Source organism: Labrys sp. 22185 (assembly GCF_052045555.1).
Lineage (GTDB): Bacteria > Pseudomonadota > Alphaproteobacteria > Rhizobiales > Labraceae > Labrys > Labrys neptuniae.
This window is the reverse complement of record NZ_JBQEPH010000028.1, coordinates 1-56,206: the sequence shown is the minus strand read 5'-3', so window position 1 is coordinate 56,206 and position 56,206 is coordinate 1. Positions and strand designations below refer to the sequence as shown.

General features: G+C 64.6%; 51 protein-coding genes and 1 tRNA gene (1 of these 52 cut by a window edge). 25 read left to right on the top strand and 27 right to left on the bottom strand.

The window, feature by feature from the left end; all coding sequences use genetic code 11:
• Both ACTJKX_RS31125 and ACTJKX_RS31120 read left to right on the top strand, forming a co-directional pair.
• Positions 1 to 173, top strand: the 3' portion of a protein-coding gene (locus ACTJKX_RS31125; protein ID WP_440727635.1) for a hypothetical protein. The gene continues 853 nt to the left of window position 1, outside the view; the window shows 173 of its 1,026 coding nt (coding positions 854-1,026); its start codon lies off the left edge, out of view; its stop codon occupies positions 171 to 173.
• 273 nt (positions 174 to 446) lie between these two features.
• Entirely contained in the window at positions 447 to 1,562 is a 1,116-nt protein-coding gene (locus ACTJKX_RS31120) for a hypothetical protein (RefSeq protein ID WP_440727634.1), read from the top strand.
• 48 nt (positions 1,563 to 1,610) lie between these two features.
• On the opposite strand, the gene ACTJKX_RS31115 is transcribed toward ACTJKX_RS31120, so the two are convergent.
• The 5 genes from ACTJKX_RS31115 to ACTJKX_RS31095 form a co-directional block, all read right to left on the bottom strand.
• Entirely contained in the window at positions 1,611 to 2,351 is a 741-nt protein-coding gene (locus ACTJKX_RS31115; protein ID WP_440727633.1) for an ABC transporter ATP-binding protein, read from the bottom strand.
• Positions 2,348 to 3,538 carry a hypothetical protein gene (locus tag ACTJKX_RS31110; protein ID WP_440727632.1) on the bottom strand — a complete coding sequence of 397 codons (1,191 nt, stop codon included), beginning with the start codon at positions 3,536 to 3,538 and terminating at the stop codon, positions 2,348 to 2,350. Before ACTJKX_RS31110 ends, ACTJKX_RS31115 begins: the two co-directional genes overlap by 4 nt.
• 53 nt (positions 3,539 to 3,591) lie before the next feature.
• Complete coding sequence (locus ACTJKX_RS31105; RefSeq protein ID WP_440727631.1) at positions 3,592 to 4,320, bottom strand: ABC transporter permease; 729 nt, start codon at positions 4,318 to 4,320, stop codon at positions 3,592 to 3,594.
• A 74-nt stretch (positions 4,321 to 4,394) separates the two neighbouring features.
• Positions 4,395 to 5,477 carry a capsule biosynthesis protein gene (locus tag ACTJKX_RS31100; RefSeq protein ID WP_440727630.1) on the bottom strand — a complete coding sequence of 361 codons (1,083 nt, stop codon included), beginning with the start codon at positions 5,475 to 5,477 and terminating at the stop codon, positions 4,395 to 4,397.
• Positions 5,478 to 5,763: 286 nt separating this feature from the next.
• Entirely contained in the window at positions 5,764 to 7,077 is a 1,314-nt protein-coding gene (locus tag ACTJKX_RS31095; protein WP_440727629.1) for a glycosyltransferase family 4 protein, read from the bottom strand.
• Between the two features lie 355 nt (positions 7,078 to 7,432).
• Here ACTJKX_RS31095 and ACTJKX_RS31090 point away from each other — a divergent pair, with 355 nt between their 5' ends.
• Entirely contained in the window at positions 7,433 to 8,068 is a 636-nt protein-coding gene (locus ACTJKX_RS31090; RefSeq protein WP_440727628.1) for a hypothetical protein, read from the top strand.
• Between the two features lie 13 nt (positions 8,069 to 8,081).
• Here ACTJKX_RS31090 and ACTJKX_RS31085 read toward each other — a convergent pair whose 3' ends face one another.
• From ACTJKX_RS31085 to ACTJKX_RS31070, 4 genes are read right to left on the bottom strand one after another with little or no spacing between them, the layout of a single operon-like run.
• On the bottom strand, positions 8,082 to 8,327 hold the full coding sequence (locus ACTJKX_RS31085; RefSeq protein ID WP_440727627.1) for a hypothetical protein: 246 nt from the start codon (positions 8,325 to 8,327) through the stop codon (positions 8,082 to 8,084).
• Between the two features lie 35 nt (positions 8,328 to 8,362).
• Positions 8,363 to 8,971 carry an NAD(P)-dependent oxidoreductase gene (locus ACTJKX_RS31080; RefSeq protein WP_394314855.1) on the bottom strand — a complete coding sequence of 203 codons (609 nt, stop codon included), beginning with the start codon at positions 8,969 to 8,971 and terminating at the stop codon, positions 8,363 to 8,365.
• A gap of 47 nt (positions 8,972 to 9,018) precedes the next feature.
• Entirely contained in the window at positions 9,019 to 9,915 is an 897-nt protein-coding gene (locus ACTJKX_RS31075) for an MBL fold metallo-hydrolase (protein ID WP_394314856.1), read from the bottom strand.
• A gap of 26 nt (positions 9,916 to 9,941) precedes the next feature.
• Positions 9,942 to 10,592 carry a DsbA family protein gene (locus ACTJKX_RS31070; protein ID WP_394314857.1) on the bottom strand — a complete coding sequence of 217 codons (651 nt, stop codon included), beginning with the start codon at positions 10,590 to 10,592 and terminating at the stop codon, positions 9,942 to 9,944.
• A 163-nt stretch (positions 10,593 to 10,755) separates the two neighbouring features.
• Here ACTJKX_RS31070 and ACTJKX_RS31065 point away from each other — a divergent pair, with 163 nt between their 5' ends.
• Entirely contained in the window at positions 10,756 to 11,664 is a 909-nt protein-coding gene (locus tag ACTJKX_RS31065; RefSeq protein ID WP_311934745.1) for a LysR family transcriptional regulator, read from the top strand.
• Between the two features lie 248 nt (positions 11,665 to 11,912).
• Here ACTJKX_RS31065 and ACTJKX_RS31060 read toward each other — a convergent pair whose 3' ends face one another.
• Positions 11,913 to 13,319, bottom strand: a complete 1,407-nt coding sequence (locus ACTJKX_RS31060) for a purine-cytosine permease family protein (protein ID WP_311934744.1) — start codon at positions 13,317 to 13,319, stop codon at positions 11,913 to 11,915.
• A 400-nt stretch (positions 13,320 to 13,719) separates the two neighbouring features.
• Between ACTJKX_RS31060 and ACTJKX_RS31055 the strand changes: the two genes are divergently transcribed.
• Complete coding sequence (locus ACTJKX_RS31055; protein ID WP_394314858.1) at positions 13,720 to 14,106, top strand: YybH family protein; 387 nt, start codon at positions 13,720 to 13,722, stop codon at positions 14,104 to 14,106.
• An 80-nt stretch (positions 14,107 to 14,186) separates the two neighbouring features.
• Here ACTJKX_RS31055 and ACTJKX_RS31050 read toward each other — a convergent pair whose 3' ends face one another.
• The 3 genes from ACTJKX_RS31050 to ACTJKX_RS31040 form a co-directional block, all read right to left on the bottom strand.
• Positions 14,187 to 14,822 carry a class I SAM-dependent methyltransferase gene (locus tag ACTJKX_RS31050; protein WP_394314859.1) on the bottom strand — a complete coding sequence of 212 codons (636 nt, stop codon included), beginning with the start codon at positions 14,820 to 14,822 and terminating at the stop codon, positions 14,187 to 14,189.
• Between the two features lie 152 nt (positions 14,823 to 14,974).
• Complete coding sequence (locus ACTJKX_RS31045; protein ID WP_440727626.1) at positions 14,975 to 15,937, bottom strand: alpha/beta hydrolase; 963 nt, start codon at positions 15,935 to 15,937, stop codon at positions 14,975 to 14,977.
• Between the two features lie 54 nt (positions 15,938 to 15,991).
• Positions 15,992 to 16,939, bottom strand: coding sequence for an alpha/beta hydrolase (locus tag ACTJKX_RS31040; protein ID WP_311934740.1), 948 nt, complete (start codon positions 16,937 to 16,939; stop codon positions 15,992 to 15,994).
• Between the two features lie 142 nt (positions 16,940 to 17,081).
• Between ACTJKX_RS31040 and ACTJKX_RS31035 the strand changes: the two genes are divergently transcribed.
• The gene (locus ACTJKX_RS31035; RefSeq protein WP_311934739.1) at positions 17,082 to 17,975 is read left to right on the top strand and encodes a LysR family transcriptional regulator; all 894 of its coding nucleotides are present in this window, start codon (positions 17,082 to 17,084) and stop codon (positions 17,973 to 17,975) included.
• Positions 17,976 to 18,005: 30 nt separating this feature from the next.
• Here ACTJKX_RS31035 and ACTJKX_RS31030 read toward each other — a convergent pair.
• Positions 18,006 to 18,095, bottom strand: a tRNA-Ser gene (locus ACTJKX_RS31030).
• A gap of 260 nt (positions 18,096 to 18,355) precedes the next feature.
• On the opposite strand from ACTJKX_RS31030, the gene ACTJKX_RS31025 reads away from it, so the two are divergent.
• From ACTJKX_RS31025 to ACTJKX_RS30995, 7 genes are all read left to right on the top strand, one after another.
• Positions 18,356 to 18,676, top strand: a complete 321-nt coding sequence (locus tag ACTJKX_RS31025; protein WP_311934724.1) for a hypothetical protein — start codon at positions 18,356 to 18,358, stop codon at positions 18,674 to 18,676.
• Positions 18,677 to 18,795: 119 nt separating this feature from the next.
• On the top strand, positions 18,796 to 19,449 hold the full coding sequence (gene msrA, locus ACTJKX_RS31020) for a peptide-methionine (S)-S-oxide reductase MsrA (RefSeq protein WP_440727625.1): 654 nt from the start codon (positions 18,796 to 18,798) through the stop codon (positions 19,447 to 19,449).
• Between the two features lie 241 nt (positions 19,450 to 19,690).
• Positions 19,691 to 20,503, top strand: a complete 813-nt coding sequence (gene modA / locus ACTJKX_RS31015) for a molybdate ABC transporter substrate-binding protein (protein WP_440727624.1) — start codon at positions 19,691 to 19,693, stop codon at positions 20,501 to 20,503.
• Positions 20,504 to 20,657: 154 nt separating this feature from the next.
• Entirely contained in the window at positions 20,658 to 21,320 is a 663-nt protein-coding gene (locus tag ACTJKX_RS31010; RefSeq protein WP_311934721.1) for a TetR/AcrR family transcriptional regulator, read from the top strand.
• Positions 21,317 to 22,744 carry a DHA2 family efflux MFS transporter permease subunit gene (locus ACTJKX_RS31005; protein WP_440727623.1) on the top strand — a complete coding sequence of 476 codons (1,428 nt, stop codon included), beginning with the start codon at positions 21,317 to 21,319 and terminating at the stop codon, positions 22,742 to 22,744. Before ACTJKX_RS31010 ends, ACTJKX_RS31005 begins: the two co-directional genes overlap by 4 nt.
• A 304-nt stretch (positions 22,745 to 23,048) precedes the next feature.
• On the top strand, positions 23,049 to 24,263 hold the full coding sequence (locus ACTJKX_RS31000; RefSeq protein WP_440727622.1) for an efflux RND transporter periplasmic adaptor subunit: 1,215 nt from the start codon (positions 23,049 to 23,051) through the stop codon (positions 24,261 to 24,263).
• A gap of 2 nt (positions 24,264 to 24,265) precedes the next feature.
• The gene (locus ACTJKX_RS30995; RefSeq protein ID WP_394314865.1) at positions 24,266 to 27,445 is read left to right on the top strand and encodes an efflux RND transporter permease subunit; all 3,180 of its coding nucleotides are present in this window, start codon (positions 24,266 to 24,268) and stop codon (positions 27,443 to 27,445) included.
• A gap of 12 nt (positions 27,446 to 27,457) precedes the next feature.
• Here the strand turns inward: ACTJKX_RS30995 and ACTJKX_RS30990 are convergent, their stop codons facing one another.
• Positions 27,458 to 28,285: a class I SAM-dependent methyltransferase gene (locus ACTJKX_RS30990; protein WP_311944914.1), complete on the bottom strand. Its 828-nt coding sequence runs from the start codon at positions 28,283 to 28,285 to the stop codon at positions 27,458 to 27,460.
• Positions 28,286 to 28,640: 355 nt separating this feature from the next.
• Here ACTJKX_RS30990 and acs point away from each other — a divergent pair, with 355 nt between their 5' ends.
• From acs to ACTJKX_RS30975, 3 genes are all read left to right on the top strand, one after another.
• Complete coding sequence (acs, locus tag ACTJKX_RS30985) at positions 28,641 to 30,587, top strand: acetate--CoA ligase (RefSeq protein ID WP_440727621.1); 1,947 nt, start codon at positions 28,641 to 28,643, stop codon at positions 30,585 to 30,587.
• A 22-nt stretch (positions 30,588 to 30,609) separates the two neighbouring features.
• A complete protein-coding gene (locus ACTJKX_RS30980) occupies positions 30,610 to 31,347 on the top strand; it encodes a DUF4241 domain-containing protein (RefSeq protein ID WP_440727620.1) in 738 nt (245 codons plus the stop codon).
• Between the two features lie 127 nt (positions 31,348 to 31,474).
• A complete protein-coding gene (locus tag ACTJKX_RS30975; RefSeq protein ID WP_311944919.1) occupies positions 31,475 to 33,271 on the top strand; it encodes a chloride channel protein in 1,797 nt (598 codons plus the stop codon).
• A gap of 12 nt (positions 33,272 to 33,283) precedes the next feature.
• On the opposite strand, the gene ACTJKX_RS30970 is transcribed toward ACTJKX_RS30975, so the two are convergent.
• Positions 33,284 to 34,324 carry an alpha/beta hydrolase family protein gene (locus tag ACTJKX_RS30970; RefSeq protein WP_440727619.1) on the bottom strand — a complete coding sequence of 347 codons (1,041 nt, stop codon included), beginning with the start codon at positions 34,322 to 34,324 and terminating at the stop codon, positions 33,284 to 33,286.
• Between the two features lie 189 nt (positions 34,325 to 34,513).
• Here ACTJKX_RS30970 and ACTJKX_RS30965 point away from each other — a divergent pair, with 189 nt between their 5' ends.
• The 4 genes from ACTJKX_RS30965 to kdgT all read left to right on the top strand — a co-directional run bounded on the left by ACTJKX_RS30965 (position 34,514) and on the right by kdgT (position 38,046).
• On the top strand, positions 34,514 to 35,275 hold the full coding sequence (locus ACTJKX_RS30965; RefSeq protein ID WP_440727618.1) for a GntR family transcriptional regulator: 762 nt from the start codon (positions 34,514 to 34,516) through the stop codon (positions 35,273 to 35,275).
• Between the two features lie 35 nt (positions 35,276 to 35,310).
• Complete coding sequence (gene kduI, locus ACTJKX_RS30960; RefSeq protein WP_440727617.1) at positions 35,311 to 36,156, top strand: 5-dehydro-4-deoxy-D-glucuronate isomerase; 846 nt, start codon at positions 35,311 to 35,313, stop codon at positions 36,154 to 36,156.
• An 11-nt stretch (positions 36,157 to 36,167) separates the two neighbouring features.
• Positions 36,168 to 36,938 carry a 2-dehydro-3-deoxy-D-gluconate 5-dehydrogenase KduD gene (gene kduD / locus ACTJKX_RS30955; RefSeq protein ID WP_440727616.1) on the top strand — a complete coding sequence of 257 codons (771 nt, stop codon included), beginning with the start codon at positions 36,168 to 36,170 and terminating at the stop codon, positions 36,936 to 36,938.
• A 109-nt stretch (positions 36,939 to 37,047) separates the two neighbouring features.
• Positions 37,048 to 38,046, top strand: a complete 999-nt coding sequence (gene kdgT, locus ACTJKX_RS30950; protein WP_440727615.1) for a 2-keto-3-deoxygluconate transporter — start codon at positions 37,048 to 37,050, stop codon at positions 38,044 to 38,046.
• 18 nt (positions 38,047 to 38,064) lie between these two features.
• Here kdgT and ACTJKX_RS30945 read toward each other — a convergent pair whose 3' ends face one another.
• From ACTJKX_RS30945 to ACTJKX_RS30920, 6 genes are all read right to left on the bottom strand, one after another.
• Entirely contained in the window at positions 38,065 to 39,783 is a 1,719-nt protein-coding gene (locus ACTJKX_RS30945) for a VanW family protein (protein WP_440727614.1), read from the bottom strand.
• Between the two features lie 323 nt (positions 39,784 to 40,106).
• A complete protein-coding gene (locus ACTJKX_RS30940; protein ID WP_440727613.1) occupies positions 40,107 to 42,116 on the bottom strand; it encodes an aldo/keto reductase in 2,010 nt (669 codons plus the stop codon).
• A gap of 43 nt (positions 42,117 to 42,159) precedes the next feature.
• Entirely contained in the window at positions 42,160 to 43,248 is a 1,089-nt protein-coding gene (locus ACTJKX_RS30935) for an ABC transporter ATP-binding protein (protein ID WP_149253199.1), read from the bottom strand.
• Positions 43,249 to 43,268: 20 nt separating this feature from the next.
• A complete protein-coding gene (locus ACTJKX_RS30930; RefSeq protein WP_394314876.1) occupies positions 43,269 to 44,102 on the bottom strand; it encodes a carbohydrate ABC transporter permease in 834 nt (277 codons plus the stop codon).
• On the bottom strand, positions 44,099 to 44,959 hold the full coding sequence (locus tag ACTJKX_RS30925) for a carbohydrate ABC transporter permease (protein WP_394314877.1): 861 nt from the start codon (positions 44,957 to 44,959) through the stop codon (positions 44,099 to 44,101). The genes ACTJKX_RS30930 and ACTJKX_RS30925 overlap by 4 nt, the downstream gene beginning before the upstream one ends.
• A gap of 240 nt (positions 44,960 to 45,199) precedes the next feature.
• Positions 45,200 to 46,483, bottom strand: coding sequence for an ABC transporter substrate-binding protein (locus tag ACTJKX_RS30920; protein ID WP_440727612.1), 1,284 nt, complete (start codon positions 46,481 to 46,483; stop codon positions 45,200 to 45,202).
• Positions 46,484 to 46,567: 84 nt separating this feature from the next.
• Here ACTJKX_RS30920 and ACTJKX_RS30915 point away from each other — a divergent pair, with 84 nt between their 5' ends.
• The 3 genes from ACTJKX_RS30915 to ACTJKX_RS30905 all read left to right on the top strand — a co-directional run bounded on the left by ACTJKX_RS30915 (position 46,568) and on the right by ACTJKX_RS30905 (position 49,963).
• Positions 46,568 to 47,503 (top strand): helix-turn-helix domain-containing protein, encoded by a 936-nt coding sequence (locus ACTJKX_RS30915; protein ID WP_367623750.1) that lies wholly within the window; start codon positions 46,568 to 46,570, stop codon positions 47,501 to 47,503.
• A gap of 154 nt (positions 47,504 to 47,657) precedes the next feature.
• A complete protein-coding gene (locus tag ACTJKX_RS30910) occupies positions 47,658 to 48,944 on the top strand; it encodes a multidrug effflux MFS transporter (protein ID WP_068292901.1) in 1,287 nt (428 codons plus the stop codon).
• Between the two features lie 53 nt (positions 48,945 to 48,997).
• On the top strand, positions 48,998 to 49,963 hold the full coding sequence (locus ACTJKX_RS30905) for a tyrosine recombinase XerC (protein ID WP_394314879.1): 966 nt from the start codon (positions 48,998 to 49,000) through the stop codon (positions 49,961 to 49,963).
• A 147-nt stretch (positions 49,964 to 50,110) separates the two neighbouring features.
• On the opposite strand, the gene ACTJKX_RS30900 is transcribed toward ACTJKX_RS30905, so the two are convergent.
• From ACTJKX_RS30900 to ACTJKX_RS30885, 4 genes are all read right to left on the bottom strand, one after another.
• The gene (locus ACTJKX_RS30900; protein ID WP_068292912.1) at positions 50,111 to 50,461 is read right to left on the bottom strand and encodes a RidA family protein; all 351 of its coding nucleotides are present in this window, start codon (positions 50,459 to 50,461) and stop codon (positions 50,111 to 50,113) included.
• A 26-nt stretch (positions 50,462 to 50,487) separates the two neighbouring features.
• Positions 50,488 to 51,483, bottom strand: a complete 996-nt coding sequence (locus ACTJKX_RS30895; RefSeq protein ID WP_440727611.1) for an NAD(P)H-dependent glycerol-3-phosphate dehydrogenase — start codon at positions 51,481 to 51,483, stop codon at positions 50,488 to 50,490.
• The gene (gene tsaD / locus ACTJKX_RS30890; RefSeq protein ID WP_394314881.1) at positions 51,480 to 52,574 is read right to left on the bottom strand and encodes a tRNA (adenosine(37)-N6)-threonylcarbamoyltransferase complex transferase subunit TsaD; all 1,095 of its coding nucleotides are present in this window, start codon (positions 52,572 to 52,574) and stop codon (positions 51,480 to 51,482) included. Before tsaD ends, ACTJKX_RS30895 begins: the two co-directional genes overlap by 4 nt.
• Positions 52,575 to 52,775: 201 nt before the next feature.
• The gene (locus ACTJKX_RS30885; protein WP_440727610.1) at positions 52,776 to 53,414 is read right to left on the bottom strand and encodes an HD domain-containing protein; all 639 of its coding nucleotides are present in this window, start codon (positions 53,412 to 53,414) and stop codon (positions 52,776 to 52,778) included.
• 126 nt (positions 53,415 to 53,540) lie between these two features.
• On the opposite strand from ACTJKX_RS30885, the gene ACTJKX_RS30880 reads away from it, so the two are divergent.
• Together ACTJKX_RS30880 and ACTJKX_RS30875 are read left to right on the top strand one after the other, a co-directional pair.
• Positions 53,541 to 54,518 carry a GlxA family transcriptional regulator gene (locus ACTJKX_RS30880; protein ID WP_440727609.1) on the top strand — a complete coding sequence of 326 codons (978 nt, stop codon included), beginning with the start codon at positions 53,541 to 53,543 and terminating at the stop codon, positions 54,516 to 54,518.
• A 116-nt stretch (positions 54,519 to 54,634) separates the two neighbouring features.
• Positions 54,635 to 55,621 (top strand): 3'-5' exonuclease, encoded by a 987-nt coding sequence (locus ACTJKX_RS30875; protein ID WP_440727608.1) that lies wholly within the window; start codon positions 54,635 to 54,637, stop codon positions 55,619 to 55,621.
• 41 nt (positions 55,622 to 55,662) lie between these two features.
• Here the strand turns inward: ACTJKX_RS30875 and ACTJKX_RS30870 are convergent.
• Positions 55,663 to 56,206, bottom strand: a 544-nt coding sequence (locus ACTJKX_RS30870) for an NAD-dependent epimerase/dehydratase family protein (RefSeq protein WP_440727607.1), incomplete at its 5' end; no start/stop codon positions are given.

Sequence of the window (56,206 nt, the reverse complement as noted above, 5' to 3'; positions counted from 1 at the left end):
TGATTATGCGTGGTTTCAAGACAAGCCACGTTGATTTCGATGTGGAGAATGCGGGCTATGCCGAGCAAGTCGTGGATCTTCCTCCCTATGGCAGGGGGGAACCTCACATCCGTTTGAGGCTGGGTGACTTCGACGCGACTTCAATTTGTTTGGTCGTCGAGGTTCCTAGGTAGCCGTCCCTAAGTTGGAGATTCTCGTGGTGCGTCTCTTCGCCTGCACGGGGAGGAGCTTGGATTGGTTCTATGTGCTTCAATCTCTTTGGAATAACGACCCGTATGCGCTGGGTAAGAAAGGACTCAGATTTTCTGTTGGCCATGTGCCAATGCCAGCTATATTCGCTAAGTCTGGCTAAAAGATCTTTGCTACCGATCAACCGTATGAAAGCGCGATGAAGCACGGTCGGTCTGATCCTTGATGGAGACGTTACGAGAGAACGTCTTTGGAGTTTGGTCGATGGAACGATCGCTGAGTTTCGGACCGGTCGTGGGGTGCCTGTTATTGTTCTCTCGCAGCTTGGCCAAAGAGAGTGCATCGTCTTGTTGATAACCGTTCTGGGCCTCCCATCCTTGTTGTCACAACGCATCGTCCCTGCACTTCGGGTGGTTGCCCAAATTGCATTGGGTAGTGTTGATTTCCTTCATTTTACAACGATCGAGCAGTTACAAGAGCAGTGGATTCAGAGGCGAAGTGATCATGTTATTCTTCATACGGACAATCCGGATGTACGGATAGCAAATCTACTCACAATCAATGCCAAACAAATTATTCTGGTGAGCGAGGATCCCACCTCGGTAGCTTTGCATTTTCGCTACAGCCGTTCGATGGAGCTCGAATTTGCTATAAGGTCAGCGTCGTCTATATTTGCTTCGCTGCATGATATTATTTTGGGGTGCCAAAATTTATTGATGTTATCGCCAGATAACTGCGCAACGCCAAAGTCGTTTATTGAGCTCGTGCTTCAATTCTTAGATCTCAAATTATCCAATGAACAAGCAGACGAAATCTTGCGCTCGATAGCGGAGGCCGACGGGAAACACTGGCTGAGTGGAAAAGCCCTTGATGGTGACGCTCACCATCGGCTGGATGGGGATGAGCAAGCGCTCATTCACTCACTGAACCCTTACGGGGCGATATTCCGGATGAGACCGGCGGAGGGGTTCAACTGGCCCAGAGGCTTGTTTTTTGGAACGGATCGTATGGGGCAGCCACTCGATGCCCCTTTTGCGGAGACCATAGAACTCGTCGGTCCTGCTCGTATCCTGTGCTACGGCCCCTATTTTCATCTTCCGCCGGGAGAGTGGACGTTGAGGGCCAGCCTGGAGGTGAACGACAATTACTCGGGAAATGAACTCTTGATTGAGATCATGATCGGACTTGAGGTTCAGGTTCATAGGCCGGCTCTGCTGCCGGTGAAAGGGCATTATGGTTTTGAGGTGCCGTTCACTGTGGTGGAGCCGCGCAATGCGGTCCAGCTACGGTTGTGGACAAGACAGGGCGCCATTGAAGGGACCCTTGCTCTGGGAATGATAGAGGTACGCAAGACACACCGCGATAGGGCGTAGAGGCGCCTGTGCAGTAATGGGCCAACGGGAGAGTGGGGCCTCTGGAAGCTACAGGCTGGAATAGATGCTAAGTGCCAGCTCCAGATCGTCAAATACTCGACCGCGACCGCCCTTGAGAACAAGAGCACTTCGACAGAAGTTTCGAATAATTTCGACGTCGTGACTCACAATGACCATGGCACAATGAGCCCGTTGCACGAATAGGGCATCGTAGCATTTGCGGTGGAAGCGCTGATCACCGACGGAGAGCACTTCGTCGATTAGAATGCAGTCGAAGTCGATAGCCAAGGTCAGCGCGAAGGAAAGCCGCATCCGCATGCCGGATGAGTAATTCATCACCGGAATATAAAGCTGCTGTCCGAGCTCGGCGAAATCGTCCACGAAGGCAATTACATCATCCAGCGGGCGTCGGTAGATACGCGCGATAAAGCGGATATTGTCCATGCCGGTCATATGGCCTTCCAGGCCACCAGAAAAACCGAGCGGCCAGGACATAAACAGGCTTCGTTCCACCGTGCCGGTGGTTGGAGGTTCCACACCTCCAATGATCTTCACCAGCGTAGATTTGCCGGCGCCATTACGACCCAGCACCGCGATTTTCTCTCCCGCCTGTATGTCGAAACTGATGCCATCGAGCACACGCCGATGCCCTATCGGTGTCTCATAGATCTTGGTAACCGAATCGAGGCGGATGCGGGGCCCATATCCTGATGAAACCGTAGCTGCTTGTCGATTGACTTCGGGAGGCGGTGGAGCCAGGGCGGGGTCTTGTTTTAGCTCCAACCTCATGGCCGATGCTCCCTGATAAGGGTGATCGCGAAACGTAAAACCGCATAGAATGCAAAGCCCATTGCTGCAACCAAGGCAAGCCAGAGCAATCTGCGGGGATATTCGGCAGTACTGGCCAAGTTGGGCTCGGCAATGCGTACCAAATAGACATGTGGCGTTTCAGCTTCCTGCCGAGCCTTGAGAAGATTGGTCGTCGCCGCTTCCAATGTCCTCGCAGCCAGCGCACGCTCCAGCGTTAGGCGTTCGTAGCCGGCGATCGCGTCCGACATTGCCCCCGTTCCTCCGACCACCTCCCGACGGAGCTTCTCGATCTCGGTGCGATAGGATGAAATCTTTTGGCTCAGGGGAGCGATGCCGGGGCTGTTGGGGGACAGAGACTTTTGCTGCTCCAGGGAGGCCTGCAGTTGCGTAATTGCGGTAGTCATTTTCGCGATTGAATCGAGAGCGGTTGTCGATTCGGTGGTTGGGTCGACCAGTCTTGCCTCATTGCGGTATCGCGTGAGCTTGGCTTCGACCGCAACGACGCCGTCTTGCGCTTTACCAACGATCTGCTCGGCGTAATCTACGCGGTCGGCATAGGCTCTCTTGTTCAGCTTGTTGACGAATTCCTCTGCATGCTCAATCACCGCCAGAGCGACGTTGCGCGCATCTTCGGCCCTGTATGCATAGACGCGCACCGAAATGATCCCCGTGCTTTCGTCGATCGTAATGGAAATCCAATCCCTGAAGTGCTTGTAGAAACTTTCGAAATTATCTTTCTGCATAAGGTTGGGAAAACGGCTGAGAAAATCACTCTCAGGCCGAGCATACACGCCTCGAAGACCGTCTTGCGTGACGAGTAATTGTGCCATGTCGCGTGAGCGCATGAAGGCATAGACGGCCTGAGTTTCTTCGTTTGAACGAGAAAATCCTTGAGTATTTAGGACGGTGCTGAGACCGTTTTCAGCCGGCGTACGCACCATCACTTCCGTCTCAGAGGCGAACTGATCGGCGGCAAAGACGAAAAAATAGAGACCGGCAAGCAAGGTGGGCAACACGAAAGCGATCCAGAACAGCGCGCTGATACGGCCGCTATCTTTCGTTACTTCTCCAGGTGCCTCGTGGACGACGAGATCCCCTATCGGCACCAGAGGGATCATTTCGATCGGCGCCAGGTCTTGGAGCTTATCTGCTTGTTTCTGCTGCAAGTTCCAATGTCTTTCTATGTCGTCTTAGGGAGAAGCGCGCCCATCGGGGTATATCAGTTATGGGTCACGAATTTTTGAGCGTAAACTACCAGGGGAATGCCGATGGCTGTCAGCATGGCACAGACAACGGTAAGAAAATAAGGATCGTAATATGTCACGATATCCTCCGGAAAAGCTCCGGCACGAAACATTTCGACCGACGTCGCGATAGGCGAATAGATGAGGACGGCTTGAGCCTTCTGGGGTAACCAATCGATCATCGCAAAAACGCCCGTTAGCGGTATTGTGACATAGAGAAGAGGGCCGATGAATTTCTCGACAGGTTCGAATATCTCCGTGAGCGCAGCGAGGATCAGCCCGACGCCGATGCAGAACCAAGCCAGGAAAAGCCAGCCGCCTATCATCAGAAGCGTGTCTCGCGGCGGCAGAATCACGCCGAAGATCACAAGAGGTACATAGGCGCAGATGAAAGCTGCGAAGATGCCTATTGTCTCGAGGAGGAAGACGGCGATCAGGACATCGAAAGGCTTGATGTTGGCATGAAACAGCAGCGCCGATCGTTGCCGTATCACGCGAGCGGATCGTCCTGCGATATGCCGCCAGAGCGTCAGCGGGCAATAGCCGGTCAGCACGAACAGCACGAGGCCAATGGCTTCAGTGTGGGAATGGTTGGTCGCATACCACATCAGCGCGACCATGGCTGCCAGCGACAGCGGCTCGATCATGATCCAGAAGAAGCCGAGATTCTCATGGCCATATTTCGCGTTGCCCTCGCGGATCATCAGGGCGGCAATGATACGCGACTGCAGGCGAAAGGAGTGCCAGAGCGATGGTGTCGGCGCCGATCCGATGCTGCTCATTGCGCCTTCTCCTTGGCCCCGACACTCAGGATCCAGATGACGGCGTAGCTCATCAGGGCTGTCATGAGCACGGTGATGATCAGGCGCAGGCGGCGAGGCTCCGTCGGTTCGTCGGGAAGATTGGGCTGCGCGATCTTCTCGATATAGATCTGTTGCCGGCGGGCTTCCGAACGCACGCTCTCGAGCGACAGGGTCGCGGCGGCAAGGCTTTTATCGGCAAGATCGCGATTGAGCGTCAGGGTCTCATAAGTCGATACCTTGGCCGCAAGGGACCCGTCATTGCCGGCAAGCTTTCCGCGTTCGGTTTCGATGCGACCCTTCAAGGCTTCGATACGTGCCTGCAACACTGCAATCTGCGGTGTCGACGGCGACGTCTGCTGGAGTTGCTGAATTTGGGCCTGGGCCTGCACGAGGTCCCTGGTCAGAGCTGTAATCGTATCCAAGGCCGAACTCGACGACTTGGCGGGGTCGACCAGTGTCGCCGCGTTACGAAACTGGGTGAGTTGCATCTGTGCGTTCAGAACGCGTTGTTCCGCGCGCTGGACTTCTTCCTCCGCGCTCCGGGTCGCGTCCGCCTGGGCACGTTCGTTGAGGCGATTGACGAGGCGCTCGGCCAACGTCAGCACCTGTGAGGCGATGCGTTGTGCATCCTCTGCCCGAAATGCCTCGGCGTGGACGGTGCTGATGCCGCGCGTGGTGTCCTGAATGACTTTCACGCGCCAGGCATAATGCGCGTAGAGGCCCTCGAAGCTGTTACTTTCCCAAAATCTTGGGAACCTCGAGAACATGTCGGCCTGAGGATCGGAGAATATGGCCCGTATATCAATATCGGACTGCAACTGATTCACGGCATCCCGAGACAATATATAGCTTTGGACGATATTCGTATCGTCAACGGTTCTGGCAATACCGAACGTCTTGAACAGGGCGTCTAGACCGGTGAGTCGGCTCGATGAGAGACCTCTGACGACGAACTCCGCTTCCGACACGTAGCGGGGCGTAACCCAGAGGCCGTAATAGATGACAGCCGCCAGGGTCGGCGCGATCACGACCGCCAGCCAGAGCAGGCGCTTGCGCATATAATCTCGAATGAGGCCAAGCGAAGGCCTGGCTCTTTGCCGTGCACCGGGAGGGGGAAGGGCGGCTGTATGAGACAAGGTCGTATCTTGCTTGCTTACGAGGAGACAATGCGCCTGGATGAGCACATGCAATATGGATGGCCTAAATCGATGAAACTCGACGGCCTATGAACTCGATGGCAGAAATCGTTCGAGGCATTGAATGCATTGATTGTGACGGACGTGTGTTCATCCTGTCGCAAGGCACTGGGGCGTTTCTCTTGAAGGTAAACGCGGCGTGCATCAATCATAGCAGCGCTCCATATACCTCTGCGACGCGCTTGCTGTAATTCTCCATCGAAAAATGCCGAACGCGTTCCTTTCCTCTGCTGACAAGATCTGACCGAAGATCCTGATCATTGTCCAATGCGGCAATGGCGCTCGCCATTTCCTCGAGGTCATAGGGGTTGACCAGCAGGGCCGCATCCCCCGCGACCTCGGGCAGAGACGATACATTAGACGTCATGACGGGAGCGCCGAGCATCATCGCTTCCAGAACCGGAAGGCCAAATCCTTCGTAGAGAGATGGAAACAACACGGCCTTCGCGCCTTGAATCAGGGCTGTGAGGTGGCTGAGTGGCAAATGCCCGAACCGCCGTACTTTCCGCTCGCGTATGATCTGGTTCTCGGTGATGCGCCAGCTTGAGAAGTTCTCGCTGTTGATCTGCCTTAATTCGGTCTTGTAGTCCCACCCGAGTCCGCCAGCGATGACCAATGGGGCGGACACGCCGGAGGCGACATAGGCGTCTATCAGACGCGAGACATTTTTTTTGGGCTCAAGAGCGCCGAAAAACAGAAAATATTCGCCTCGCTCCAAAGAGAAGGAATTTTGAAGCAATTTTTCGATATTGTCTTGGGTTTTGTTGATTAAATTCTCTGGTATTTCAATTGATTGATACGTAACGCTTATTTTTGATTCAGGTATTCCTATTATAGAGATGATATCTTTTTTAGATGTTTCCGATATTGTTATGATATGATCCGCTTTTTGGCATATTTCTTTCATTGATTCGAAGTAATATTTCTTATTGTCGAGCGTCGCGTTCGGCAATTTGAGCGGAACAAGGTCATGTATCGTGTAGATGTTTGCGGCGCCGGGGACTCTGACCGGAACTGGATGCGTGGCATGGAAGAGGTGCGGAGCCGAGGCCAGTTTCAAGGTTGCAAGTGTGCCATAACGTGAAAAGTGACGCCGGGCCGCCAGGGTGAATTGATGAGCTGCGAACACGCGTGCGAACGGTTCCAGCATGGGATCCTGTTTCAGGATCAGGCCTGATTGGGGCACGGCATCGGCCCGAATGCCGAAGGGCTTCCCAAAAAGGGTCTCGAAGGGGGTGCGGATATATTTCTCCCTCCAACCCCGCCTCTTCTTGCCTTCGTGAAAGGAAATCTCGGTGAGGATTGGATCTCCCTGCTGAAGTCGGGCGGGAGATTGGAAAAGCGCCTCGGTCTCATAGCCAAGCGTATTGGCGATTCGTGCGAGATTCGATGCATAGGTCTTTATACCGGTTCCACTCGTCAATGCCAGATTGAAGCACTCAATTAGGATTCGCTGGGGCAAAGGGCATCCAATCTGTCGTTGATGGCAGCATCTTGAGCGGCTTACGCTAGGTTTTGCTTCTCCGGAAGACCCGAGAGGTTCCCCAACATGCTTTCTATCAGATTCATGGCAGAAAGATGCCGTTCATTTATCTGAATATTCGGTCGATCATTACTAATATACCGCAGCGTAAGTAATAAATTACCATTCAGTGTGTGGGAGTGCATTTGATGGTAATCAGTGCCGGTGATGAGCAGTTCGGTACTGGATCGAAAGCCATTCCGGGCGGTGTCTGTCGGTGCCGATTGAATTGACAATTCCCTGAAATTTGCCGCCCTTGGCGCGTCTCCATACTCATTCGGCGAGACGAGACAGCATGCATTGTCCGTATGTCGACTCCGGCCCTTATTGCTACGCCAATTCCTTTGCCATGATGTTCGGTGCGACGGCACAGTCGACGGCGGTGATCGAGTTCGCGACCTCCAGCCCTTTCGGCATGCAGGTGCTCCCGGGCGGCCTGCCCTTTTTCGATCCCTATGGCTGGACGCCCGAGGCGAGTTTCGAGGCTGCGCTCGCCGTGCTCGGCTGGCGCTTGTGGCGCGAGAGTGGCAGCAGCGCCGGTGAGGCGCTTGCGCGGCTGGAAGCGGCGCTGAGTGAGGAGCCGGCCTGGGGCGGCCCGCTCGAGATCGGCCATTTAGTGCATCAGCCGGGCATGACGGGACCGATCGGTGCAGATCACTATGCCGTGGAGCTTGAAGTCGCCGAGGAACGGGTGCTGATGCACGATCCGCAGGGCTATCTCTATGCCAGCCCGCCGCTGGCGGATTTCATAGCGGCCTGGCGTGCCGAGAGGGGTGATTACGGCGAGCCCTATACGATGCGCACGCGTTTCGTGCTGGAGCGGGCCGTCGATGAGGTGGCGGCGATTCGGGAAGCCATCCCACAAGGGCGGCATTGGCTGTCGATGACCGGGGCATTGCAGGTGGCCCCGGGGCAGCCTCGGCAATGGTGAAGCCGCCCTGGCGCTAGCGGAGCGGCCGGAAAGCGGGCTGGACGAGGATCTCCACGGCCACTTCGCCCACGTCGCGGTGCGGGTCGGCGCAAGGCAGGCCGTCGATGGCGCGGCTTGCCTCGTTCGTGCCGATGAGAACGGTACGGCCGCCGTCATGGACGAGCGGACTCGGCTGATCGGGAACCTGCAGCAGCCGCTCGTCGCGGGAGACGGCCCGGCTGCCGCCAGGATCTTGCGGACCCTGGCGCCGAGCTATCACCGGCTACTCGCGGCGCTGGACGAGACTCCCGCCCGTCAGTAGCCGACGGTGAAGCGCGCCCGGCTGTGGGCGGGCTTTTCGATTTCGTCGGCCAAAGCGATGGCATAGTCCTCGAAGGAGATGCTGCTGCCCTTGTCGTTGGTCAGGAGTCGGTCGCCGCCCAGGCGGAACTTGCCGGTACGCTCGCCCGGCACGAACAGGGCCGAGGGGGAGAGGAAGGTCCAGTCGAGATCCTTCTCCGCCCGCAGGATGCCAAGGAACTCGGCGCCCTTGGTCGCCTCTTCCTTGTAGATGGCCGGGAATTCGGGCGTCGACACCAGGGTGACCCCGGGGGCGACTTCCAGGCTGCCGGCGCCGCCGACCACGAGATAGCGCTTCACGCCGGAAGCGCGCACTGCCTCGATCAGGGTATGGGGATCGCTGGCGGTGAAATGCACGCTCGAGATGACCGCGTCATGGCCCGCAAGCAAAGCGGCAAGGCCGGCCTTGTCGTGGATGTCGCCCTTGCGGGCCGTGACCTTCGGGTTAGCAGGCACCTTTTCGGGATGACGGACGATGGCGGTGACCTCATGGCCGCGGCTGACGAGTTCGGCGAGGATGCGCGAGCCGGCATTGCCGGTGGCGCCGATCAGGGCGATTTTCATCTGGCTTTCCTTTCGGTTGCGGGAATTCTTGGCGCGAGACGGGGCGGTCAGCCCCATTTCATCTCGCCCTTGACGACCTTGGCGCTCAGATCGAGCGAGTCGAGGCCGCCGAGCTTGGGATAGAGCGCCTTCATCGCCTCGATCAGCGCCGCGCTGTCCTTGGCCTTCTCGGCCTCGCGGTTGAAGGCGGCGATATAGTCGCGGGTGAATTTGACCGCGGCGAGACCCTCGGGAGCGCCTTCGGCGTGATGGGCCGGCACCACGATCTTGGGCTTGCGGACGGCGATGGCATCGAGCGCCCGCAGCCAGGCCTGCCGGGAGGCAGCGTCGGCATTGTCGGCCAGCCAGACATGGCCGCCGGAACTGACCAGCACGCCACCGAACACGGCCTTGAGGTCGGGTACCCACAGATAGCGCCGGTCATGCATGTCGGGCACTTCGACGATCTCGATGCGATGGCCCTCGAGGTCGAGCGCGGTGAGGTCGGATGGGGTGGGGATCACCACCTCGGCCAGGTTGCGCGGGCCGTTGTCGCCGAGCTTGGGGCCCCAGACCTCGAGCTTGCCCTGGACGCTGGCCTTGATCGAGGCGACCGTCACCGGCTTGGCGATCACCTTGGCGGCGGGGAAGGCCTCCACCACCGGACGCAGGGAGAAATAATAATCGGGGTCCGGGCAGCTCACATAGATGGTGGTCAGCGTCCTGCCGCTGGCCTTGATGGCCTCAGCCAGCTTGCGGCCGTCCGAGAGGGTGAAGCCGCCATCGAGCAGGATGGCCTCCTTGCGGCCCGTTAGCAGCACAGGCATGCGCGAAAAGCCTGCCTCGTCGGCCTGGAAGGCACGCCAGGCGAGCTTGCCGCCGGCGGCTTCGGCCGGCGCGAGGGGGAAGAGGGCGCCGGCGCCGAAGAGGGCGGCAAGCTTGATTGTGTCGCGTCTGCTGATCACAGGTCTGTCTCTCCGGTCGATGTCGGTCAGGCGTTGAGATGGGAAACGAGGTTGTCGAAACTGCCGAACAGGGCGTTGGAGGCGATCAGCCGCTGCCGCCCGTCCTGCCGGGTGACGAGGGCCGGCACCCCCTGGGCGCCGAGGCTGGCCATCAGGGCTCGCCCTTGCGCGATGCGGGCGCGGTTGGCGGCGAGCAGCGCTTCGTCCGGCGTGGCGAGGCGGTCGGCGGCGGCCGGGAAGCCCGCCTCGCGCAGGATGGCGACGAGGCAGGCGAGGGACGTCGTGTCCAGGCCCTCGACATAGCGCCCGGCCTGGATGGCCGCGAGGGCGTCGAGTTCGCGCTCCGGTTCGGCCAGGGCCACGGCTGATAGCGCCAGCGTGGCCGGGCCCGAATCGAACAGGCCGTTTTCGGCATCCAGCACCTGATTGCGGTAGGCCTCGGTAAAAGGCTGGCCGGTGAGGCGCTCGATGCGCTGGTCGTTGGACCAGGCATAGGCGGCAAAGCCCGCATCCATCGGCCGGGCGCCCGACCCCGTGAACAGGCCGGTCGGTGCGGGGCTGACGGAGACCCCCGCGGCGCGCAGGCGCTGCAGCATCGGCGAGGCGCCATAGCACCAGCCGCAGAGCGGATCGAACAGATAGGTCACGGTCGGGTCGGAAGAAAGCGGCGTGGACATCGAAATCTCCTCGCCGCGAAACATGGGCTGCCAATTGCGTCAGAAAAATGCCGAACAATTTGACAGAGTGTCTGATTGAATCAGACAATGGGCGTGATGCGAACCGCATCCCCTTTGTCCGCCGCCAGCAAGGCCGGAGACAGGGTCTCAGGTGCAGGAGACGATGTCCGAGCTTCTCAATCTCAACCGGCTCGCCTTCTTCACCGCGGTGATCGAGACCGGCTCCTTCACGGCAGCGGGGGAGAGGCTCGGCGTTGCCAAGGCGGTGGTCAGCCACCAGGTCGGCAAGCTCGAGGAGGAGCTCGGCGTCACCCTGATCCTGCGCACCACCCGCCGCCTGCAGGCGACGGAGGCGGGACGCGCCTTCTATGACCGCGCCGCCCTGATCCTGCGCGAGGCCGAATCCGCCTTCGGGGAGATTTCCAAGGACGCAGCCGAGCCGACCGGCACTCTCACCCTGGCGGCGCAGATCGACTATGGCGGCGCGGTGGTCGCGCCCGCCATCGCCGCCTTTCGCGAGCGCTTTCCCCATATGCGGGTGGCGGTCGCCTTCGACGATACCCTGGTGGATCTGGTGGATGCGCAGGTGGATGTCGCCGTGCGCGTCGGCTGGCTGGCCGATTCCTCGAACCAGGCCCAGAGGCTCGGCACGTTCCAGCAGCATCTGGTCTGCTCGGCGGCGCTTGCTGCTCGCCTGCCCGCCGATCTCGACCCGAAGGGCCTGGCAGGGCTGCCCTTCGTGGCAAACCATGCCTTGCGCACGCCGACGCGCTGGCTCTTCTCGCGCGGAGAATGGGAGCGGGAGACGGTGGAGGTCACCGCCGTCGTCGACGCGGACAAGACGCCCACTTCCTATGCCATGGTGCTGGCGGGGGCGGGCCTGTCGGTGTTTCCGGATTTCCTGGTTGCCGGCGACATCGCCGCCGGCCGGCTCGTCCGCCTGCTGGCCGACTGGACACTGCCCGCGGGCGGCATCCATGTGGTCTACCCGGCCGCGCGTTTCCGCCCGGCCAAGGTGCGCTTGTTCGTGGAGATCCTCAAGGGCCTCGAGCGGGCACGGAGCAAGCCGTAGGTGACGGAAATGGCCGCAATCAGCATCGTTTCGGCCGCCCCTCACCCTTACCCTCTCCCCGCAAGAAGCGGGGCGAGGGGGGCTTTGGCGATGCGCCTGTATTGAAACAGCTTCATCTCGCCCAACCGTCGATCGAGATGAGAGATATGATGATTACTCGCGACACTTGTGCGTCCCTCGCCCCGTTTACGGGGAGAGGGTAAGGGGGGAGGGGCGGCGCAAGTTTATTGACGTGGGGAATGCACCCCTCACGCCCGTGCAGATTTTTCCTCCGGCAGGATCATCTCGTTGGGGACGTTGGCGCCCCCTCGGGCCAGGGCGTAGTAGACCACCGAGGTCACCACCAGGCTGACGATCCAGGAGATGTCGGCATCGTCGAGCATCTTGGCGATCGGCCCCTCATAGAGGGCCTGGTTCAGGAACGGGATCTGGATCAGCACGCCGAAGAGATAGCAGCCGAGCGCCGTCCAGTTATAGGCGCCATAGCGGCCGGAGGCGTCGTAGAGGGCGGGAACGTCGACCTTCTCCTTGGAGATCAAATAGTAGTCGACGAGGTTCACCGCACTCCAGGGCACGAATACGGCCAGCAGCAGCAGCATGAAATTCTTGAAGGCCGAGAGGAAGTGGGCGCTGGCGAACAAGGCGATCGCCACCGAGCCGGCCACGAACAAGAGGATATAGGCCATGCGGGCCGCCTGCGACACACTGCGCTGGCCAGCATAGGCGCTCACGGTGGTGAGCAGGGTCATCGAGCCGCCATAGGCATTGAGGCAGTTCACCGTCAGCTTGTTGGTGACGATGACGACATAGACCAGCACGGCTACGCCCGGGCCGGCGAGCTCGCCGAGAAAGCCGACCTGATTGGCCAGGAATTTGCCGCCGAGGGCCGCCACCACGGCGCCGAAGGTCATGGCGATCTGGGCGCCCACGGCCGAGCCGAGCAGCGTCGACCAGAAGGTTACCGAGGCCGGGGTGGAGGAAGGCAGGTAGCGCGAATAATCGGCGACATAGGGTGCGAAGGTCAGCTGCCAACCGGCGCCGAGCGCGATGGCGAGCAGGAAGGTCGCCATGGTGAAGGGCTTCTGGCCGAAGGCATCGGCGACATTGTACTGCCCGAACAGCTTGAAGGTGAGATAGGCAAAGCCGAGGATGCCGACCACGGTGGCGATCCGGCCGATCACATGGATGAGATTGTAGCCGATCACCGCCACGATCACGGTGATGACGCCGAAGGCGATCATGCCGAAGGCCGGGTTCTCCACGCCGAACATCAGGTTGATGGCCTGGCCGGAGAGCACGGTACCGGTGGCCGCAAAGCCCAGATACATCACCACGGTGAGGAGGAGTGGCAGGGTGGCGCCCTTCACGCCGAACTGGGCGCGGGAGGAGATCATCTGCGGCAGGCCGAGCCGCGGACCCTGCGCCGAATGCAGGGCCATCACCGCGCCACCGAGCAGGTTACCGATAGCCAGGCCGATGATAGCCGTGAGCGCTTCGGCACCGAACACGATCGAGAGCGCGCCGTCGACCACCGCGGTGATCTGCAGATTCGCGCCGAACCACAAGGTGAACTGGTTGAAGGGAGAGCCATGCCGCTCGCCCTCCGGAATCCGGTCGATCGTCCGTTTTTCGATCGCGCCCGTCTCTGCCGCCATGCCGCCCCTCCCAAGAGCTGATGTGCAAATACTATGATAGAATATGTATATACAAGTTATTTCAATGCGCGCGGGAAAGAGCAGAGTCAAGGGGGATTCTGCGGCAGAAACCGCGCGTTGCGGGGCGCGGGTCCCGCCGGCGATGGTCCTCGTGCGCAAGGCGGGGGCCGTAACAAAGGCGCCCCTGTTCGACCGACATCGCGTGACGGACGGGCCTGAGCATGCCTCTTTCCTCCATCCCGATCAGGGTGATGGCCGAGCAGCGGCAGACCATAGTCGGAAGAAGGATGATGCCCGTCGTGCCCTGGCGCAGACATGGGAACATCCTGGCTCCGAGCGTTGTTCTGCCGGGGCAATATGTTGCAATCCCGTGCCGCACCAAAACGCCGAGGAATTCCGCATGAACGATGACGAGAAAGCCATTCGGAGCGTGGTCGAGGGCTGGATGCAGGCAAGCAGGCGAGGCGATCTCGCCGCGATCCTCGACCTGATGACGGACGATGTCGTCTTCATGGTCCCGGGCCGGGAACCCTTCGGCAAGGAAGCCTTCGTGGCGGCATTCAAGGGGCTCGACGGGGTGAAGATGGAAGGCAGCAGCGAGATTGCCGAATTGAAGCTGCTGGGCGACTGGGCCTTCATCCGCAACCATATCGACATCACGGCGACGCCGCCCGGCGGCAGCGCCATCCGCCGATCAGGCTATACGCTCACGCTGCTGCGCAGGGAGGCCGATGGCCGGTGGCGCCTGGCGCGCGACGCCAATCTCCTGGCCACGTTATCGGGCTGAGGCGCCTCGGCGGCGCTGAAATGGCTGTCTGGCTGAAATCGGATGGGAGCAGCCTCGCTTTGCGCCCATAGCGCTTTGCTCTAGGCCTTGCGCGCCACGATATAGGGGCGGTTGTCGTCCCCCTTGCCTGCATGGTTCTCGATGGCAAGGATCTCGAAGCCGGCAGCGGATATCCACCGGCTGAGTTCCGAAGCCCGAAACACGCCGGCATAAGGTGCCTGGCCGATCGCACGCATGAGGGGCAGGGCAAGCCGGATGAGCGGATTCATCTCACCGACACAGGGCGTCTTGGCGATGAACAGGCCCTTTGCCGCCAGCAGGGCATGGATGCAGCCCAGCGTGCCGGGAAGGTCGCGAACCAGATGCAGATAGTTGAAACCGAGAACCGCGTTGAACGCGCCGGCATCGGGCATGAGCGCCTCGGCGGTCGCGACGCGAAAAGCCAGGGCCGGGATGGAGGCGGCGGCGTGTTTCTCTTCGGCGATGGCGATCATGCCGGTGGAGATATCGGTCGCGAGATAGGCCTGAACGCCCCCCGCGAGCCGAAGGGCCGTCGTGCCCGTGCCGCACCCCAGTTCCAGCACCCTGTCGCCCGGTTCCAGCAGGGCCCGGGTCCGCTCCAGCGTGCGCTCATAGCCGGCCTGATCGGCAATCGCGCTCCTGGCGTATTTACGCGAACTCCGGTCCCAGAAACGCGCGTCGCTGGCCAGGCTCATGATGGAAAGCTCCTCGCCGAGATCCTTGCCGGAGAAACGCCATGGTGCGGATGGCCGGTTTTCATGGCGCCGTTCGATGGCGGTAAGAAGGCGAAGGGCGGAAAACGAAAGCGCGGGCACAACCTGCCTTGCGGGGATTGTGCCCTATGGCCTCACGCGGCGGGTTTCGTCACGCGGGAGACCGCGGCTTCGCCGAGATGCTGTACGAGGAAGGGAACGACGCGCTCCAACGCAACCCCGGTCGGCACTGGATGGTCATAGAGGTCATAATGCGACCAGCCATCGACCACGACCATTTGCTTGTTCTTGGAGGCGGCGCGGCCATAGATTTCCATGCCGTCGCGATAGGCGCCGAACCCGCCGGGCTTGTCGCCGACCACCACCATCATTGGCTGAGTCAACAGCGTTTCGGCGAAGGCGAAAGCATCCCACGCCATCGCGGGGGCGGCGTGCGAGAACAGCATCCGCGTGCCCGATCCTTCGGCTGGGCAACGGTTGCGGTAGTAGTCGGTCGCCTCCAGCACGTCGATGTCCGTGATGCCGGCGGCCTTCCCCTGTTCCACACTGGCGGGCAGGAAGATGTCGATCCGCTGGCTTGCACCCGCATTCTCGGCGCTGCGCTGCACAGCCATCGCTTCGAGTGCACCGACCGGATCGAAATTGCTGAAGCCTTCGCGCATCAGCCGCCCGAAGTTCACGCCGGTGATGCTGACCAGTGCCTTGATCCGTTTGTCGATGATCGCGGTCTTGATCGAATAGCCGCCACCGCCGCAGATGCCGAGAATGCCGATCCGGTCGGCGTCGACATAGGGCAGGGATTGGAGATAATCGATGACGTCGCGATAGTCCTTCACGCGCTGTTCGGGATCTTCGATCCAGCGCGGTTCACCGCCGCTGCCGCCCTGGAAGCTGGCATCGGGGACGATGACCACGAAACCAGCCTTCGCTAGCGCTGCGCCATAGATGTTGCCGGAGGTCTGTTCCTTGCAACTACCGATGGGGTGGTTTGAAACCACCGCCGGATAGTGCTTGCTGGCATCGAAATTGGGTGGGAAGTGCAGATTTGCCGCGATGTCCCAATACATGCCGGGATTGCGAATGCGCACGGTTTCCATGGGTCTCTCCTGTCGGATCGGGCGGGCTGTGCGCCCGATGTCTGTACTTCCTTGTTACTCGGCGGCCTGTCTCGCGGCGGTGTCGCCTGAAAGTTTCGCCTGGAAGAAAGGCGCGAGCACGGACACGGCCTCGTCGACGAACCTCTCACCGTCGTAGAGGTCCATGTGGTTGGCGCCCTCGACGAGGTGGAACTGCTTGTCGGTGCTGGCTGCGCGGTCGTACAGGTCGTCGCTCATCCATTTGCTGCCTGCCAGGTTGCCGGCCACGATCTGGATTGGTTGGGTGAGATAGACGTCCGCCATGTGATAGGCGTCGTAGGTGATGATCTGGTTCAGGCTGCGCAGTGTCGCTACGCCGGGTGCCGTCGAGCACTGCGCGCGGGGCGTATGATAATATTCCCAGGCTTGGCGCAGTTCTTCGTTCGGTGCGTCCGCTTCCTTCAGCGGAGCGAGCGGCATGGTGGCGATCGTGCCGCTGCCAGCATCCGCCGTGCGCGCGTTCGAGCCGGCCTCGACATAGGGCAGTGCATCGATCGACTTGACGTTGTTTTCCCAGCCATTGCGGAACATCGAGCCGATGTTGACAGCGCTGACCGTGCCAATCGCCTTGATGCGGCGGTCCTGGATCGCGGCATTGGCCGTGTAGCCGGCGCCGGCGCAGATGCCCATGGCACCGATCCGCTCCTTGTCGACGTAAGGCAGAGTGGTCAGATAGTCGATGACGGCGCTGACGTCCTCGGTGCGGATATAGGGGTTTTCGAGCTGGCGGGGTTCGCCGCCGCTTTCGCCTTGATAGGAGGCATCGTAGGCGATGGCGACGAAACCCCGCGCGGCGAGCTTCCTGGCATAGGTGCCGGCGGTCTGTTCCTTCACGCCGCCGCCTGGATGCGAGACCACGATGGCCGGATAGCGCTTCTTTTCGTCGAAACCTTCGGGAAAATCGATCACTGCCGCCATGGCGATCGTCTTGTTGTTCGAATTGGCGAAGCTGATCTTGCCCATCTCCACTCTCCTTCCATTGAAGCTTTTGTGGTCCGGCGCGCGGGTCTTCAGAAGCGCGCCTTGCCGATGCCGTGAATCTAGGCCAGAAAGATTGTGTGGATTAGACGGATAATTCTTATTGGGCCTATCATCGAGGTGATGAATGCGACGGGATGAGATCGCCGACCTGGCGGCCTTTGTCGTCGTTGCCGAGGAGCGCAGCTTCACCAAGGCGGCGCAGCGTCTCGGCATGGCGCAATCCGCGCTGAGCCAGATCGTCCGGCGGATCGAGGAACGGCTGGGAATGCGGCTGCTGTCGCGCACGACGCGCAGCGTGGCGCCTACCGAGGCCGGTGAGCGCCTGATCGCCACCCTCGGACCCATGCTGCATGATCTCGATGCCGCGGTGACCTCGCTCCGCGATCTGCGCGACCGGCCTTCCGGTACGATCCGCATCACCACGGTCGAGCACGCGGCCAAGACGATCATCGTTCCGGCCATGAAGCGGTTGCTTCCCGACAATCCGGACATCACGGTCGAGATCACCATCGACTACGGCTTGGCGGATGTCGTCGCCGACCGCTTCGACGCGGGTGTCAGGCTGGGAGGAGACATTGCCAAGGACATGATCGCCACGCGTATCGGCCCGGATACTCCGATGGCGATCGTCGGCGCCCCCGGCTATTTTCGCCTGCATCCGGCTCCGGCGTCACCGGGACAACTGATCGACCATCGCGCCATCAATCTGCGCCTGCCGACCTCCGGCACGCTGAACGGCTGGCGGCTGATGCGTGGCGGACGGGAAACACGGGTGCGGATCGACGGGCCGCTCGTCCTCAACACCATAGACCTGATCCTCGACGCTGCGCTGGATGGCCATGGCCTTGCCTATCTGCCGCTGGATCAGGTTCAGCCTCACCTGGATTCCGGTCGCCTGGTGCGGGTGTTGGGCAAATTCACCCCCGACCTGCCGGGCTACCATCTCTACTATCCGCACAGACGGCACGCATCTGCTGCGTTCACTCTGTTCGTAGAGACTCTGCGCTTTCGGGAATGAAGACCAAGTCCTGGAAAACTCGGGTCAAAGTGGCGGAAGGGGCGGGATTCGAACCCGCGATACGGTTTCCCGTATACACACTTTCCAGGCGTGCGCCTTCAACCACTCGGCCACCCTTCCGTCGAGCGGTGCTTATGGCGATGTCGGCGCAGTTTGTAAACGGGGGATTGCAGTTTTTTGAAAGGGAAAGCGCTTTCATTCGGTCCGCAGGCCCTGTGCGCCGACACAGGCTTGGTTTGGGCCGGATGCAGACCTCCCGCTCGCATCTGGAAAGACCGTTCACCTTCGAGCCCGAATTTCCTACGCGCGGGGGAGGCCCTGCGCTAGACTGCTGCGAGTCCTGCCCTCCTCGGCAGGCGCGTGCAGTGTTGGAGTGCGTGATGCGTTTCCTGGCTCGTTCGCTCGGCCTGTTCCTGGCCGCCGCCGCCTTCGTGGCTGCGGTGGTCGACGGTACGCGTTCGATCGCCGACAATCATCTCGTCTTCCTGCCGGTGCGTGCGGTCTGGCTCTGGCTCGGCCCGGCCAGCTTCGACCGCATGCGCGCCTGGGTGGAGGCCTCGCTCTCGGTCTTCTTGTGGAACAATCTGGTTTCGCCCCTGCTCGGCCTGCCCTTCGCCCTGGTTCTGGCGCTGGCCTCGGCCCTGTTCTTCTGGCTGGGACGTCCGCCCGCGAGCCGGATCGGCTATGTCTCGCATCTGTGAGGGGCAGTGTCGCCGGGCTGACGCATCCGTGATGAAAGGGCCCCTGACAAGGGCGGTCCGCACCCCCATATTGGCCAGGTAGCCATAGAACTTGACCATAAGAACAGGAAGGAAGAACCATGTTCGGCTTTCGCAAGAAGACGGCGTTTCCCTCCGCCGACGAAGCCCTGCCGGGGCGCGGCGAGGCCATCGAGACGGCGGATACCCATTTCGTCAACGGCGCGGCCCTGAAGGGGCCCTATGCCGAGGGTAGCGAGACGGCCTATTTCGGCCTCGGCTGCTTCTGGGGCGCCGAGCGCAAATTCTGGCAGACTCCGGGCGTGCTGGTCACGGCGGTGGGCTATGCCGGCGGCCTCACCCCCAATGCCACCTATGAGGAGGTCTGTTCCGGCCTCACCGGGCACAATGAGGTGGTGAAGGTGGTGTTCGACCCCAAGACCATCTCCTACGACCAACTGCTGAAGGTGTTCTTCGAGGCGCATGATCCCACCCAGGGCATGCGCCAGGGCAACGATATCGGCACGCAATATCGCTCGGGCATCTATGTCACCAGCCAGGCGCAGCGCCAGGCGGCCGAGGCGGCCAAGGCGCGCTACAACGAGGCGCTGGCGGCCAAGGGTTATGGCGCCGTCACCACCGAGATACTGGCGGCACCGCCCTTCTATTATGCGGAAGCCTATCACCAGCAATATCTCGCCAAGAACCCGGCAGGCTATTGCGGCCTGGGCGGTACCGGCGTCTCCTGTCCGATCGGCGTGGGCGTCGCGGCTTGAAGGGGGCGGGCAATCTGCCCGCCACTTGCGTCCAACACGCGGCAGGCGCGACATTCGCGCCTGCCGGCCCGCCTTGCGCTCTCTCCCTCGTCGCTATATCCCTTGATATATAACCATCATGGCTGCTAGAGCAAAGCGCGTTCAAGCATGAACGCTTGTTTGCTCTAACTCTTTGGTTCGACGCGTCTTTGCGATTCTTGGTGACTCCACCAAATCGCAAAACGCTTTAGGGGATCTCATCATGCTTCGCTTTGCCCGCCGGGCTTTTCTGGCCCTTTCCGTCAGTCTCGTTTTCGCGCCCGCCATGGCGCGGGCCGAGGACGCCTCCGCCGCCAAGGCTGCGCAGGCCGGGGGCGGTGACGTCACGGTCTTCGCCGCCGCCAGCCTCAAGGGATCGCTCGACGAAGCAGCCAAGGCCTGGACCGCAAGCTCGGGCAAGAAGGTGGTGATCTCCTATGCCGCTTCCTCGGCGCTGATGAAGCAGATCGAGCAGGGCGCGCCGGCCGAAGTCTTCGCCTCCGCCGACCTCGACTGGATGAAATACGGCGTCGACAAGAAGCTGATCAAGGAAGGCAGCGTGGTGAAGCTGCTCGGCAACGCCCTGGTGCTGATCGCGCCCTCCGATGCCGCTACGACGGTCGAACTCAAGCCCGGGGTCGATCTCGCCGGCGCCATCGGCGAGGGCAAGATCGCAGTGGGCGAAGTGAAGACGGTGCCGGCCGGCAAATATGCCCGGGCCGCTTTCGAAAAACTCGGCATCCTCAAGGCCGTCGAGCCGAAATTCGCGCAGACCGACAATGTCCGGGCTGCCCTTGCGTTGGTCGCGCGCGGCGAGGCTAAGTTCGGCGTGGTCTACGCCACCGATGCGGCCGCCGATCCGAAGGTGAAGGTCGTCGCCACCTTCCCCGAGGATTCGCATGAGCCGATCGTCTATCCCTTCGGCCTGACGGCGTCGTCCAACAATGCCGATGCTGCCGGCTTTCTGGACTATCTCAAGACGGCGGATGGGCAGAAACCCTTCGCCAAGGCCGGATTCACGCTGCTGAAGGAGTAGGGCCGGGAGGGACCTGCTTCATCGTCCGGCAACAATCCTCACTCGATTGTGTCCGATCTCCCGCTTCCCCCTCTCCCAATTTTGCCGGAATTCGGGCAAGAAATGAGACTCGCTGGTTTTATCCGTAACCAGCGGGTTTTGATTCGGGGCCATCATGGAGCAGCGCACGGACGACAAGTCCTCCGGAGAAGAGCACTGGCGTGACGTTCGGCGCAACAATCTGCTGGACGCCGCCGGGCGCATTTTCGCGCGGCAGGGCTATGACTCCGCTTCGGTCGATGACATCGCCTTCGAGGCCGGCATCGGCAAGGCCACCGTCTATCGCTATTTCACCAGCAAGGAAGCCCTGTTCGAAGCGGTGTTTGCCCAGACGCTCGACGATCTCGAGGTTCGGCTCGACACGGCCCTGCTGCGCGAGGGCAATTTCCGCGAGCGCCTGACCTATCTCGTCGCGGAGATCGTGCCCACTGTGCGTACCCATCTCAGCACCATCCGCGACCTCAACGAGGGCGAGAACTCCAAGCGGCGCATCTTTCGCCGTCGCCGCGGCGCCATCGCCCAGCGCCTGATCACCGTGATCGAGGAGGCCCAGCGCCGCGGCGAGGCCCGGATCTATGACGCCGACATGGCGGCGCGGCTGCTGATCGGCATGGCCTGGATCGGCGTGGGCGCCGACTACCTCTCCGACATCGAGGTGACGCGCGACGTGGTCGACATGGCGCTAAACGGCATTGCCCAGGGACGGCCGGTGCCGGAAGGACGGGTCACCCGGCTCGAACCTGGCAGGCGTGGCCGCAAGGGGAGAGTGCCCTCGTGAGCGAGGGGCTGAAATCGCAGGGCCGATTGCTGCCGCTGATCATCGCTACCGGCCTGTTCATGGAGAACCTGGACTCGACGGTGCTGTCGACGGCGCTACCCACGATCGCGCGCGATTTCGGTACCAGCCCGATCTATCTCAAGCTCACCCTCACCTCCTATCTGCTCTCGCTGGCCATCTTCATCCCGACCTCCGGCTGGATGGCCGACCGCTTCGGGGCCCGCACCGTGTTCCGTGCCGCCATCGTGGTGTTCGGCCTCGGCTCGATTGCCTGCGGCCTGTCCTCCAACCTCACCGAACTGGTGGCCTCCCGCATCGTCCAGGGCATGGGCGGGGCGATGATGACGCCGGTGGGCCGGCTGATCATCCTCAAGACCACGCCCAAGCACGATCTCGTCAACGCCATGATGTGGCTGACCCTGCCGGCCCTGCTCGGCCCGCTCAGCGGGCCGCCGCTCGGGGGCTTCATCACCACTTATTTCCATTGGCGCCTGATCTTCTGGATCAACATTCCCATCGCCGTGCTCGGCATCGTCCTCGCCAGCCTCTATGTGCCGAATGTGCGCGAGGACGAGCGCCGGCCCTTCGACCTCGTCGGCTTCCTCATCCTGGCCCCGGGCCTGGTTGCCCTGATAGGCGGGGCGACGCTGTCGGGCCTCGATGTGGTGCCGGCCAGCGTCAATATCGGCCTGGCCGTAGCAGGCCTCGCCCTGATCGGCCTTTATGTCCACCATGCCGGGCGGGTCGCCAACCCGCTGATCGAACTGAGGCTGCTGCGCTTTCCGACCTTCCGCGCCGCCATCGGCGGCGGCTTCCTGTTCCGCATCGGCGTCGGCGCCACGCCCTTCCTGCTGGCGCTCTATTTCCAGCTCGGCTTCGATTTCAGCCCGTTCCAGTCGGGCCTGCTGACGCTTGCCACCGGTGCCGGCGCCATGGCGATGAAGGCCCTGGCCGGGCCGATCCTGCGCCGGCTCGGTTTCCGCCGGGTGCTGACCTGGAACGCCGTGCTGTCTTCCTGCCTGGTGGCCGCCCCCGCTTTGTTCCATGCCGGCATGCCGGTGCTGCTGATCTCGCTCACCCTGCTTGCCGCCGGCTTCACCCGTTCGCTGCAATTCACCTCGATCAACACTGCCGGCGTCTCGGACATTCCACCCGAGCTGATGGGCCGGGTCACCTCGATGACCTCGGTGCTGCAGGAGTTGGCGGGATCGGTCGGCGTTTCCATCGCGGCATTGGCGCTGGAGACCTCGATGCATCTCAACGGGGCCAGCCATCTCACCGCGCCGGTCTTCCCGCCCGTGTTCCTGATGATCGGCGTGATCGCCATGACCTCGGGCCTGATCTTCCTCACCCTGCCGCGTAATGTCGGCAGCGAGTTGCTCGCGCCTGCGCCGGTGCCGCGGACGCCTGCCGCAGCGGAGTGAAACGGCGGGTCTGACCCCATCACGGGGTATCACGATGGGGTGATCCGGCCCCTCCAGACACCAATCGAAAGCGGGCAGAAACATCCCTTAACACTGGCCCACACTTCCGTCGTCATCACCGCCCCAAATCGGGTTCGAACCCCAAGCCGATTCCTCTCGATCGAGTCACGGCCCGACCGAGAGGGACCGGCAAGGCGCCGACATTTGCGGCGCTTCCAGGCGAGGCCCGTCCGCGGGCCTCGCCGGGAAGTTCCACTCAGAGCATGCGCGCTTGCAGGCAGGCGCGATTCGACGGATCGGACCCATGAATATCGAACGTGAACGCAGACGGCGCCGCTGGCCCGCCGGACTGGCAGTCCTGGTGGTCGGGCTGGGAAGCTATGCGGCCTGGCGCCATCTGGCGCAGGCCGCGCCGGCACCCCAGGCCCAGGCCGCGCCCGCCGCCAAGGTGCCGGTGACCTTCACACCGGTGGTGAAAGCCGACTATCCGGTCGAGGTCGACGGCCTGGGCACGGTCTCACCCTTCAAGACGGTGACGGTCAGAAGCCGGGTCGACGGGGAGATCACCCGGGTGTTCTTCAAGCAGGGCCAGATGGTCAAGCAGGGCGATGCCCTGGTGGAGATCGACAAGCGCCCCTACCAGGCCGCGCTGGACCAGGCGGTCGCCAAGAAGGCGCAGGATGAGGCCAGCCTCAGGAACGACCAGCTGAACTTGCAGCGCTTCCAGAACCTTGCCCAGAAGAGCTTCGAATCGCAGCAGGCCGTCGATACCCAGCAGGCCCTGGTAGACCAGGTCAAGGCCCAGATAGAGGGGGATGACGCGGCCATTGCCAATGCGCGCACCAATCTCGACTACACCACCATCAAGGCACCCTTCACGGGTCGCACAGGCTTCCGCCAGATCGATCCGGGCAACATCGTGCATGCCGCCGACCAGAACGGCATCGTCACCATCGCCCAGCTCCAGCCCATCGCGGTGCAGTTCACCGAACCGCAGGATCTGTTGCCGGCGATCGCCAGGGCGTTCGAACGCGGGCCGGCCCCGGTTGAGGCCCTCACTTCCGATGGCCAGACCGTTCTTTCGCGCGGCACGCTGGCGGTGATCGACAACACCGTCAACCAGGCGACGGGTACGATCAGCCTGAAGTCACGTTTCGACAATGCCGACAATGCGCTCTGGCCCGGCCTGTCGGTCGACACCCGACTGCTGTTGGACACGCTCAGGCAGGTTCTCGTGGTGCCCGAGGATGCCGTCCAGCATGGGCCATCGGGCCTCTTTGCCTATGTGATCGGCGACGACGGCAAGGCCGTGGCGACACCGATCCAGGTGAGCATGAGCGGCAATGGCCGTGCCGTGGTCAGCCAGGGCCTGACGGCGGGGCAGAAGGTCGTGGTCTCCGGCCAGGCGCGCCTGCAGAACGGCGCGGAGGTAGAAGCGCGGCAGTTGCCGTCCCCGGACGGCAAGATTGCCGACCAGGCCGCCTTGCCGACAGGCGGCGATGCAGGGAAGGCGGACTGACCATGCCCGGTATCTCCACCCCCTTCATCCGCTATCCGGTGGCCACCACGCTCTTGATGGTGGGCATCCTGTTCGTGGGCATCATCGCCTATCCGCAATTGCCGGTGGCGCCGCTGCCGGAAGTGGACTTCCCGACCATCCAGGTCTCCGCCAGCCTGCCCGGTGCCGATCCCGCCACCATGGCCTCGTCGGTGGCCCAGCCCTTGGAGACGCAGTTCTCGCTGATCCCCGGTATTTCGGAGATGACTTCGTCGAGCCAGACGAGCTCGACCCAGATCACCCTGCAATTCGACCTCTCCCGCAACATCGATGGCGCCGGTGCCGACGTGCTGGCGGCCATCAATGCCGCCAACGGGCAATTGCCCAAGAACATGCCGAGCCCGCCGACCTATCGGAAGGTGAATCCAGCCGATTCCCCCATCCTCCTGCTCGGTGCCACCTCAGACACGCTGCCCTTGACCGAGGTTTCCGATCAGGCGCTCACCAAGCTGGCCCAGGCCATCAGCCAGATCGGCGGCGTCGGCCAGGTCAATGTCGGCGGCCAGCAGACCCCGTCCATCCGCGTCCAGGTCGATCCGGCCAAGCTGGTGGCCAAGGGATTGTCGCTGGAGGACGTACGGACCCCGCTTGCCGTCACCACCGTCAACAATCCCAAGGGCACCTTCAACGGCGCCACCCGCTCCTACACCATCTATGCCAACGACCAGCTCACCGACGCCAAGGACTGGAACGACGTCATCATCGCCTATCGCAACGGCAGCCCCGTGCGCGTGCGCGACATCGGGCAGGCCGTCAGCGCGCCCCAGGACGACACCCAGGCCGGCTGGGCCGACGGCAAGCGCGGCGTCTTCCTGGTGATCTTCAAGCAGCCCGGCGCCAACGTCATCGACACTGTCGACAACGTGATGAAGGTGCTGCCCCGCCTGGAGGCCGGCATCTCGCCCGCCATCAAGATCTCGGTGCTGTCGGACCGTACCCAGACCATCCGCGCCGCGGTAAAGGACGTGCAGTTCACGCTGCTGCTTACCATCGGCCTCGTCGTCATGGTGATTTTCGTCTTCCTGCGCAGCGTATGGGCTACGGTGATCCCTTCGATCACCGTGCCGCTGGCCTTGCTGGGTGCCTGTGCGCTGATGTGGCTGGCGGGCTACAGCCTCGACAATCTCTCGCTGATGGCGCTGACCATCGCGGTGGGCTTCGTGGTCGACGACGCCATCGTCATGCTGGAGAACATCACCCGCCATATCGAGGAGGGCGAGAGGCCGATGGCCGCCGCCCTCAAGGGAGCGGGCGAGATCGGCTTCACCATCCTGTCGATCAGCATCTCGCTGATCGCCGTGCTGATACCGCTCCTGCTGATGAGCGGCATCATCGGGCGGCTGTTCCGGGAATTCGCGATCACGCTCGCCATGACCATCGTGGTCTCTGCCTTCGTATCGCTGACCCTGACGCCGATGATGGCCTCGCGCTTCCTCAAGCCGATTCATGAGGAGCATCACGGCAGGCTCTATAAGCTCAGCGAGGCCTTCTTCGAGGGCCTGGTGAACGCCTATGAGCGCGGCCTCGATCTCGTGCTGCGTTTTCGCTTCATCACCCTGCTGACCTTCTTCGCCACGGTGGCGCTGTCGGGCTACCTGTTCGTGATCATACCCAAGGGGTTCTTCCCGCAGCAGGATACCGGCCTGATCACCGGGGTCGTCGAGGCGGCGCAGGATACCTCCGTGGCCGACATGGCGCGCCATATGGAGGAACTCGGCGCCATCGTGCTCAAGGATCCGGCCATCGCCCATATGGCGATGCGCATGGGCGGCAATGGCAACACCCTCAATGACGGCACCATGTACATCACGCTGAAGCCGCGCGACGAGCGCAGCGCCTCGGCCGACCAGGTGATCCGCCGCCTGCAGCGCCAGACCGCCAAGGTCGAGGGAGCGCGGCTCTACCTGCAGTCGGCCCAGGATGTGCGCCTCGGCGGCCGGCCCTCGCGCACGCAGTTCCAGTTCACCCTGCAGGGCACCGACATCGACCAGCTCAACCAGTGGGCACCCAAGCTGCTGGAGGCGATGAAGGCGATGCCGGAACTGCGCGACGTCGCCTCCGACCAGCAGGCATCCGGCACCACCCTGACCCTGTCGATCGACCGCGACCAGGCCGCCCGCTACGGGCTGACGCCCGACATCATCGACGCCACGCTCTACGATGCCTTCGGCCAGCGCCAGATCGCGCAGTTCTCGACGCAGCTCTCGACCTATTACGTCATCCTGGAGGTGCTACCCTCGCTGCAGAAGAGCACGGCGACGCTGCAGCAGATCTATCTGCGCTCGCCGACCACCGGCGGCGAGGTGCCGCTCTCGGCCTTTGCGAAATGGAGCACCGATCCGGTCCGCCCGCTCGCCATCAACCATCAGGGCCAGTTCCCGGCGGTGACGATCTCCTTCAACCTGGCACCCGGCGTGGCGCTCGGGCAGGCGACGGCTGCCATCGAGGCTCTGGAAAGGCGCATGGAGCTGCCGGCCACCATCGGCTCGACCTTCCAGGGCACGGCGCAGGCCTTCCAGGACTCGCTCGCCTCGGTGCCGATGCTGATCGTGGCGGCCCTGGTGGTGGTCTACCTGATCCTCGGCATTCTCTATGAGAGCTTCATCCACCCCCTCACCATCCTCTCGACCCTGCCTTCGGCGGGCGTTGGGGCGCTGGCGACGCTGCTGCTGTTCCATTTCGACTTCAGCCTGATCGCCCTGATCGGGGTCATCCTGCTGATCGGCATCGTCAAGAAGAACGGCATCATGCTGGTCGATTTTGCCATCGTCGCCGAGCGCGACCACCGCATGAGCGCGGTGGAGGCGATAAGGCGGGCCTGCCTCCTGCGCTTCCGGCCGATCCTGATGACCACCATGGCCGCCTTGCTCGGCGGTGTCCCGCTGATGTTGGGCTCTGGCACCGGTTCAGAGATCCGCCAGCCTCTCGGCTATGCCATGGTCGGCGGCCTCATCGTCAGCCAGGTGCTGACGCTGTTCACCACGCCGGTGATCTATCTCTACCTCGACGGCTTTTCGAAATGGCTGAGAAGCGGCCGCGATTCAGGCGAACCGAGTGAGCCGCCGGAAGCCGTCCTGGCGGGAGAGCCGAGGGAGGACCAGGATCTGGTCCTGCCCGAGCCGCGCGCGGTGGCGATGCGATGAAAGCGAGCTTTCTCAGCCGGCCCGCACGATCATCTCGATGGGCGCGATCAGCCCGTCGGCGAGGGCCGACATCACATTGCCGATGCGCAGGGCGGCGTTCTCGCCCATCAGGACCTGCGGCCCGAGCGGCGAGGGGCCGTCGCGGGCGACCTTCTCCCTCATCTCGCGGCCGAGCCGAAGGGCAAGGTCGCGATGGCTGCGCTCGAGCTCCAGGCTGAAGCCGGCCTGGGCCAGGGCCTGGCGGTAGCGGCTGGGCGGTTCCACGAAGCTGGTGGCCGAACTCATCGCCCAGGGCATCGGGTAGGGCAGGTCGCCCTTGCCCTGATGCATGATGTCGTAGACGCCGAAGCGTGCCCCCGGCCTGAGCACCCGGCGTATCTCGCGAAAGAGCGTATCCTTGTCGGCGATATTCATGCCGACATGGAACAGGGTGGCACCGTCGAAGCTCGCGGTCTCGAAGGGCAGAGCGAGGGCGCTGCCCTGCACGAAGGAGACCCGCCCCGACAAATGGCAGCGCCGGGTCACCGCCTCAGCCACCGTGACGAATTCGGCGGTGAGGTCGATACCGGTGACACTGCAGCCGAGCGCCTGTGCCAGATGCCGCGCCGGCCCGCCGATACCCGAGCCGACATCGAGCACATGCATGGCGTGGGTGAAGCCGAGATCCTCGGCGAGCTCTTCCGTGGCGGCTGCCCAACCGAGATGGAACTCGTCGATGCCGGCGAGATCACCGGTGGTCAGGTGGTCCGGATCCTTGCCGGCCGCCTCCAACGCCGCGAAGAGCGTGCGTTCGAGCGAACCTTGCGTGTAGTGGCTGGCGACGGCGCCTTCGATGTCCATGGCCACATCCTTTCTTGGCGGGATGGTATTAAGCGGTGGCATCGTAAGTTCGGCACTCACTATACCGCGGGCGGCCAAGCAATGACAGACACGCCGCAGTATCGGCTGGAGCGCGCGGGGGACTTGCCCTGTGCACGCGCTTTGTCATAAGCGTTCTAGAAAGCGTCTTGTGATTTTTGGCGGAATTGCCAGGAGTCGCAAGGACGCCCGAGCCAAGCCATCAGGTTGGCTTGAAACAAGGAGCTGGAGGGAAAGGGCGTTTCGCGAAGACGCGCTTTGCTCCAGAGGAAACGCCGGCCCCGAAGCCGGCGCGGGTTCAAGGCCGCGGCACGATCCCGGCCGATGGGAGGAAGGCATGTCTGAGGCCAAGATCTACGACGTTCCGCGCGAATGGGCCGAGGAAGCGTATGTCGACAATGCGCGCTACCAGGCGATGTACGAGGCCTCCGTCAGCGATCCCGAGGCCTTCTGGGGCGAGCACGGCAAAAGGATCGGCTGGTTCGAACCCTATACCAGGGTCAAGAATACCCGTTTCGAACCCGATGTCTCGATCCGCTGGTTTGAGGACGGCACCACCAACGTCGCCTGGAATTGCGTCGACCGTCACGTTGCCGAGCACGGTGATCGCACCGCCATCATCTGGGAGGGTGATGATCCCTCCGAGAGCCGGCACATCTCCTATCGCGAACTCGCCAGCGAAGTGCAGCGCTTTGCCAATGTGCTGAAGGGCGAGGGCGTCAAGAAGGGCGACCGGGTCACCATCTATCTGCCGATGATCCCCGAAGCGGCCTTCGCCATGCTGGCCTGCGCCCGCATCGGCGCGGTTCATTCCATCGTGTTCGGCGGCTTCTCGCCCGACTCCCTCGCCGGCCGCATCACCGATTGCGGCTCGACCGTGGTGATCACCGCCGACGAAGGCCTGCGCGGCGGCAAGCGCGTGCCGCTCAAGGCCAATGTCGATGCGGCCCTGGCCAAGGTGGGCGGGGTCTCCTCGGTGATCGTGGTCAAGCGCACGGGCGCCCCGGTGGCGATGGTCATCGGCCGCGATCATTTCTATGCGGATCTCGCCGCCAATGTCTCCGACGAGTGCCCCTGCGAGGAGATGGCGGCGGAGGACCCGCTGTTCATCCTCTATACCTCCGGTTCCACCGGCAAGCCGAAGGGCGTGCTGCACACCACGGCGGGCTATCTCGTCTATGCCGCAATGACGCACCAATATGTCTTCGACTACCGCGAGGGCGACATCTACTGGTGCACTGCCGATGTGGGCTGGGTCACCGGCCATTCCTACATCGTCTACGGCCCGCTGTGTAACGGTGCCACCACGCTGATGTTCGAGGGCGTGCCGAACTACCCGTCGATGTCGCGCTTCTGGGAGGTGATCGACAAGCACCGGGTCACCATCTTCTACACCGCGCCCACCGCGATCCGCGCTTTGATGGGTGCCGGCGAGGAGCCGGTGAAGAAGACCTCGCGCGCCTCGCTCCGCCTGCTCGGCTCCGTGGGCGAGCCGATCAATCCGGAAGCCTGGGAATGGTATCACCGGGTGGTCGGCGACCATCGCTGCCCGATCGTCGACACCTGGTGGCAGACCGAGACGGGCGGCATCCTGATCTCGCCGCTGCCGGGCGCCACCCGGCTCAAGCCGGGCTCGGCCACCCGCCCCTTCTTCGGGGTGCGCCCCGAGATCGTCGACGCCGAGGGCAAGGTGCTGGAGGGGGCCTGCGAGGGCAATCTCGTCATCGCCGATTCCTGGCCGGGCCAGATGCGCACCGTCTATGGCGACCATCAGCGCTTCTTCGACACCTATTTCGCCGCCTATAAAGGCAAGTACTTCACCGGCGATGGCTGCCGCCGCGACGAGGACGGCTATTACTGGATCACCGGTCGCGTCGATGACGTCATCAACGTCTCCGGCCATCGCATGGGCACGGCCGAAGTCGAGAGCGCGCTGGTGGCGCATGAACTGGTGTCGGAAGCGGCCGTGGTCGGCTATCCCCACGACCTCAAGGGCCAGGGCATCTATGCCTATGTCACCCTGATGGCCGGCACCAGCGGCGACGAGACCCTGCGCAAGGAGCTGGTCGGCTGGGTGCGCCGCGAGATCGGACCGATCGCCTCGCCCGACCTCGTCCAGTTCGCGCCCGGCCTGCCCAAGACCCGTTCCGGCAAGATCATGCGGCGCATCCTGCGCAAGATCGCCGAGGACGATTTCGGCTCGCTCGGCGACATCTCCACCCTGGCCGATCCGACCGTGGTGGAGGATCTCATCGCCAACCGCCAGAACAAGCCCAAGGGTTGAGGGGCTGAGGCTGAGGGAGCGGATGACGATGCGGCGGGCGCTTTCCATCGCGCTCGCCCTTTGTCTCGGCATGATCGCGCCGGCCGGGGCGGAGGAGGGGCCGTTGCGCCCGGACGCAGCCCGCTTCGAGGCGGCGTTCAAGCCCGGCGCGACGGCCACGGTCAATGGCGCGCCGGTGCCGCTCGACAGCCGCCTTCTCGGTGAGGTCACCGTGTCCACAGGCCAGATCGTGGCCTGTGATCCCTTTGTCTTCATCGAGGCCAGGCCCTTCATTCGCACCGTGCCGACGGGGCGCTTTCCCGTACGCATCGCGGTGATGCGTTCGAAGCGTTTCGGCGATCGCATCGCCTTTGCGCGCGTCGAATTCTCACAGGCGCCGGTCGTGACCTGGGAACGGGCGTTGGTGCCCGGTCAGGACCCAGCGAAGCTTGGCAAGGACGAATATTACGGCTTTCCGGTCGATGCCGGCACCGGCGCCTTCCTCGATCCTGCCGTCGGCAAGGATATCGCAGCCCTGTCGACCGATCAGGTGCAGGCCATCTATGACGACTGGATCCGTCTGGGTGAGAGCTACGGCAAGGAGCATGGCCTGCCCTATTCGCTCCCGACCACCCGAGCTCCCCATTCCCTCGTGCTGTTCTCGAGCGGCTGGGGCGATGGCGCCTATCCATCCTGGTTCGGCCTGGCGGCCGATGGCAGTGTGGCGATGCTGCTGACCGATCTGCGCGTGGTGGATGACCCGCCTGGCCGGCGAGAATAGTGCCTGGCATCCCCGATCGCGCCAATTTTCGTCGCTTGCGGACTTTTGCCTTTCACAACAAGCGTCTAAACAGGATGGATCGGCCTTCCCCTTATTCCCGCCTCCACCAGAGGCGGGCCAGCTTGCCATGTTCCATCAGCGTTTTTCCCGCCAGGCTCTCAACCTCGCCTTCGACCGCATCATCCCTGGCTGGATGCGCCTGCTGGTGCGACGCAGCGAGAGCGGCATGGTCGCACTCGCGGCCGTGGTGGGCGCGCTGGCCGGCGTAGCGGTCTATGGCGTCGCCGCCACCGCACAGCTCGCCCATGAGCTGTTTTTCGGCTTGCAGGCGGAGGAGAGGCTGAGCGGGACCCTCGGCCTGCCGGTGATCCTGGCCGTCTCCATGCCGCTGATCGGCGGCCTCCTGCTCGGCCTGTTCAACCTGGTTCTGGCGCGGACCCGCTCGCCCCGCCCGGTCGATCCGATCGAGGCCAATGCCCTGCATGGCGGGCGCCTGTCGCTCACCGGCAGCATCATCGTGGTGATCCAGACCTGGATCTCCAACGCCTTCGGTGCCTCGGTGGGGCTCGAAGCCGCCTATTCGCAGATCGGCTCTGGCATCGCCTCACGGCTCGGCCTCGGCTTTCATCTGCGCCGCGCGGATCTACGCCTGCTGGTGGGCTGCGGTTCGGCCGGGGCCATCGCCGGTGCCTTCAGCGCGCCGCTGACTGGTGCCTTCTACGCCTTCGAGATCATCATCGGTACCTACGCCGTCTCGCATCTGGCGCCCGTGGCAGCAGCGGCCATTGCCGGCACCATCGTCACCCATCTGCTCGGGATCGATTCCTACGCCTTCGTCATCGATGTCGGCTACAAGCCGCAGGCCTCGTCCTTCATGGCCCTGGTCGGCCTCGGCCTGTTCAGCGCCGCCGTCGCCATCCTGGTGATGCTGGGCGTCGCCATGACCGAGAAGGGCTTCCGTCGCCTGCCCCTGCCGATCTGGCTGATGCCGGGGCTGGGCGGCCTGATGGTTGGTGGACTTGCCTTGATCACGCCGCAGGTGCTGTCGTCGGGGCATGGTGCGCTGGTGAAGATGCTCGCCGGCGGCGAACTGCCGATGCTGATGCTGGGCGGGCTGATCCTGCTGAAGGGGCTCGCCTCTTCCATCTCGCTCGGCTCGGGCTTTCGCGGGGGCCTATTCTTCGCCTCGCTCTTCCTCGGCGCCCTGATCGGCCAGTTCTATCTCGGCGGCATCCATCTCTTCTCCCTGGATACGGGGCTGACGCCCCACGCGGCGGCGCTGACCGGCATGGCGGCGCTGGCCGCGTCCGTGATGGGCGGACCGCTGACCATGAGCTTCCTGGTCCTGGAGATGACGGGTGATTTCCAGCTCACCGCCGCCGTGCTGCTGGCTGTGATCATCGCCAGCATCACCGTGCGCGAGACCTTCGGCTACTCCTTCGCCACCTGGCGCTTCCATCTGCGCGGTGAGGCGATCCGCAGCGCCCACGATATCGGCTGGGCCCGCGACCTCACCGTCGGCCGGGTGATGCGCAAGCCGGCGCCGACGGTGGACAAGGACGCCTCGCTCGTGGTCTTCCGCAACGCCCATCCGCTCGGCACCACGCATTACATCGTGGCCGTCGACACCCTCACCAATCGCTATGCCGGGCTGATCCGGGTCGCCGATGCCTATCAGGTCAGCCCCGAGATCCAGGATGGCGCCAATCCCGTTGGTAGCCTGGCGCTCTATCGCGACGAGGTGCTGACGGCGGGCATGACGCTGAAGGAGGCGACCGAGCGCATGGAAGGTTGCGAGGCCGAAGCGCTGGCGGTGGTCGACGAGGCCGGCCATGTCATCGGCCTCCTGTCGGAAGCCCATGCCTTGCGCCGCTATGCCGAAGCCGCCGACCGCGCCCGCCGCGATCTGGCGGGCGGAGTTTAGGCGCTACAGCCCCTACCGCGAGGGCTGCACCCGGGGCAGGAAGGCGAGGATCTCATCGGCGATCTGGCGGTGCAGGGCCGTTCGGTCGCGCGTGCCGCCGTCCCGGCAGACGAAGCTCTCGCCTGGCGCGATATTCTCGATCGCGGCGGCCGCCTCCGGCAGGCAGAGCTGCATGAAGCTGAAATGGGTGGCATCGGGGATGGGCAGGTAGCGGGTGGTCGCCTGCGGCAGGGCGCTGACGAGGTAGTCGGAGTCCTGCTTCAGGGCCGCGATGCCGGGCACAGGCGTTCCCGCCGCGAACACCAGCACGGGTATCCTGACATCCGCCAGGCTTTGCGGCGTGAAGCCGAGCGCGGGTCCGAGATCGAGCGAGACGACGGCGCCGATCCTGGCGTCGCGAAGATCGGCCCCCAGCCTGGCAGGATCGGTCCCGCCGTCGCGCAGCCCGACGGCCGTGAGCGCTTCGCAAAGAGGCGCGGGCGAGCAAATTGCGGGCAGGCGGCTCGCATCATAGCGCCCGCCCGCCAGCGCCATCACCGTCCAGCCGCCGAGGGAATGGCCGATGGCGGCGATGCGGCCCGCCTCGATGGGGCCGGCGAGGCCGGGATCGGTGCTGACGGCATCGAGAACCCGGCTGAGATCGTGGGGACGTTCCCACAGGCGGGCGGCCTGTTCCGGCCGCTTGTCGAAGGTGGTGGTGCCGGGATGATCCGGCGCCGCCACGACATAGCCGCGACCGGCGAGTTCGCTCGCCAGCCAGTTGAGGTTCCGCCAATTGCCGCCGAAGCCGTGCGAGAGCAGCACGAGCGGATGGCTGCCGGCGGCGGGCGGGGCATTCTCCACCACTTCGATACCCGGGAAGCTGCCCTCCCGCCCGCCGATCGACGTCAAGGGCCCGGAGGTGCCGGCCGGATACCAGAGGCGGGCCTGGAGCGGCCGCTCGCCGGCCGGGTCGGGAATGCCGATCTGTTTGGAGCCGACGGGCTCGCCGGCCAAGGCGGCGTGTCCTGCCAGGCAGGCGGCGAGGGCGAGAAGGACAGCGAAACGGCGCATGGAACGCTCCAGGGATGCGGTTGACGCCGCCTTCCTGCTGCGCGGTGGCCGGGGCTTGCGACCTGGAACATGTTCGAGGTCGTACCGAAAGGCGATGGGGGACCCGCTCTGTCGAGGGGGCCATCCCAGGCGATTGACGTCGCCTTCGTGAGTAGCTAGGATATCTGATATATCAGATATGGTGATGCGATGAGCGCCTTTGCCACTTTCCAGGATCGTACCGGCGGCCGGCCGCTTGCGGCGCAGCCCGGCATGACGACATCGGCGCTCGTGCATCGGGCATTGCGGGACGAGATCGTCTCCATGATCAGGTTGCCTGGCGAGAAGATCGCCGAGGTGGAGGTCGCCACGGCGCATGCCGTCAGCCGCACGCCGGTCCGCGAGGCGCTGCTGCGCCTGGCCGACGAAGGGTTGGTCGAAATCGCAGCCCGGTCCGCCACGCGCGTGGCCCTCATTCCGGCCGCCATCCTGCCCGATGCGATCTTCGTGCGTTCGGCCGTCGAGCACGCCACGGCGCGCGCCGCCGCCCACCAAGCCCGGGGCAGCAGCGTTACCCTGCTGCGCGGCCTCATCGAGCGCCAGCGCGAGAGCCTCGGGGCCGGCGACACCAACGGTTTTCACGAGGCGGATGAAGCCTTCCACGCCGCCCTCGCCATGGCGGCGGGCCGGCCGGGCGCCTGGGAGATGGTTCAGCAGGTCAAGACCCAGCTCGACCGTTACCGCCGCCTGACCCTGCCGGAAGCCGGGCGCATGCTACGCGTCGTCGACGAGCACGGCGCCATCGTCGACGCCATCGAGGCCCACGATGCCGAGAAGGCCGGCCTTGCCATGGACCACCATCTCGACGGCCTGCGCCGGAGCCTGGCTTCCATCCGCGATCACAACCTGGACTATTTCTCAGGGGATGCCGCCGGCATCTCCGCCGCCTTCGAGACGCTGCTGTTCCGCTAAAGCGTTTTGCGATTTAGACAATCCAGAAAGTCTTCATGTCCCATCAATCCCTCGAAATTCGCCACGCCAGCCACCCCGAGGCCGCCAAGGGCCTGGATACGCAGGGCCTGCGCCGCGAATTCCTGATCCCCGGCCTGTTCGCCGCCGACCGCATCAAGCTGGTCTATTCCCATATCGAGCGCATGATCATCGGCGGTGCCTGTCCGGTCGATGCGCCCCTTGCCTTGCAGACGCCGAAGGAGGTCGGGCAGTCGAGCTTCCTGGCGCGGCGCGAGCTCGGCATCATCAACATCGGTGGGCCGGGCATCGTGCGCGTCGACGGCGAGGCCCATGACATCGGCACCCGCGAGGCCCTCTATGTCGGCATGGGGGCCGGCGAGGTGGTGTTCGAGGCCCGGGAAGGCGCCGCACCGCCGCGCTTCTACCTTCTTTCCGCGCCAGCCCATCGCAGCTATCCGACACGCCGGATCGATGCCTCGGTCGGGCGGGTCCTGGAGCTCGGCGACAAGAGCACCGCGAATGAGCGCAGCATCCACCAGATGCTGATCCCGGGCGCGGTCGACTCCTGCCAGCTCGTCTTCGGCATGACCACGCTGGCGCCGGGCTCGGTGTGGAACACCATGCCCTGCCACACCCATGACCGGCGCAATGAGGTCTATCTCTATTTCGACCTCGCGCCCGAGGCGCGCATCTTCCATTTCATGGGCGAACCGCAGGAGACCCGTCACCTGCTGGTGGGCGAGGGCGACGCGGTGATCTCGCCGCCCTGGTCGATCCATTCCGGCGTCGGCACCGGCGCCTATACCTTCATCTGGGCCATGGCCGGCGACAACCAGGACTATGCCGACATGGACATGGTCGCGACGGCGGATCTGCGATGAGTCCGGCCACGATGAACACGGCTTTCGCCAATCCCTTCGATCTCACCGGCAAGGTCGCGATGGTGACGGGATCGCGCACCGGGCTCGGGCAGGCCATCGCCGTTGCCCTCTCGCAGGCCGGCGCCTGCATCGTCGGGGTCGACCGCGGCCCCGCCGAGGAAACCCATGCGGCGATCGAGGCGCAGGGCGGCGCCTTCCTGCCCGTGACCGCCGATCTTTCCACCACGGCGCCTCTGCCTGCGATCGTCCAGTCGGCGCTCGACCGCTTCGGCGCGCTCGACATCCTGGTCAACAATGCCGGCATCATCCGCCGCGCCGATGCCCTCGACTTCACCGAGGAGGACTGGGACGCGGTCGTCGACGTGAACCTCAAATCGGCGTTCTTCCTGGCCCAGGCGGCGGCCCGCGCCATGCTTGCGGACGGACGCGGCGGCAAGATCATCAACATCGCCTCGATGCTGTCCTTCCAGGGCGGCATCCGCGTCGCCTCCTACACCTCGGCCAAGAGCGGGCTGATGGGGCTGACCAAGCTGCTCGCCTGCGAATGGGCCGCCAAAGGCATCAACGTCAACGCCATCGCCCCCGGCTACATGGCGACCAACAACACCGCGCCCTTGCGGGCCGATGCCGAGCGCAACGCCCAGATCCTGGCGCGCATTCCGGCCGGGCGCTGGGGCGCGCCCGCCGATCTCGGCGGCGCTGCCGTGTTCCTGGCCTCCGAGGCCTCCGCCTATGTCCACGGCATCACCATCCCGGTGGATGGCGGCTGGCTGGCGCGCTGAGGTGCGTCGTCCGGGCCCCCGGGCCCGGCTTTCTAGAAAAACAAGGGCGGTCTTCCGGCACCTCTCCGGGCTGGAAGGCACAGCCACAATGAACATTGGGAGGCAGTCCATGAAGATATTGAAGGTGATCGATAGGATTCCCGGCGGGCTGATGCTGGTGCCCCTGCTGCTCGGCGCTTTGTGCAAGACCTTTTCACCGGGGGCCGGCAGCTATCTGGGTTCGTTCACCAACGGCCTGATCACGGGTACCGTGCCGATCCTCGCCGTCTGGTTCTTCTGCATGGGCGCCACCATCGACCTGAGGGCGACCGGCGTGGTGCTGCGCAAATCGGGCACGCTCCTGGTCACCAAGATCATCGTGGCCTGGGTCGCCACCATGGTGGCGGCGCGCTTCATCCCCGACGGCGGCATCACCTCCGGCCTGTTCGCGGGCCTGTCGGTGCTGGCGATCACTGCCTCGATGGACATGACCAATGGCGGTCTCTACGCAGCGGTGATGCAGCAATACGGCACCAGGGAGGAGGCCGGCGCCTTCGTGCTGATGTCGGTCGAGTCGGGGCCTCTGGTCAGCATGCTGATCCTCGGCGCATCCGGCGTGGCCGTGTTCGAGCCGCGCCTGTTCGTCGGCGCGGTGCTGCCCTTCCTGATCGGCTTCGCCCTCGGCAATCTCGACCGGGACCTGCGCGAGTTGTTCGGGCGCTGCGTCCACCCGCTGATCCCGTTCTTCGGTTTCGCCCTCGGCAACGGCATCGATCTCAAGGTCATCGCGCAGAGCGGCCTTGCCGGCGTGCTGCTCGGCCTCGGGGTGATCGTGGTCACCGGCATTCCCCTGATGCTGGCCGACAGGTTCATCGGCGGCGGCAACGGCACGGCCGGGCTGGCGGCCTCCAGCACGGCGGGGGCGGCGATCGCCAACCCGACCCTGATCGGCGAGATGATCCCGAGCTTCAAGCCCGTGGTGCCGGCGGCCACCGCTTTGGTGGCCACGGCCTGCCTGGTGACGGCGATCCTGGTGCCGATTCTGACCGCCCTGTGGGCAAAGCGGATGGGCAGGGTGCCGGCCCCGCAGGCGGAAGCCGTGCACCGGCCTGGCGTGGAGCCGATCTGAGGCGGCCGTTGCTTCGCCTCAGCCGAACAGCGCTTCGATGGCCCGGCGCAGGGCCGCCGGATCCTCCTCCGGCACCAGGGTCAAGCCGGGACGCGCGGCGAGGCCGCAGGCCGGTGTGGCGATCACGGGCAGGCCTGCGGCAAGGGCGGCGAGGAGCAGGCGCGGCTGGTGCTCGACCACGGCCGGCAGCACCACGCCGGCAAGGGTGGCGGGCATCTCGCCCGGCGCCAGCAGGCGGACGGGCATGTTGCCCCAGAAGCCAAGGCTCTCGCGTGCATGCCCCTTGACGGCAAGCTCGACGGACAGGCCGTAGAGCGCCTCGCGCAGGGCATAGGCGCCCTTGCGGCCGAGGGCCGAAGCCGGAAACAGCAGGGTGTGCCCGCCTTTCGCGGCCGGGAGTGGCCGGGCGGGGGACCAGTCGAGCAGATGGGTTCTGCCGGGGGCGAGGGCTGCGATCGCTGCATGCGGGGTCAGCAGCCGGTCGGCGGCGGCCAGGGCGGTGCTTTCGGCCGCCACGATCGCTTCCGGTGCCCGGAAGTCCGCCAGGGTGGGGCTTTCCGGCTGGCGTGCAGCCGCGGCATCGAGCCTTGCCTGCAGGACCGCGAGCGGCAGGCGCTCCATCAGCACCTCGAAGCTGCGACCCTGCAGGGCACCCGACAGCCACAGATGCGGCAGCAGGTTCTGCGAGACCACGAGATGCGTGTGCCGGTGCGACAGTCTGGCGGCATAGGCGGCGGCGAGCCGGGCATCGCCCTGCAGGGCCTTCGCCTGCAGGCTGCCGCCGGTGGCGCCCCGCAATGCGAGCGAGCGTCGTAGCGTGGCGATGGTCGCCGTGGTCTCGCTGCCGGCAATACCGGCCGGCCAGCCATAGCGCGGGGCGCCCAGGCGGCGGGAGGGCAGGAACAGGGCATCTTCGCTGCCGGCCCTCTGCTCGAGCAGGGTGGCGAATTCCGGCCAGCAGGCATCGACGAGCCAGGCCGTCGGCACGCCGGCGCGCAGGGCGCGTTCGGGATCGTTGCGATGGCAATCTTGCTGGCCGCATTGCGTGCAGTCATGTACCGCCGGCCCGGCAGCGGGCGTTTCCACCGACAGCTCGGCGGCCTTGGCGCGGCCGTGGCCGCGCAGGACGATCTCCAGCCTGTCCCGGCTCATTGAGGCTTCGATGCGGAAGGCGTGGGGGCTGCGGATGCGGAAATCGACATAGTTCCAGAACACGGTGGCGTCGCGGCCGAGCTGGGCGCGCGAGCCGGGGACCACGCGGCTATGGGCGTGGCGTTCGACGATCTCCAGCCCGGCCGCGAGGGCGGCCTCGTAGAGGGCGTTGGAAAGCTGGCAGAGGCCGCCGCCGACGCTGGCGATCAGGCAGCCTTCGCGCAGTTCCCGGCCAGGCACGTAGCCCCGGGCCCGGCTGGCCCGGCCGATCTGCTTCCAGAAGCTGAGCACGGCGCCGGCCGGCACCTCGACACCGTCGAGGCCCTTCAAGGCCATACGCAAATTCTGCACCTTGCCGGCGGTGAGTTCGCGGTCCCTGGCCCCGGCGAGATTGGTCCACAGGGGCGAGCCGGCCCGGCCGAGCACGGGCGCGGCGGCCAGCCGGGCCGAGCGGCCATGGCGGGCCACGGGTTCGGCTGTGAATTTCTCGCGCAGGAAGCGCAGGCCCCGCAAGGCCATCGCCTTGGCCTCGAAGGCGAGGCTGTCGGCATAATCGGGGACGCGGCGCTGCGGAAGGGCGACCATGGCGGGATCCTGGCTCGGCTGAGAACTTGCCGAGACCTTAACGGACCCCCGCCAGGCCCGCCGTGCGCGCTGGCACGCGGAGGGCAATTCTGGCTGTCGCGGGAACAGAATGAAGGATTGGGCTGGGTGATGAAGGTGACGTGAGGCCGCGACGCTCAAGCCCCCTCGCCCGCCACTTGCGGGGAGAGGGTAAGGGTGAGGGGCTTCGCAGAGTTCAGTTTTCTACGTGTTGCGCTGCCCCTCATCCCGGCCTTCTCCCCGTCAGAACGGGGAGAAGGGGTGGTCGGCGGCGCGCCCTTCCTCATAAGCTGCTATCGCGGCCTCTATCCCCGATCGAGCCAGGCGACCTGTTCCGGTGTCAGGGCGATGTCGAAGGCCTCGAGGCTGTCATCGAGCTCGGCGAGCGTGCGCGGCCCGATCAGGGGTACGGACGGGAAGGGCTGCGACAGCACAAAGGCGAGGGCGACATGGATGGGGCGCTTGCCCAGCCGGCGCGCCAGCTCGACCGCCCGGTCCCGGCGCGCGAAATTGCGCTCGGAATACCAGACCCGCACGAGCTCCTTGTCATCCTGCCTGTCGCGTCCGGCCCGGTCTGTGAAGAAGCCGCGCCCCTGGCTCGACCAGGCGAAATTGGGGACCTGCCGGGCGGCAAGCCAGGCCTTCCAGTCGTCGTCCGAGGCCGAGACGCAGCCGGCCCAGATCACGTCCTGCATCTCGGCGAGGGCGAAATTGTTGGAGAGCGCCCCCGGCTTCTGCTTGCCTGTCCGCTCCGCATAGGCGACCGCCTCGTCGAAGCGCTCGCGCGTCCAGTTCGAGCCGCCGAAGGGGCCGCGGATGCGACCGGCCTTGACCTCCGCATCCATGGCGTCGACGAATTCGCCCACCGGCACGTAGGGATTGTCGCGATGCATGAAATAGACGTCGACATGGTCGGTCTTCAGCCGCTCGAGTGACAAAGTGAGCTGCTGGCCGATGAATTCGGGGCGGCAGAGCGGGGTATGCGCGCCCTTGCCGATCACCACGCTCTCGTTGCGCACGCCCCTGGAAGCCTGCCAGTCGCCGAACAGTTTTTCGGTGATGCCGGCGCCATAGACGAAGGCGGTGTCGAACAGGTTGCCGCCCTTCTCGAAAAAGGCGTCGAGCAGGATGGCGGCGCTGGAGAAGGTCCTGAAATCCTCGAAACCGAGCGCCACGGCGGAGGCGGCCGGTTCGAGGCCGGGGATGCGGCGCCGGGGAATCGGCCCGCTGCCCTGCCTGAGCACTCCGCCCTTCAGGGTCTCCTTCCGTCGCTCGGGCTTCTCGATGCCGTATTCGAGCCCGATCGCCTGGCGCCATTTGTCGAGCACGCGCAGATTGCCCAGGCTGTCTGCCCAGCTCATGCCCGGCCAGGCGAATTCCTGGCGGCCTTCGCGAATGGCCCTGCCCGCGGCGTCGGCCTCGAAGGCATAGAGATGCCGCGTCTCCTCGACTGTCACCGTCTCGCTCGTGCTATCGGGCCCGATGATGCGGATCTCGCCGGTGCCGCCCTGCACGCCGCCGGCAAACCAGAAGTCCTGCACCTCGATGCGGCCTTTGGTGCCGAGGATGCGCAGCACATTGTCCTGCTTCAATGAGATCGAGCAGGAGACTTCCGCGAGGATGCCGCCCGGAAAGTGCAGCAGGGCCGAGGCCCATTCGTCGACGCCGGATTGGCCGAGATGGCCGGCGCCGGAGACGCTGTCGGGTTCCGCGAGATCCTTGCCCGAGGCGGCACCGGCGATCAGCCGCGCCATCGAGACGGGATAGCCGCCGACGTCGAGGATGCCGCCGCCCGCCAGATCGTTGGCATAGAGCCGGTGCTCGGGCTTGAACGCCGGCATGGCGAAGCCGAAGCTGGAGCGGATCAACCTGACCTCGCCGATCGTGCCTGACCGGATCAGTTCCACCAGCTTCAGGGTCTGCGGGTGCTGTCGATACATGAAGGCCTCGCCCAGGAAGGTTCCGGCCTTGCGGGCGGCATGCATCATGGCGTCGGCCTCGAAGGCCGTCAGTCCCAGGGGCTTTTCCACCAGCGCATGCTTGCCGGCCTCGGCTGCCTTGATTGCCCATTGCGCGTGGCCGGGATGGGGTACGGCGATATAGACGGCATCGATCGTGGGATCGGCCAGCAGGGCTTCATAGCCCCGATGGATGCGGGCGCCGGAGAAGGCTTCGGCAAGGCCCGGCCTGTCGGGATCGCGGGTGCCGATCGCCGCGAGGACGCCGCTCTCGGAATCGGCCAGGCCGGCAGTGAAGGCCTTGGCGATGGCGCCGGGCCCGATGATGCCCCAGCGGATCTTGTCTTTCTCGGTCATGTCGGTCTTTCCAAACACTTTCAGGACATGGGGATGCTGCGCTTCAGCGCAGGCGCTGGCCGTCCTTGTCGAACAGCAGGGCGCGGTGGCGGGGGATGGCGACGGTGAGCTGGCGCTCCTCGGCCCATTGGCGGGAATCGTCGCGCTGGATGATCAGCGGCTCGGCAGAGGCGGTGCCGGCATAGACATAGGAGGTGGCGCCCAGATGCTCGGCCATGTCGACCTCGATGGCGAGATCGGCGTCGCCGCTGCCTCCAGGCCCGAAATGTTCGGGGCGGATGCCGATGCTGACTTCGGCGCCTGTTGCCGGCGCCGGGCCGGAGAGCGGCACTGCAAGGCGCGCGCCTTTCTGGTTGACCAGTTCGACCGTCACGCCGCCGGCTTCGGCCGCGACGGCGCGGCCCGCCAGGAAGTTCATCTTGGGGCTGCCCATGAAGCCGGCGACGAAGCGGTTGGCGGGATCCTCGTAGAGCTCGAGCGGACGTCCGACCTGCTCGACATTGCCGCCGCGCAGCACCACGATCTTGTCGGCCAGGGTCATCGCCTCGGTCTGGTCGTGGGTGACGTAGATCATGGTGACGCCGAGCTCGCGGTGGAGCCGGGCGATCTCCACCCGCATCTGCACCCGCAATTCGGCGTCGAGATTCGACAGGGGTTCGTCGAACAGGAAGACCTGGGGATCGCGCACGATCGCCCGGCCGATCGCCACGCGCTGGCGCTGGCCGCCCGAGAGCTGCTTGGGCCGGCGCTGCATGAGATCGGTGATGCGCAGGATCTCGGCCGCCCGTGTCACCCGCCGGTCGGTATCGGCCTTGGGATTGCCGTTCATCCTCAGGCCGAAGGAGAGATTTCGCTCCACCGTCATATGCGGATAGAGGGCATAGGACTGGAACACCATGGCGATGCCGCGATCGGCGGGCTCGACCTCGTTGACCACCTGGCCGCCAATGCTGATCTCGCCGCCGGAAATGTCCTCGAGCCCGGCAATCATGCGCAGCAAGGTGGATTTGCCGCAGCCCGAAGGGCCGACGAAGACCACGAATTCGCCATCGGCGATGTCGAGGTCGACGCCGTGGATGATCTCGAAACTGCCATAGCGTTTGGTGACGGAACGGAGCGCAAGGCCTGCCATATCGGTCGCTCTTCTTTTGTTTATTTCACGGCGCCGGCCGCGATGCCGGCGATGAAATGGCGCTGCAGGAGGAGGAAGACGGCCAGCATCGGCGCGGTCAGCAGCACGGCCCCGGCCATGATGCCGCCCCAGCTCACATTGGAGATGCCGATCAGGCTGCCCAGCGCCACGGGCGCGGTGAACATCGCCTTGTCGCCGGCGATCAGGAGCGGCCACAGATAGTTGTTCCAGCTCGTCAGGAAGAGGATGATGCAGAGCGCCGCCAGGGTCGGGCGCGCCAGCGGCAGGGCCACGAACAGGAAGATGCGCCACTCCCTGACGCCTTCCACCCGCGCGGCGTCGAACAGCTCGGCCGGCATCATGGTGAAGGCCTGGCGCATGAACAGCACGCCGAGCGAATTGAACAAGGGCGGCACGATCAGGCCGAACCAGCTATTGGCCATGCCGAGGTCGCGCGCAACCAGGATGAATTGCGGGATGATCACCACGAAGAAGGGCAGGGAGATCGTACCGAGGATGATGGCGAGCACTGCGCCGCGGCCGAAGAAGCGGTAGCGCGCGAGGGCCCATCCGGCCATGGCGGTCAGCCCGGCCGAGAGCACGGTATAGGCGAGCCCGACCACGATCGAGACGGTCATGGCATGCAGGAAGTTGGTCGTGCGCTGCAGATTGGCGAGATTGTCGAGGAAATTCGCGCCGAACCAGAACGACAGGCCCGGCGCGTAGATGCCGTAGTCGGGCATGGTGGCGAACACGCCCATCATCCAGAGCGGAAACAGCCAGACGAGCGCCATCGGTGCGATCAAGGCGTGCAGGATGACGGCGTTGAGCCTTTGGCGGTTGGAGCGGGTCATCGCGGTTCCCTCGACAGGCGCAGCTGGACCAGCGAGACGATCACCGCCAGGGCCGCGATGGTGTAGGCGATGGCGGAGGCATAGCCGACATTGCCGGAGAGGAAGGCCTGGCGGTAGAGCAGCAGGCCGAGGGTCTCGGTCGCCCCGCCCGGCCCGCCATGATTGGTGATCAGGAAGGGCTCGGTGAAGAGCTGCATGGTGCCGGAGATCGACAGGATCACGCAGAAGGTGATCACCGGCTTCAGGAGCGGCAAGGTGATGTGGAAGAACTGGCGCAGCTTGGAGACGCGGTCGAGCGTGGCCGCCTCGTAGACGTCGCCCGGTATCGACTGCAGGCCGGCGAGGATGATAATGGCGTTGTAGCCGGTCCAGCGCCAGGTCAGCGCGATCATCACCAGGGCCAGCGCGGCCGTCGGATTGGAGAGCCAGTCGATGGCGGGCAGGCCGACGGTGGCGGCGAGCTTGTTCACCACGCCGAAATCCTGGGCGAAGATCAGCCGGAACACCGCCGAATAGGCGACCTCGCCGACCACGACGGGGGCGAAGAAGGCGAAGCGGAACAGGCCCTTGGCCTTGAGCAAGGGCGAGTTGAGGAAGACGGCGATCACGGTGGCGAGGCCGATCATCACCGGCACCTGGATGACCAGGATGATCAGCGTGTTCTTCAGGGCGTTGAAGAAGGCGGGATCGGAGATCAGGCGCCCCCAATTGGCTGCCGGCCTGAACTGCCAGGGCGACACCCGGGTCTGATGCAGCGAGATCACGAAGGAGGAGATGATCGGCCAGATCCAGAAGGCGAGGAAGATCGCCAGATAGGGCGCGAGGAAGCCATAGGCCGCGCGATTGTGCCGCTGCATCGGAGGGACTCCGCTGGGGAAGAGGACGTTTGACCGGAGGCTAAACAGAATGTGGCACGACCAGCCTTCTCCCCTTGCGGGTGTCGTCAACCTTCTTGAGTTGACTAGAGGTGGCATTGCGGAGCAATGACGGATGAGGGGTGTTGGTGATCAACCAACAAGGGATGCGTTTCTCCCCTCATCCGCCCCTTCGGGGCACCTTCTCCCGCAAGGGGAGAAGGTAGGTCGCGCCCTTCCCCGCTACTGCGCCACCGGCAGGCCCGAGGCTGACGAGATCTGGTTGGCTGCATCATCCAGCGCCGCCTTGGCATCGGGGTAGCCGCCGCCAAGGAACTTGGTCTGCACGGTCTTCAGCGCGGCCTCGGCATCGTTGAGGAAGGCGGTGCCGTGGGTGGACTTGATCTTGGGCAGGGTGGCGAGAATGTCGGTCCAGATCGCCTGGTTGCCCCAATAGGGCTGTCCCTGCTTCACATAGGGGTCCTCCAGCGCCGAATTCAGCGAGGGCACCAGGCCATAGGCCTTGAGCATGGTGACCTGGCCCTCATCGGTGGAGAGGGCGTATTTGACGAAGGCGAAGGCCGCTTCCTTGTTCTTCGAGCCGGCGGGGATCGCTAGCGACGAGCCGCCGATATTGGCGGCGCGCGGGCCGTCCGCCGTGAGGCTCGGCATGCGATAGACTCCCCATTTGCCGGCAAGCTCGGGGGCGTTGGTACGGATCGTGCCCTCATACCAGCCGCCGAACATGATGGTGGCCACCTTGCCGGCCTTCAGGGCCTGGATCTTGTCGGACCAGCCGGCCGAGATGATGGTGCCCGTGTCCTTGAGCTGCTTGAGCTTGTCGTAGACGGCGATGCAGGCGGGCGCATTGACCGTGACGGCGCTGGCGTCCGCGGCGAAGTAGTTGCAACCCTGCTCGTTGCCGACCATGCGGAACCATTCGGTAGTGCCGTCGCCGTCGAGATCGGTGGCGCTCATGGTCACGCCGGGATTGGCTGACGCCACCTTTTTGCCGGCAGCGATGAAATCATCCCAGGTCTTGATGCTGGTCGGATCGACGCCGGCCTTCTCGTAGAAGTCACGCCGGTAATACATCACCACCGGGCCCGAATCCCAGGGCATGGCATAGGCGGCCTCGCCCTTTTCGAGTTCCGCCCGCTTGAAATCGGCGAACTTGCCGGCCACCTCCGCCGTGTAACCGAGCGGCTTGAGATCGGCGAAGCAGTCGGGGAACTGGTTCCAATAACTCTCCGCCTTGTAGTTCTCGATCGAGACGACGTCGGGCAGGCCCGCTCCGCCGGCGGCGCAGCCGGCCTGGGTCTTGGAGAAGACCTGGGCGTTACCGAGATCCTCCACCGTGACCTTCACATTGGGGAATTGCTTGTTGAAGCCTTCGATATTGGCTTTCAGCGAGGCGGCGGCGATGTCCCAGCTCCAGACCCGGATTTCCCCCGATTGGGCCAAGGTGGCAGTGGCGTGAAGGCCCGCGGCAACTGCCAGCGCGCCGCAGCCGATCGTCTTGCGCATTCCATTCCTCCCCTTTTCATTTGCTCTTGTGTGGCGGGAAGCTACTTTAGGCAGGCAGCACGGTCTGTCTGCGATAAAGGGAAGATGGACTTGCCTGAAAGTAAGATGCAGGAACGCTCCTATTATCAGCCGACGGCCAACAGCGTCGAAAACCTGCCGACGGTGCTGCAGACCTTTCACAATACGCCGCGCGTCATGCTCTCGCCCCACTGGCACGCCCAGGTCGAGGTGAACTTCATCGTCCAGGGCTGGGTGCATTATCGCATGGCAGGCTACGAGCTCAGGCTGGCGGCGGGCGACATGGTGCTGTTCTGGGGCGGCCTGCCGCACCAGATGGACGATGCCTCCGACGATGCCATCTATGCCGGCGCGCATCTGCCGCTGGTGCATTTCTTCCGGCTGAGGCTGCCCGAAGAGGTGCCGGCCCGGCTGATGGCCGGCGCGACCCTGCTCATCCGCGAGACCGACTCGTCGGATGGCGCCAATTTCGCACGCTGGAACGGCTACACCCGCTCGGGCGACATGGTGCGTGCGCAGCACGCCGTGAGCGAATTGCTGCTGCGGCTGGAACGGGTGCGGTTCGAGCCCTATGCCCTGTTGCCCAGCCTCGATGCCCATGCCGGCCAGGCCAGCGCCGCCGATCCGCAGGCCCTGCGCCATGTGCGCAACCTGTGCGACTTCATCGCCGACAATTTCCTCGACGACATCGACAGCGCCGACATCGCGGCGGCCGCCGACCTCCATCCCAAATATGCCATGAGCCTGTTCAAGAAATGCACGGGCATGACGCTGAACGACTATGTCAGCCTGCTGCGCCTGTCCTATGCGCAGGCGCGCCTGATCAGCGGCGACGGCAATATCCTGCGGGTGGCGATGGAGTCGGGCTTCGGTTCCCTCTCGGGCTTCAACAAGAGCTTCCGCAAGATCGCCGGCATGTCGCCCTCCGATTTCCGGCGCAGCGGACAGGGCGAGCGCCCCATACTTGCTCCGGTCGAACCGGGAACGGCGCCTCAGGCCTGACGTTTCCCATCAAAATTCGTCAATTCACTTGAAATATTTGCCCTCTGTGGCGAAAAAATCACCTTTTCGTCACGATTGATATGCTACAGATCCCTCATCTGAGCGCCGCTTTATTGCCCCGCCGGTTATAGATTTTCACATTTCCGAGTTTTCCATGCCCCGTCCCGTTGCCGGCGCGGCGCTGGAGCCTGCCGTGCGGCGGGAGCCCCAGCCGTCCTTCGCCGAGTTTGTTCTCGTGATTGCCCTGATGATGGGGCTCAGTTCCCTCTCCATCGACAATCTCCTGCCAGCCTTCTCCGCCGTGCGGTCGGAATTCGGCATTGCCGATGCCAACCGCATGCAGTTGATCATCACCGCCTATATGGCGGGCTTTGCCATCATGCAGCTGGCCTGGGGGCCGATCTCCGATTCGATCGGCCGCCGCAAGGTGCTGATGATCGGCCTGGGCATCTATACGGCCGGCACGCTCCTGGCGATCTTCGCCCCCAGCTATGAGGTGTTGCTGGCCGCCCGCGCCATTCAGGGTCTCGGCGCCGGCTCGGCGCGCGTGCTCTCCATTGCCATCGTGCGCGACCGCTACGAGGGCCGCGAAATGGCGCGGGTGATGTCGCTCACCTTGATGATCTTCATCATCGTGCCGGTGATCGCGCCGGCCACGGGCAGCGCCTTCCTGATGCTGGGCGACTGGCGCACCATCTTCATGAGCATGCTGGGCCTGGTGCTGGTGGTGGTGTTCTGGTTCGGCCTGCGCATGCCCGAGACGCTGCATCCCGAATATCGCCGGCCGCTGTCGCTGCCCGCCGTCGCCAGCGGCATGCGCCGGGTGGTGACCACACGCGCCTCCTTCGCCAACATGCTGGCGATGGGCCTGGCCATGGGCTGCCTGATGACCTATCTCGGCTCGTCCCAGCAGATCTTCGAGACCGACATCTACAAGCTCGGCCCGCTCTTCCCGCTGGCCTTCGCACTGATCGCCATCTGCATGGGCCTGGCCTCCTTCGCCAATTCCCGCCTGGTGAGGCGTCTGGGCATGCACCGGCTGTCGCGCTTCGGCATGGTCGGCTTCTGGCTGATGGCGATGCTGCTGCTCGGCCTCGCCGTGCTGTTCCAGGGCCGGCCACCGCTGATCTATTTCGGCATCGTCATGGGTGTGGCGCATTTCCTGCTCAGCCTCACCATGCCGAATTTCAACGCGCTGGCGATGGAACCGGTGGGCGATATCGCCGGCACCGCTTCCTCCTTCATCGGCTGCGTCACCACGCTGATGGGCGCGGTGATCGGCGCGGTGATCGGCGAAGCCTATGACGGCACCATCTTCCCGCTCGCCTGCGGCTATCTCGGCCTCTCCAGCCTGTGCATGCTGGTGCTGGTGTGGTCGAGCGAACGCGAGGCGGCGGTTCCCGATCCGGCAGCGACCCCGGCGCTGGTGGCGGGGGAGTAAGCAGAGCGGGAGGTCCTAACCTCCTGCTCATCTTTTCCAGCCACACTGGCCGCATGAACGCTTCGCCGCCCATCCTCGTCGCCGCCGCCGACCTTGCTGCCGCCAAGGTGCAATGGCTGGCCTATCTTGCCGTCGAGCGGCGCATGAGCCCCAAGACGGTGGAGGCCTATGACCGCGACGTCACCACCTTCCTGCGCTTCCTGACCGGTCATTTCGGCGAGCCGCCGGGGCTTGACGACATCGCTTCCCTCGCTCCGCGCGACGTCAGGGCCTTCCTGGCCGCGCGCCGGGCCGACGGGCTGAAGCCACGCTCGCTGATGCGGGCCCTGGCGGCGACGCGGGCCTTTGCCCGCTTCCTCGAGCGCCAGGGCCATGGCGCCAGTGCGGCGCTGTCGGCGGTGCGTGGGCCCAAACTGCCGCAAAGCCTGCCTAAGCCGCTATCGCCCGAGGCCGCCCGCAAGGTGGCTTCCGCCGATGCCCGCCTGGGCGAGGCGCGCGAACCCTGGATCCTGGCCCGCGATGCCGCCGTGCTGGCGCTATGCTATGGGGCGGGCCTGCGCATTTCCGAAGCTCTCGGGCTGACGCGCAAGGATGCGCCGGTCAGCGGGCGCGACAGCCTCACCGTCATCGGCAAGGGCAACAAGATGCGCTCGGTGCCGGTGATCGCGCCGGTGGTGCAGGCTGTGGAGGAATATCTGAAAATACTGCCCTATCCTGGCGGCCCGGACGATCCGCTCTTCGTCGGCGCGCGGGGTGGCCCCCTGTCGCCCCGCATCATCCAATATGCCATGCAGCATCTTCGGGGGGCTCTGGGACTGCCGGACAGCGCCACGCCGCATGCGCTGCGCCACTCCTTCGCGACCCATCTGCTCGGGCGCGGCGGCGACCTGCGGTCCATCCAGGAACTGCTCGGCCATGCCAGCCTGTCGACCACGCAGATCTACACCAAGGTTGACGCCACCGAATTGATGCGGGTCTACCAGTCGGCCCATCCTCGAGCAAAACGCATCCAAGTGTGAACGCTTATTTGCTCGAACTCCTTGTTGGGACGACGCGTCTTTGCGATTCTTGGCGATTCCGCCATATCGCAAGACGCCATGGAGCGCGAAGTTGAGAGCTGTATGGTGAGGCCTTCCCCGCGATGCGGGGAAGGCAGCTTGGATTTCTTACAACGCTGCTTCGACCATGATCTCGACGTCGAGGCCGGGGCCGGCGAGCTTGGCTTCCACCGTGGCGCGGGCCGGGGCCTGGCCGGCGACGACCCAGGCGTCCCATGCCTCGTTCATCTCGGCCCAGGTGCCGATATCGGTGAGCCAGATATTGGCCTTGATCACCTTGGTCTTGTCGGTGCCGGCCTGTTTCAGCGTCTCGTCGATCTGGGCGAGGATGTCGGCGGTCTGTTCCTTGACCGACTTGCCGACCGTGGTCTCGGCGACATAGCCGGACAGGTGGATCTTGTCGCCATGTATGACGGCGTCGCTCATGCGGTTGCCGGCGCCGATACGCTTCAGGGTCATGTCAGTCTCCAGTTGGGTTGAACGGGTTATTCCGCGCGCGGCGGGCGCGACAGCAATTGCTTGATGACCTGGTCGATGCTGGCCTTGCCGGCCACCAGGTCGGAGACGGCGGCGGCAATCGGCATGTCGACATGCCTCTTCCTTGCCATATCGGCCAGGATGGGGGCCGTCCAGACGCCTTCGGCCAGGCCGACATCGGCGATCGCCGTTTCCAGGCCGATGCCCCGGCCGAGTTCCTCGCCGAAGCGCCGGTTGCGTGAGCGCGAGGATGTGCCGGTGAGGATGAGGTCGCCGAGGCCGGACAGGCCCGCCAGCGTCTCCGGGCGGGCACCGAAGGCGAGGCCGAAGCGGGTGAGTTCGGCGAAACTGCGTGCAAGGAGAGCGGCCACCGTGCTCTCGCCGAAGCCGCGCCCGGCGGCTATACCGGCTGCGATGGCCAGCACGTTCTTGGCCGCTCCGCCGATCTCCACGCCGCGCAGATCGTCCGTGTGGTAGAGCCGGAAGGTCGGGGAGCCGATCAGCCGGGCAAGGCGTTCGCCAAGGGAGCCGTCGGCGCAGGCCAGCGTCAGGGCAGTCGGATAGGCCTTGGCGATGTCGGCGGCAAAGCCTGGCCCGGAGAGTACGGCGGGAACGCAGCCCTGCAGGGTCTCGGTGGCGATCTGCGAGACGAATTCGCCGCTCGTGCGCTCGATGCCCTTGGCAGCCAGGATGAGCGGGGTATTGGCAGCAACCATGCCAGCCAGCCGCCCGCAGACGTCACGCAGGGCCTGGGTCGGAACTGCCAGGATCAAGGCATCGGCGCGCGCTGTTTCTGCCAGATCGGCGGTGGGATGGATGGCTTCGGGCAAGGCAAGGCCGTCGAGCCTTGGCAGCCGGCGCGTCCCCGCCAGTTCGGCCATGGTCACGGCATCGCGCCCCCACAGGCTGACATCACGGCCGGCGCGTGCGGCGGCGCAAGCCAAGGCGGCGCCGAAAGCTCCGGCGCCGATCACGCCGATGCTCTTCAATCCCGACGCACTCAAGCTTTGGCTCCCTTGCCGACACCGGCCTTGCCGAGGCCCTGCTTGCCCGCTCCCGGTGCGTTGGGGTCGAGCGGCCAGCGCGCCCGCGGGCTGACGTCGAGGCCGTCGGTGATGCCGGCGGAGAGGCGCTCCGCCCCCGCCCAGGCGATCATGGCGCCATTGTCGGTGCACAGGGCAGCCGGCGGCATGACGATGCGCAGGCCCGTCTCCGCGCCGAGGCGCTGCAGGCCGCGACGGATGGCGAGATTGGCGGCAACACCACCCGCGATCACCAGGGCGCTGGGGGATTGTCCCGCGGTGTCGCGGAACCGCCTCAGGCCGACGCGGGTGCGGTCGACCACCATGTCCACCACCGCCGCCTGGAAGGAGGCGCAGAGGTCCCTGATATCCTTGGCGGCGAGCGGTGCCAGCCTCTCGGCTTCGAGCCGGACCGCCGTCTTCAGACCCGACAGCGAGAAATTCGGATCCGGCCGGCCCTGCAGCGGGCGCGGAAAGGCGAAGCGGGCGGCATCGCCGCTCATCGCCTGCGCCTCGACGGCGGGGCCGCCGGGATAGCCCAGGCCCAGCATCTTGGCGGTCTTGTCGAAGGCCTCGCCGATGGCGTCGTCAATGGTGGTGCCGAGCCGGACATAGTCGCCGAGGCCGCGCACGGCCAGGAGTTGGGTGTGCCCGCCGGAGGCGAGCAGCAGGAGATAGGGGAAGGTGACCTGGTCGGTGAGGCGTGGCGTCAGCGCATGCGCCTCCAGATGGTTGACGGCGATCAACGGCTTGCCGAGCGAGAGGGCCAGGGCCTTGGCGGTGGTGAGGCCGACGATCACGCCGCCGATCAGGCCCGGCCCCGCTGCGGCGGCGATGCCGTCGAGCTTGTCGAAGCGGACATTGGCCTCTTCAAGGGCCTGTTCGATGATGTGGTCGAGCACCTCGACATGGGCGCGCGCGGCGATCTCCGGCACCACGCCGCCATAGGCGGCATGCTCGGCGATCTGCGACAGCACGACATTGGACAGAATCTCGCCCTCGCCGTCCTGATTGCGTGCGACGATGGCGGCGGAAGTTTCGTCGCAAGTGGTTTCGATGCCGAGAACGAGCATGGGGCGGGCGGGTACCTAAGTGCTTTGCGATGTCACGGGTCACCAGGAATCGCAAAGACGCGTTGCAAAAGGGAAGCCACAGCAAAGATACGCTTACGCCGAAACGCGCCCTTGCTTTTGAGCTGATGGCTCACCCTATAGCACGATCCGCCCGCCGGGATAGGGGCGAGGCATTCCCGCCGAGCGCGGGAGGCTCCCGTTTCAGCCGTGCCAGTGCGAGCAGCGGATCACCGAGCAGAAATTGCCGCGCTCGAAATGCGGTTCCTTGTCGGCGATCACGTCCGCTTTGACATTGCCGAAGGTGGTCTGGGGCTTGTGCCGGATACCCTCGTAGAAGGCCTGGATGATGTCCTCCTTGAAATGCGGCGTGCGTGGATGGGCACCGACCACGGCCTCGCGTTCGGCATCGCCATAGCGATGATAGGTCAGGCCGAGCACGTCCATCTCGACGCCCGCCGTCACCAGGGCGACCACCGGGTGCATATGCTCGGGAATGCCGGGCGTGGTGTGCAGCGCGATCGCCGCCCAGACGAGGTCGATGTCGGCTGGCGCGATGCCGCGGCTCGCCAGGAAGTCGCGGGCGGCATTGGCGCCGTCGACCTCGAAGCGCTCGGTCGCGCTGCTATGGGCTGGCATCAGCCCGACGTCGTGGAACATGGCGCCGGCATAGAGGAGCTCGGGATCGAAGTTCAGCCCGCGGCGCCTGCCGGCCAGCGCGCCGAAATAGAACACCCGACTGGAATGGTGAAACAGGAGCGGGGTTTCGGTGTCGCGGATGAAGGCGGTGATGTCCCGGCACAGGAGGCTGTCCGGGATTTCGATGCCTGAAATGGCGGTCATTTCGATGTCTCCAGTGGATTTCACTGGCGCAGAGCCTAGGCTCACCCTAGGTATGGCTTCAATTGATGTATTACGCCGATTTCTGCCAAAATCGGTTGCAAGCGGACGCCGATGTCAGGAATGCTCATGTCTGGGAACGAGACCAGGACCATTGCGATACTGGCCCTGCAGGGCGTGCAACTGCTCGACGTATCCGGGCCGATGGATGTGTTCGCCGAGGCCAATACGCAGGCCGGCCGGGAGGTCTATCGCCTCCTTGTCGTGTCCCGAAGCGAGGAGGCGATCCGCAGTTCCTCGGGTGCCCGCCTGCTGCCCGACATCGTGATCGGGGCGGATGGCGGCGAGACGGTCGACACGCTTCTCGTCGCCGGCAGCCCCAATGCAGCGGTGACCGAACCCGATGCCGCCGTGCTCGCCTGGCTGAAGCAGGTGGCCGCCACGACACGACGCTATGGGTCGGTCTGCGCCGGAGCCTTCGTCTTGGCCGCAGCCGGGTTGCTGGCCGGTCGGCGGGTCGCCACCCATTGGGCCGTGGCGGATCGGCTGGCCCGGGCCTATCCCGACATTGCCGTGGACCCCGACGCCATCCACATCCGCGATGGGCGCCTACGTACCGCGGCCGGCGTGACGGCCGGGCTCGACCTTGCCCTCGCTCTGGTGGAGGAGGATCTGGGGCGGGACATCGCCATGCGCGTCGCCGCCCAACTGGTGATGTTCTTCAAGCGGCCCGGCGGCCAGATGCAGTTCAGCCGCCGCGAGGAAGTCCTTCCCGCCGGGCGTTCGGCCCTGCAGGAGCTGCAGCGCTGGGTGGTCGCCAATCCAGCCGCACGGCATAGCGTCGCCAGCATGGCCGGGCGCCTCAGTCTGAGCCCGCGTCATTTCGCCCGGCTCTTCGCCACGGAGGTCGGCGTGACGCCGGCGGGTTGGGTGGAGGCGGCGCGTATCTCGGTGGCCCGACGCCTGCTCGAGACAGGTCAAAGCCCACCCAAGCAGGTGGCGGCGGCTTGTGGGTTCGCCAATGCGGACGTGTTGCGCCGGGCCTTCATGCGGCATGTCGGCGTCACGCCCGCCGATTATCGCAGGCGCTTCACGCCGGGGGATTGACCGGCGCCATCGGTCTTGGCGGGGGAAAACGGCCGGCCGGGGTTTGCCTGGGCGCTGCCGGAAACGCTAAACGTTTCAACACTGCCGGATCGTTGAGTCGGCTAGAAAGGGGAAGCATGGGCGAACAATTCGACATGTTTCGGACCGAGGCTCTGCCGGAGAGGCGGCCACCGCCCGCCCGGGCCAAGCGCGCCCTTCCCGCACCGGCGCGCCAGCACGAGGCGCTCGACGAGGCTGCCCTGGTCAGCATGCTGGAGGCAACTGGCCGCTACCGCATCCTGCGCAAGCTGGAGCCACGCTCCGTCATCCCGCGGGACAAGAGCCGGTTTCCGCGCCTGGCGGTGATCGTCGATACCGAGACCACTGGCCTCGACCATGAGAAGAACGAGATCATCGAGCTCGGCATGGTGGCGGTCACCTATGATCCGGCCGGCCAGGTCGGCGACGTCGTGGGCGTCTTCAATGCCCTACGCCAGCCCGGGGAACCGATCCCGCCCGAGATCACCAGGCTGACCGGCATCACCGACGCCATGGTGGCCGGCAAGCATATCTCGCCGGCCGAAGTCGAGGCCTTCATCGAGCCCGCGGACCTGGTCATTGCGCATAATGCGCGGTTCGATCGCCCCTTCTGCGAACGCTTCGCGCCGGAGTTCTCGCCCAAGCCCTGGGCCTGCTCGAATGTGGAGATCGCCTGGTCCGACCGTGGCTTCGAGGGTACCAAGCTCGGCTATCTCCTGGGGCAATCGGGCTATTTCCACAACGGGCATCGGGCCGTCGACGATTGCCATGCGCTGCTGGAGGTGCTGGCCCGGCCGAGCGGACCAGGCAAGACCGCGCCTTTCGCCGAACTTTTGAAGGCCTCGGAACGCGCCCGGATCAGGATCTCGGCGACCAATAGCCCTTTCGACATGAAGGATCGGCTCAAGGCGCGTGGCTATCGCTGGAACGACGGCAGCAATGGCCAGCCCAAGAGCTGGTGGACCGAAGTCGGGGAAGAGGACGCGGATGCGGAGCTGAAATTCCTCCGCACCGAGATCTATCAATGGCCGGAGGCCCGGCCCCTGACGCAGCGCCTGGCCGCGACGGATCGGTTCAAGGCGTAGCCGGGTGGGCTTGCCCCTCCGGCCGCCTGTCTTCGGAGCGTTCAGGCCGCCAGATTGTGCCGGAACCAGGAAACCGCGCTGCCCACGATGGTGTCGATTCCGCAGTGCTGGGGATGCCAGCCCAGCAATTCGGCGGCTTTGGTGGCGGCAGCGTAGAGACTGGCTGGATCGCCGGGCCGCCGCGGCTGGAAGCGGATGTCGAGCTTGCGGCCGGTGCAGCGCTGCACAGCCTCGAGGATCTCGATCACCGAGGTGCCGATGCCGGTGCCGAGATTGAAGGCCGAGCTTTCGCCGCCGGCCTTGAGATAGTCGATGGCCCGCACGTGAGCGTCGGCGATGTCGGCGACATGCACATAGTCGCGGACGGCCGAACCGTCGGGCGTGGGATAGTCCCGGCCCAGCACGTTGAAGATGGGCCGATGGCTGAGGGCGGCCTGGATGGCAAGCGGGATGACATGGGTTTCCGGCTCATGGCGCTCGCCCAGCTCGCCGTCGAGATCGGCCCCGGCGGCGTTGAAATAGCGCATCGCCGCCCATTTCAAGCCATAGGCGGTGCCGTAGTCGGCCAGGGCATGCTCGACCGCC

Bases quoted from the DNA above. Each gene is read 5' to 3' on its own strand.
- ACTJKX_RS31115 (WP_440727633.1), bottom strand. From the start codon at position 2,351: ATGAGGTTGGAGCTAAAACAAGACCCCGCCCTGGCTCCACCGCCTCCC.
- ACTJKX_RS31105 (WP_440727631.1), bottom strand. From the start codon at position 4,320: ATGATCCGCGAGGGCAACGCGAAATATGGCCATGAGAATCTCGGCTTC.
- ACTJKX_RS31100 (WP_440727630.1), bottom strand. From the start codon at position 5,477: ATGCGCAAGCGCCTGCTCTGGCTGGCGGTCGTGATCGCGCCGACCCTG.
- ACTJKX_RS31090 (WP_440727628.1), top strand. From the start codon at position 7,433: ATGCATTGTCCGTATGTCGACTCCGGCCCTTATTGCTACGCCAATTCC.
- ACTJKX_RS31080 (WP_394314855.1), bottom strand. From the start codon at position 8,971: ATGAAAATCGCCCTGATCGGCGCCACCGGCAATGCCGGCTCGCGCATC.
- ACTJKX_RS31070 (WP_394314857.1), bottom strand. From the start codon at position 10,592: ATGTCCACGCCGCTTTCTTCCGACCCGACCGTGACCTATCTGTTCGAT.
- ACTJKX_RS31065 (WP_311934745.1), top strand. From the start codon at position 10,756: ATGTCCGAGCTTCTCAATCTCAACCGGCTCGCCTTCTTCACCGCGGTG.
- ACTJKX_RS31060 (WP_311934744.1), bottom strand. From the start codon at position 13,319: ATGGCGGCAGAGACGGGCGCGATCGAAAAACGGACGATCGACCGGATT.
- ACTJKX_RS31055 (WP_394314858.1), top strand. From the start codon at position 13,720: ATGAACGATGACGAGAAAGCCATTCGGAGCGTGGTCGAGGGCTGGATG.
- ACTJKX_RS31050 (WP_394314859.1), bottom strand. From the start codon at position 14,822: ATGAGCCTGGCCAGCGACGCGCGTTTCTGGGACCGGAGTTCGCGTAAA.
- ACTJKX_RS31045 (WP_440727626.1), bottom strand. From the start codon at position 15,937: ATGGAAACCGTGCGCATTCGCAATCCCGGCATGTATTGGGACATCGCG.
- ACTJKX_RS31040 (WP_311934740.1), bottom strand. From the start codon at position 16,939: ATGGGCAAGATCAGCTTCGCCAATTCGAACAACAAGACGATCGCCATG.
- ACTJKX_RS31035 (WP_311934739.1), top strand. From the start codon at position 17,082: ATGCGACGGGATGAGATCGCCGACCTGGCGGCCTTTGTCGTCGTTGCC.
- ACTJKX_RS31025 (WP_311934724.1), top strand. From the start codon at position 18,356: ATGCGTTTCCTGGCTCGTTCGCTCGGCCTGTTCCTGGCCGCCGCCGCC.
- msrA (WP_440727625.1), top strand. From the start codon at position 18,796: ATGTTCGGCTTTCGCAAGAAGACGGCGTTTCCCTCCGCCGACGAAGCC.
- modA (WP_440727624.1), top strand. From the start codon at position 19,691: ATGCTTCGCTTTGCCCGCCGGGCTTTTCTGGCCCTTTCCGTCAGTCTC.
- ACTJKX_RS31010 (WP_311934721.1), top strand. From the start codon at position 20,658: ATGGAGCAGCGCACGGACGACAAGTCCTCCGGAGAAGAGCACTGGCGT.
- ACTJKX_RS31000 (WP_440727622.1), top strand. From the start codon at position 23,049: ATGAATATCGAACGTGAACGCAGACGGCGCCGCTGGCCCGCCGGACTG.
- ACTJKX_RS30995 (WP_394314865.1), top strand. From the start codon at position 24,266: ATGCCCGGTATCTCCACCCCCTTCATCCGCTATCCGGTGGCCACCACG.
- ACTJKX_RS30990 (WP_311944914.1), bottom strand. From the start codon at position 28,285: ATGGACATCGAAGGCGCCGTCGCCAGCCACTACACGCAAGGTTCGCTC.
- acs (WP_440727621.1), top strand. From the start codon at position 28,641: ATGTCTGAGGCCAAGATCTACGACGTTCCGCGCGAATGGGCCGAGGAA.
- ACTJKX_RS30980 (WP_440727620.1), top strand. From the start codon at position 30,610: ATGACGATGCGGCGGGCGCTTTCCATCGCGCTCGCCCTTTGTCTCGGC.
- ACTJKX_RS30975 (WP_311944919.1), top strand. From the start codon at position 31,475: ATGTTCCATCAGCGTTTTTCCCGCCAGGCTCTCAACCTCGCCTTCGAC.
- ACTJKX_RS30970 (WP_440727619.1), bottom strand. From the start codon at position 34,324: ATGCGCCGTTTCGCTGTCCTTCTCGCCCTCGCCGCCTGCCTGGCAGGA.
- ACTJKX_RS30965 (WP_440727618.1), top strand. From the start codon at position 34,514: ATGAGCGCCTTTGCCACTTTCCAGGATCGTACCGGCGGCCGGCCGCTT.
- kduI (WP_440727617.1), top strand. From the start codon at position 35,311: ATGTCCCATCAATCCCTCGAAATTCGCCACGCCAGCCACCCCGAGGCC.
- kduD (WP_440727616.1), top strand. From the start codon at position 36,168: ATGAACACGGCTTTCGCCAATCCCTTCGATCTCACCGGCAAGGTCGCG.
- kdgT (WP_440727615.1), top strand. From the start codon at position 37,048: ATGAAGATATTGAAGGTGATCGATAGGATTCCCGGCGGGCTGATGCTG.
- ACTJKX_RS30945 (WP_440727614.1), bottom strand. From the start codon at position 39,783: ATGGTCGCCCTTCCGCAGCGCCGCGTCCCCGATTATGCCGACAGCCTC.
- ACTJKX_RS30940 (WP_440727613.1), bottom strand. From the start codon at position 42,116: ATGACCGAGAAAGACAAGATCCGCTGGGGCATCATCGGGCCCGGCGCC.
- ACTJKX_RS30935 (WP_149253199.1), bottom strand. From the start codon at position 43,248: ATGGCAGGCCTTGCGCTCCGTTCCGTCACCAAACGCTATGGCAGTTTC.
- ACTJKX_RS30930 (WP_394314876.1), bottom strand. From the start codon at position 44,102: ATGACCCGCTCCAACCGCCAAAGGCTCAACGCCGTCATCCTGCACGCC.
- ACTJKX_RS30925 (WP_394314877.1), bottom strand. From the start codon at position 44,959: ATGCAGCGGCACAATCGCGCGGCCTATGGCTTCCTCGCGCCCTATCTG.
- ACTJKX_RS30920 (WP_440727612.1), bottom strand. From the start codon at position 46,483: ATGCGCAAGACGATCGGCTGCGGCGCGCTGGCAGTTGCCGCGGGCCTT.
- ACTJKX_RS30915 (WP_367623750.1), top strand. From the start codon at position 46,568: ATGGACTTGCCTGAAAGTAAGATGCAGGAACGCTCCTATTATCAGCCG.
- ACTJKX_RS30910 (WP_068292901.1), top strand. From the start codon at position 47,658: ATGCCCCGTCCCGTTGCCGGCGCGGCGCTGGAGCCTGCCGTGCGGCGG.
- ACTJKX_RS30905 (WP_394314879.1), top strand. From the start codon at position 48,998: ATGAACGCTTCGCCGCCCATCCTCGTCGCCGCCGCCGACCTTGCTGCC.
- ACTJKX_RS30900 (WP_068292912.1), bottom strand. From the start codon at position 50,461: ATGACCCTGAAGCGTATCGGCGCCGGCAACCGCATGAGCGACGCCGTC.
- tsaD (WP_394314881.1), bottom strand. From the start codon at position 52,574: ATGCTCGTTCTCGGCATCGAAACCACTTGCGACGAAACTTCCGCCGCC.
- ACTJKX_RS30885 (WP_440727610.1), bottom strand. From the start codon at position 53,414: ATGACCGCCATTTCAGGCATCGAAATCCCGGACAGCCTCCTGTGCCGG.
- ACTJKX_RS30880 (WP_440727609.1), top strand. From the start codon at position 53,541: ATGTCTGGGAACGAGACCAGGACCATTGCGATACTGGCCCTGCAGGGC.
- ACTJKX_RS30875 (WP_440727608.1), top strand. From the start codon at position 54,635: ATGGGCGAACAATTCGACATGTTTCGGACCGAGGCTCTGCCGGAGAGG.